Here is a 56587-nt window from a genome sequence, read left to right as displayed (position 1 = left end):
CTGGGGCGTCCAGGTTGTGGCCGGTCTCCGGGTCGAAGAGGTGCAACCGGGTCGTGTCCAGCCACAGCTCCACGTTCTCGCCCTCCCGGATCCGGCTGTCCGCGTCGAGCCGGGCGACGACCTGTTCGGCCCTGCTGGACAGGTCGACGGTGCCGGCGTCATGGGCCAGCTCGTCGAGGTCGGCGACCTGGGCGCGGCCACCGGCCAGCGTGAAGTAGGCGTAGATGTCCGAGCCGAGCCGCTCCAGCACGTCCACCGTGACCGTGGTCCGCAGCCCGGGGCGGCCGTGCACCGACTCCAGCGCGGCGTCCTCGAAGTGTTCGGGCCGCAGTCCGACGATCAGCGACCGGCGGCCGGCGGCGCCGCCGGCCCAGCTCTCCAGCAGCCGCCGCTGCCGGTCGTCCGGGGTGATCGTCCCGAACGGAGTGCGCAAATCGCTCTCCTCGACGGTGGCCGGCACGAAGTTCATCGCCGGCGAACCGATGAAGCCGGCCACGAAGACGGTCGCCGGCCGGCTGTACAGCTCGGCCGGGGTCCCGGCCTGCTGGATCCGCCCGGACCGCATCACCGCCACCCGGTCGCCGAGCGTCATCGCCTCGGTCTGGTCGTGGGTGACGTAGACCGTCGTGGTGCCGAGCCGGTTCTGGAGCCGGGACACCTCGATGCGCATCTGCACCCGCAGCTTGGCGTCCAGGTTGGACAGCGGCTCGTCCATGAGGAACGCCTTCGGGGATCGGACGATCGCCCGGCCCATCGCGACGCGCTGGCGCTGCCCGCCGGACAGCTGGGCCGGCTTGCGGTCCAGGTGCTCGGTGAGGTCGAGCACCTGGGCGGCCTCCTCGACCCTCCGGTTGATCTCGTCCTTCGGCCGTTTCGCCAGCGCCAGCGCGAAGCCCATGTTCTTGCGCACCGACATGTGCGGGTACAGCGCGTAGCTCTGGAACACCATGGCGATGTCGCGGTCCTTCGGCGCCAGGTCGTTGACGACCTTCCCGCCGATCCGGAGCTCGCCGGAGGTGATGTCCTCCAGCCCGGCGATCATGTTCAGGGTGGTCGACTTCCCGCAGCCCGACGGCCCGACGAAGATGACGAACTCGCCGTCCGCGATGGAGAGGCTCGCGTCGTCCACCGCGAGCTGGCCGTCCGGATACCGCTTGGTGACGTGGTCGAGAACGATGTCCGCCATGGCTGCGCCCCTAGCCCTTCACCGCGCCGGAGGTCAGTCCGGCGACTATCCGACGTTGGAACAACAGCACGAAGATGATGATCGGGATGGTGATGACGACGGCCGCGGCCGCGATCGAGCCGATCGGCTGGGCGAACTGCGACGCTCCGGTGAAGAACGCGATGGCCGCCGGGACGGTCCGTGAGCGCTCCGTCGACGTCAGGGAGATCGAGAAGAGGAAGTCGTTCCAGCAGAAGATGAACACCAGGATGGCGGTGGTCACCATGCCGGGCGCGGCCAGCGGGGCGATGACCCGCAGAAAGGCCTGAAGCGGGGTGGCGCCGTCGACCTGCGCGGCCTTCTCCAGGTCCCAGGGGATCTCCCGGAAGAACGCCGACAACGTGTAGATGGCGAGCGGCAGCGAGAACGTCAGGTACGGGATGATGAGCCCGACCCACGTGTCGAAGATGCCGATCTGCCGCCAGACGTTGAACAGCGGGCTGACGAGCGAGACCTGCGGGAACATGGCGATCAGCAGGGCCAGCCCGACAAGCAGCCGTTTACCGGGGAACTCGAGCCGGGCGATCGCGTAGGCGGCCATCGAACCGAGCGCCACCGCGAGCACGGTCGAGATGAGCGCGATCCCGAGGCTGTTCAGCAGCGCCCTCGTGAACAGCGACTGAGTGAAGATCCCCCGATAGTTCTCCAGAGTCCAGGTGCGCGGTATGAAACGGCCGTCGGTGATCGTGGACGGGGCCTTAAAGGACAGCGAGACCAGCCAGAGCATCGGCACCAGCGAGATCGCGATGATGACGAGGTTCGCGACGGACCAGCCGAGCAGCGCGGTGCCATTCCGCGGCGGCCGCCGGTAACGACCGGCGGTGGGGCCCGCGCCGGGGGCAGTAGCGATGGTGGCCATCAGCGGCGACCCTCCGTCCCGGGTGCGGCCGCGCCGAAGCCCTTGATGAAGATGAACGCGACCAGTGCCACGACGAGGAAGATCAGGACCGACAACGACGAGCCGACGCCGAGGTTCAGCGCGGTGAACAGGTTGTCGTAGCCCAGGATCGACACGGAACGCGTGTCGTACGCGCCGGCGGTCAGCACGTAGATGCTGTCGAAGATGCGGAACGAGTCCAGCACCCGGAACAGCACCGCGACCAGGATGGCCGGCTTCATCAGCGGCAGCATCACCCGGGTCAGGCGTTGCCAGGCCGTCGCCCCGTCGACCTTCGCCGCCCGCAGCAGCTCCTCCGGGACCAGCGCCAGCCCGGCCAGCAGAAGCAACGCCATGAACGGCGTCGTCTTCCACACCTCGGCCAGGATGATGACGCTGATTCCCCCGACCTGCGAGGTCAGCGGGGCTGAGCTGCCGAACAGCCCGGACAGGTAGCCGGTGTCCGGTGTCCAGGCATACCGCCAGCCGAACGCGGCGACCACCGTCACGATCCCGTACGGGATGAGGATCACCGTCCGCACCAGCCCGCGGCCGATCAGCGCCCGGTGCATCACCAGCGCGAGGGCCATCCCCAGCACGAACTGGATCGCCACCGCGATCACCGTGATGATCGCGGTGACCGCGAGCGCCTGCCACCACAGCGACGACCCCAGCACCGTCCCGTAGTTGGCCAGCCCGATGAACCTGGAATCCTGGGGGAACCGCAGGTCATAGCGGTGCAGCGACAGGTAAACCGCGTACCCGACGGGGTAGCCGGTCACCGCGAGGATGACGAGGAACGCCGGCGCGCACAGCGCCCAGCCGAGCCGGCGCTCGGCCCGGGCCCCCGCCGAGAGCGGCGCCTTCCGCCGCCTGGCTGGCGTCTCCGGCCTGCTTGGCGTCTCCGGGCTATCGGGCGTCTCTGGCCTGCTGGATGGCTCTGGCTGCGCGTCGGACGGGGGCCGCGCGTCGTGTTCCGCTCCGCTCGCGCTCACGGCACCAGCCCCTTCGACTCGATCGCGTCGGAGATCGCCCCGCGCAGCGCCGCGAGCCTGCCGAGGCTCGCGGACGAAGGCGGGGACAGAGTGTGGGCGATCTGCAGCGACACGCTCTGGTAGGCCGGCGTCTGCGGCCGCACGCTTGCGTTCTGCAGCGCCTCGTAGATGGCCGGGGCGAACGGATAGCCCGCGGCGATGAACTTCTGGTCGGTGTAGAGAGCCCCGATGGTCGGGGGGAGCCCACCGTCGATCGCGTCCCGGATCTGGTTGTCCCGGCTGGTCAGGCACGTGATCGCCGCGGCGGCCGCGGTCTGGTGCCGGCTGTACGCGCTGATCGCGAGGTTGTAGCCGCCGATCGTGCTGTGCGAATGCTGGCCGGGGACCAGCGTCGGCCACTGGGTCCAGCCGATCTGTTCGGCCAGCCGTGGATTGTTCTGCTTGGCCGACGGATAGATGAACGGGTAGTTGAGCTGGAAGGCGGCCGAGCCGGTCTCGAATGCCAGCCGGTTGTCGTCCTCCCGCTGGTTGGACCAGGACGGGTCGGCGGCCGGCGAGTGCGCCAGCGCCCGGATCGCTTCGACGGCCTTGTCCGCCGGCGGGCCGAGCACCACCTCGGTCCCGTCCTTGTTGAGGATCTGGCCGCCGGCCGAGGCCACCAGCGAGTTGAACAGGACGGTATAGCCCTCGTACTGGGCGCCCTGCACCTCGACGTAATGCGGCTTGCCTTCCGCGGCGAGTTGGCGGGCGTCGGCGAGCATCTCGTCCCAGGTCCGCGGCGGCCGCGGGACCAGGTCCTTGCGATACCAGAGGAGCTGGGCGTTGGTGTTCAGCGGCACGGCGTAGAGCTGGTTATTCCAGGTGCCGGTCTGCACGGCGACCGGCAGCATTCCGGCGGTAATCCGCTTCGCATCCGTCGGCGCAAACGGTTCGATCCAGCGGGCCTCGGCGAACTCGGCGGTCCAGGTCACGTCCAGGGCGAGGATGTCCATCGAGGAGTCCCCGGCGGCGAGCCGGCGCACCAGTTGCTGGCGCTGACCGTCCGAATCGTTCGGCAGGACGTTGATGCCGATCGTGTACTGGCCGTGCGACGCGGCCGAGCAGTCCGCCGCGGCCTTCGCGAACGACCCCGACGACTCGTTGTAGACGTACCAGGTCAGCGCGGCCGGGCCGTGGCCACTGCCTTCGTTGCCTGAGCCGCAACCGGCCAGCGCCGCTCCCACGGCCAGTACCAGCGCTCCGATGAGGCTCGCCGTGGACAGGCTTCTTCTTCTCATCGGCGTGCCGCCCCTGCCGGATCCGGCTTCCCCGAGCGTGGACCGAAATGTCGACGGCGTCCGCGAAATCCCCCGGGCGGGCCGAACTGTCGGACTCTCATGGGCCGTGCCTCACCACCCCATGTCGCGCTGCCAAAGGCGACACGTGGGCACGAGACGGTGACGGCCGGGCGATGACCAGCCCGCCACCTCCATCCAGGCCACGTCGCCTCGAGGTGTGGGTCCACCAGCCGGACGACCGGTGACGGCACGGCGATTCCCCGGCGCAAGTGGATGTAAACCAGCCGTCACAGGAATATTTCGGACAGTGTCTCCCCGTTAACAATGTGTATATCGCGCGGGTGGAGCGCACGGCCGAACAAGCCGGGGATGTCGGCTGCTCTCCAGGGGCGGCTCGGGCGGCGCCCTTCGTGGCCGGGTCTATGGTCGTGACGACCCAGGGCGCAAGCCGTGACCACCGGAGACGACACGATGGATGCGCCCAACGACAACGAGGCCGCGGGCGTCCGCCTGCGACACGGCCCGAAGGCTGGCGTGGCGGGTCCTGGGCCAGCTGGCGGTGGGGTGCTGCCTCGGCTGTCCGCTTGGCGGCTGCCCTGGGTTCCGCGGGTCGTCGCGCTGCTGACGTTGGCCATCGGCGTGATCGACATCGTCTTCGCGGTCACCCCGGAGTGGCGTTCCCAACTGGCGGATCTACGTGAGGTGCTGCCCGGGTCGGTGTCGCGGCAGGCGGCGGCGTTCACCGTCCTGGTCGGCATGCTGCTGGTGCTGCTCGCGCGCGGTCTGCGTCGCCGCAAGCAGCGGGCCTGGCGGGCGGTCGCGATCCTGTTGGCCGCGAGCGTCGTGCTCCACCTCGTGGACGGACTGGACTACGAGGAGGCTGCCGGATCGGCCGCGCTGTTCGGGGTTCTGCTGGTGACCCGACGGGAGTTCCAGGCCAAGGGCGACCCGACGACGCGTTGGCGCGCGCTCGGCGTCGGCGTGACGCTCACCGTCATCTCCGTCGGTATCGGGTTGCTGCTCCTGCACGCCCGTTCGAATCACATCGCTGGTCCGCACCCGCTGTCCGCCGAGTTCGAACAGATCCTCTGGGGTCTCGTCGGGATCCCGGGACCGCTGCGTTACACCTCGGACTGGTTCGGCGACCTCGCGACCCGGGTGCTCCTGGCGATGGGTGGGCTCACGGTCGTGACGACCGGCTACCTGGCGCTGCGGCCACCCCAGCCGCGGCCTCGGCTGACCGACGAGGACGAGGTCCGGGTACGTGATCTGCTCGATCGGCACGGCGACGCCGATTCGCTGGGGTACTTCGCGCTGCGCCGCGACAAGTCGGTGGTCTGGTCGCCTACCGGTAAGGCCGGTGTCGCGTTCCGGGTGGTCTCCGGCGTCATGCTGGCCAGCGGAGACCCGTTGGGGGACTCGGAGGCCTGGCCGGCGGCGATCAAGGAGTTCCTTCGCGAAGCGGCTGACCACGCCTGGACGCCGGCGGTGATCGGCTGCTCGCAGGCTGGTGCCGTCGTCTGGAAACGCACCGGCCTGTCCGTCCTGGAACTCGGCGACGAGGCGGTCATCGACACCGCCCGCTTCACCCTGCAGGGCCGGTCGATGCGCAACGTCCGCCAGGCCGCAGGCCGGGTGGAACGCGCCGGATACACCGCGGTGGCCCGCCGGATGCGCGACATCCCGCAGGACGAGGCCGAGCAGCTCGCCCGGAAGGCCGCGGCGTGGCGGGGGGCCGAGACGGAACGCGGCTTCTCGATGGCCCTCGGGAGGCTCGGCGACACCGCCGACGGCGACTGCGTGGCCGTGACCGCGTCGCGCGCCGACCCGGACGGTGGGGAGCCTCAGCCACGCGCGCTGCTGCACTTCGTGCCCTGGGGCCATGCGGGCCTGTCGCTGGACGCGATGCTCAGAGACAGGTCGGCGGACAACGGCCTGAACGAGTTCCTCATCGTCCACACGCTCTGCCACGCCGCCGACCTGGGCGTCACCAGGGTCTCGCTGAACTTCGCGTTCCTGCGGTCCGCACTCGAACACGGCGAACGGCTCGGCGCGGGGCCGTTCATCCGCGGCTGGCGGGGGCTGCTCATCTTCCTGTCCCGCTGGTTCCAGATCGACAGCCTCTACCGGTTCAACGCCAAGTTCCAGCCGACCTGGCAGCCCCGCTACATCTGCTACCCCGCGAGCACCGACCTGCCCCGCATCGCGCTGGCCATGCTCGAAGCCGAGGCGTTCCTGGTCTGGCCCAGCTGGCGACACCCGCTGACCAGGCTCACCGTCGCGGCGCACCGCCACCTGCCGCGCCGGCTCGCCACCGCCACCGCCGGCGACGCCACGCCTGGAGCCGGCCCACCTCTCGCGTGACCTCTGGCGGCCGGGCCACCCAACCGGCTTGTAGTAGCGTGTAGTAGTCATGACGGCTGATCAGCAACGACCTGTCCCGCGCCGCGGCCGGCTGGGGGCTTCCGACGGCGCCGGGTCTGACGCTGGCCCGGGCGCGCTCGGGATGACCGCGGCGGATGTCGAGGAGCTCGGCCGCGAACTCGACCAGCTACGAACCCGGGTGCTGGCCAGTCTCGGGGAGGACGACTCCCGATACATCCGGCGGGTGATCGGCGTTCAGCGTCTCCTGGAGGTCTGCGGCCGGGCGACGTTGTTCGCCTCCGCCCTGCCGCCCGCCTGGCTCGCGGGCACGATGATGCTCGCAACGGCCAAGATCCTGGAGAACATGGAGATCGGCCACAACGTGCTGCACGGCCAGTGGGACTGGCTGGGTGATCCGGCGATCCGCTCCACCACCTGGGAATCGGACTCCGTGTCGCCAGCGGACCAGTGGCGCCGGGCCCACAACTATCGCCACCACACGTTCACCAACGTCGAGGGCAGGGACCGGGATCTCGGTTTCGGCATTCTGCGGATGACGCCGGCCCAGCGTTGGCGCCCGATACATGTCGTCCAGCCGCTGTACAACCTCGGTCTCGCGATGACGTTCGAGTGGGGAATCGCGATCTTCGATCTGGAGCTCGATCGGTTCTGGTCCGGGGACAAGAGCTGGCGGGAGACCCGGGCCGATCTCGGTGCGACGCTCCGCAAGGTCAGGCGGCAGGTGCTCAAGGACTACGTGCTGTTCCCGGCGCTCGCCGGGCCCGTGTTCCTTCCCGTGCTGGCCGCCAACCTGACCGCGAACCTGGTACGTAACCTGTGGGCCCACACGATCATCTTCTGCGGGCATTTTCCGGACGGCGCCGCGACGTTCACGCCCGAGGACCTCGACGGCGAGACCCGCGGACAGTGGTATCTGCGCCAGCTACGGGGCTCCGCGAACATCGAGGGCTCCCCGCTCTTTCACATCCTCAGCGGCAACCTGAGCCACCAGATCGAGCACCATCTTTTCCCCGACCTGCCCAGCAACCGGTACGCCCAGATCGCTCCGCAGGTACGCGCCCTCTGCGAGAGATTCGACATTCTGTACACGACGGGGTCGCTCTCGCACCAGACCGGCGAGGTATGGCGGAGAATTCTGCGCCTTTCCCGGCCCGGACCGTCCAGAACTCCGGAACCCGCGCGCCCAGGCCAGCTCGTCGGCAGCGCCTGAGCCCGGCCCGGCTGGGCGCGCTGCCGCACGCCCAGCCGAGCACCGACCCAGAACCCGGGTTACCCGGCGGTCCCGTCGAGTCAGGCGGCGATGACCTTTTCGGTCGGGTCGCACTTCATGAGCTTGGAGAGGTTGCCGCCCATGATCTTGGCCTTGTCGCCATCGGAGAGGGAGTCGTCGAGCTCCTCCACGAAGGAGGTCGGGTCGGCCATGCCCTCGGGGTGCGGGTAGTCCGACCCGAAGACGACGTTGTCGACGCCGATCGCGTTGACGATCGCCATCACGTCCTCCTCGAAGAACGGGTGGACGACGATCGAACGGTGCAGCGCGACGATCGGGTCCTCGTCCCAGCTGCCCGGATCCACCGCGTAGACCTTCTTGAACTGCTTGATGGCGGTCGGCACCCACTGGCTGCCGTTCTCGACCGGCATGAAACGGATGTCCGGGAACCGGGTCGCCAGACCGTGACCGATGATCGAGTAGATGGCGTCACGAATGCTGCGGTACTCGCTGCTGACGAGCTCGGTGAACTTGTTCCGCCCGGCGAAGGGCTTCATCTCGTCGGTGATGCCGTTCCACTCGTTCGTGTGACGGGTGTAGCCGTCGTCGGAGGAGTGCATCCCGACGAGGATGCCGGACTCCTGCACCCGGGCCCAGAACGGATCGAACTCCGGCAGCGCGAAGGACCGGCGCCGCGCTCCGAAGTCGGGCACCGTAGCGGGCCGGATCAGCACCGCCCGGGCGCCGCGCTCGACCACGTAGTCGAGTTCCCTGATCGCCTCGTCCACGATCGACAGGTTGATGACCGGCGTGGCGAAGATCCGGTTTTCGAAGTTGTAGGTCCAGTGCTCGTGCATCCACTCGTTGAGGGCGTGGACCACGACCGCGGTCGCCTTCGGGTCGTCGGCCAGGCGTTCCTCGAGCAGGCTGGCCAGCGTCGGCCACATCATGGCCCGGTCGACCTTCTGCTCGTCCATCAGCTGCAGCCGGGCGGCGGGGTCGAAGAACGACGAGGGTGACTCGATGTAGCGCGGCGGCATCCCTGCCACCCGCTCGGCTATCTGGTCGTTCTTCGACTTGCCGAGCGTGAAGCCGGTCCCGATCGTGTGCTTGGAGGACGGGTTCTTGAGTCGGAACTCGATTTCCTGCGCACCGGGCGGGGCGACCTTGTTGAAGGTCGGGTTGGGGATGTACTCGCTGATGACGTTCCGCAGCGCGATCTTCGTCCGGCCGTTGACCTGAACGTACTTGACCAGGTTCTCGTACTCCGCCGGGAGGTATTTCGTGAACGCGTCCGTCGTCTCGTACATGTGGTTGTCGGCGTCAAATACCGGGTAGCTCAAGTATGTAGGAATGGGAAGCTGCCCTCCTCGTAGAGTGGATCATCCGGCGCGGGCCGCCTGAAGATCAGGAGCCCGAGCCCGTCCAACGCGTCTGCGGCGACCTTCGCTCGTGGACAGATGATCCACAGCTGACACGTGGTCCAGCGCGAGGGCCGCCCGCCATGCAGCCAGCCGATCAGCTGACGCCACTGTTACATATTGGCCTCGCGCTAAGCGCAGGTGCAAGGAGTGCACTGCGCGTTCATCTCGGCTGACCTGCAGGTCGGACTGACTGGCCGGTGGCCTGGCCCACTGACGGGGGAGCGGCTCGCCTCCCCGGACCGCGCGGCTGGTCAGCCGGTCCGGGCCAGGAGGCCGAGCTCCCGCAGGCTCTCGGCCGTGTCGACGATCGTGGCCTCGACGGGCCGCGGCTTCCAGCCGAGCTCGGTGCGCGCGCGGTCGTTGTGGATGATCGGCCGAGGCAGCTCGGCACCGGGCGCCTCCTCGGTCGGCACGCCCGCGGCCAGCGGCCCGAGGAGGGCCCGCAGGGTCTGGGCGACCGTCAGGTAGCTGATCGTCGGGCCGTCGGCAACGGCCAGGAAGCGCTGGCCGGCGGCCTTCGGCGCGGCCATCGCGCGGATGTGCAGGTCGGCGACGTCACGGACGTCCGCGACGCCGAACCGGGCGCGGGGCGCGACCGGCATCGTCCCGTCGATCATCGCCTTGACCAGCTGGGTGGACGAGCGCAGGTCCGAGGTGAGGGTCGGGCCGAGGATGAACGTCGGGTTGACGGTGACCAGCTCCGTGTCGCCGCCGTCGCGCGCCAGGAAGTCCCAGGCGGCCCGTTCGGCGATCGTCTTGGACCGTGGGTAGGGCGCGAGGCCGGGTGTGTCGGGGTCGGTCCAGTCGTCCTCGGTGAACTCGGCGCCGGGCTTGGGCGTGTAGCCGACCGCGGCGAACGAGGACGTCAGCACCACGCGGCGGGCGCCCGCGTCGCGCGCGGCCCGCAGGACCCGCAGCACGCCGTCGCGGGCGGGCACGATCAGGTCGTCCGGATTCTCCGGCTGGACGTAGGGCAGCGGGCTGGCGACGTGATAGACCTCGGCGCTGCCGTTCAGCGCCTTGGCCCACCCGTCGTCCGCGGTCAGGTCCGTGGCGACCAGCTCCAGGCCGCTGTCGTCCGCGCCGCCACGGCGCACCGCCGCGCGCAGCCCGTCCGAGCGTTCCAGCGAGCGCACCGTGGCGCGCACGGGAGTTCCACCGCGCAACAGCGCGGCGATGAGCTGCGTGCCCACATACCCGGATCCACCGGTGACCAGGGCCAGCTTGGTTGTCATGGTGTTCCTTCCGTCGGTGGCTGCTCCAGCCGAGCCTGCGGGCGGCGGCCCGGGCCGGGGAGTGTCCGGGCGTTCCTGGGAGTGACAGGACCACCCACCGCCGGCGTCGGCCGACCTATGGTCGACGGGTGAGCGACGGACCGAACTCGCTGGGCGAGTACCTGCGTGCCCGGCGCGCGCTGGTGACGCCCGAGCAGGCCGGCATCCCGCAGCTCGGGACCCGGCGGGTGCCAGGGCTGCGGCGCGAGGAGGTCGCGATGCTCGCCGGGATCAGCGCCGACTACTACCTGCGCCTGGAGCAGGGGCGCGACCGCGGCCCGTCGACGCAGGTCCTGGAGTCGCTGGCGCGGGTGCTGAGGCTCGACGCGGCCGGGCTGGACTACCTGCTCGGCCTCGCGCAGGGCCAGTCCCGCCGGCCACGACGCCGCGAGCGCCGCCGCGAGGTCGTGCCGGAGAACATCCTCGCCCTGCTCGACACCATCACGTTCCCCGGCTTCGTGGAGAGCCGCTACTTCGACATCCTGGCCGCGAACCCGCTGGCGGCGATCCTCTCGCCACGCTTCGTCGTCGGGCGCAACCGGGTGCGCGACTTCTTCCTCGAACCCGCCGAACAGGACTTCTACTCCGACTGGGAGAACTCGGCGCGGGGGATCATCGCCGGGTTTCGTACCTCCGTGGGCAGCGACCTCGACGACCCGCGGTTCGTCGAGATCGTCGGCGAGCTGTCCCTGGCCAGCGACCTGTTCCGCACCCTCTGGGCCCGTCAGGACGTCGTCCGCCGCGGGGGCACCACCATGACCGTCCATCACCCGGAGGCCGGCGCGCTCACCCTCTACCGGGAGAAGCTGCCGATCCCCGGCACCGCGGGCCAGGTCCTGGCGCTGTGGCACGCCCCCGCCGCCTCGCCGGCCGCGGAGAAGCTCGCGCTGCTGGCCTCCTATGCGCTAAGCGTCCGCGACCCCGCGAGCGATCCAGACAGCGAGCCCGCCCAGGCCGCGCCCATACGGCGCACCGCAGACAGCGGCCGACCTGACGCCTGATCGCGGCTTTGGCCCTCTGGTGGTCGTGACGGGGGCGATTCTGCAACCACCCGAGGGCCCAAACGGCGATCATGGCCGGTGCGGTGGTCTCAGCCGCCGTCCGACGGCCGGTATCGCACGAGCGGGAGGAACACGTCGTCGACGATCTCGGCGATGACGTCCTCGGGGACGCGGCCGTCCTTCCTGGTCAGGTACTCGGCGCGGACGAGATCCTTGGGCAGGCTGGCGATACGGCGCTTGATCAGGGACGGGTCGATCTCCCCGCGGGCGGCCGCGCGGCCAAGAAGGATCATGACCAGGTCGGTGCACTGCGGCTGGACGACCTGATCGCGGATCGCGACCGCCTCCGGATCCTGAAGCACCTCGAACAGCAGCCCGCGTACGGCGTCGGCCGGTAGCCCGTCGAACCGGCTTTCGAGTCGGGTCAACAGTGTGATCACGTCATTGCGCAGGCTGCCGGTGTCGGGCAGGTCCGCCGGCTCCGGGATCGACTGCGTCATGGCCGCGACGACGAGCTGCGCCCGGGTGGACCAGCGGCGGTACAGCACGGTCCTGCTGGTGCGGGCGCGTTCCGCGACACCCTCGATCGTGAGGCCCGAGTATCCGACCGCGGTCAGCTCCTCCCACACGGCGGCGAGGATCGCCCGCTCGAGCGCGGCGCCCCGCCGGCGCGTTCCTGCCGGCTGAGCGCTGGAGGAGCCCGCCTCGTCGGCCGGTGTGGCGGCGTCCGCGCCGGCTGGCCCCGCGGTGTTGTTCATCTCTTTCCCTTAGGGTTCACTGTGGCTCTTATCGAGGTACGGTACCTCCCGGATGAGATACACACTGTTTCTTACGCGGAGGCTTCGGTGCCTGTAGAAAGCGCGGGACGGTGGTGGGCGCTCGGCGCGCTCGCCCTCTGCCTGCTCGCTGTCGGTCTGGACACCACCGTGCTCAACACGGCGCTGCCCACCCTGAGCACGACGCTCGGAGCGTCGACGAGCGAGCTTCAATGGATCACCGACTCGTACAACCTGGTGCTGGCCGCGCTGCTGCTGCCGGCCGGCCTGTTGGGCGACCGATACGGGCGCAAGAAGCTCATCATGGGAGCGCTGGCCGTCTTCGGCGCCGGCTCCGTCTGGAGCGCCTACTCGACGTCGCCTGGGGAACTCATGGCGGCTCGCGCGGTCCTCGGCGTCGGCGCGGCCTTCCTGATCCCGCTCGTGGTCGCCGGGGTTCTCGTCCTCTTCGAGCCGACGGAGCGACCACGGGCCATCGCGGTCGTGACGCTGGGCAGCCTGGTCGGCATCCCGCTGGGGCCGATCGCGGGTGGCCTGCTGCTGCACAGCTTCTGGTGGGGCTCGGTGTTCCTGATCAACGCGCCGGTGGCGGCCGTCGGCCTGATCGCGGTGGCGACGTTGCTGCCTGAGTCGCGCAACCCTGACGCCTCCGGGCTCGACCCGTTCGGCATCGCGCTGTCCGCCGCCGGAATGGTCGGCGTGACCTACGGCGTGATCGAGGCCGGCGAACGCGGCTGGACCGACGTCCGCTCGCTCGGGCCACTGGTCGGCGGCGCGGTGATCCTCGGTCTGTTCGTCGTGGTGGAGCGCCACGTGGCGAGGACCCGAGACGCGCTGGTCGACCTGGCGCTCTTCCGCGCCCGCGCCTACACGGCCGGAACCATCCTTGTGACGATCATGGCTTTCGCGCTGTTCGGCGTCCTCTTCAACACCCCGCAGTACCTGCGCGCTGTGCTCGGGGCCGACTCCCTCGGCACGGGACTTCGGCTGCTGCCCATGCTCGGGGCGATGGTGGTCGGCGTTCAGGTCGCGACCCGAGTCGTCCAGCGGATCGGGCCGAAGGCGATCGTGACGGTGGGCCTGCTGATCACGTCCGCCGGTCTGTTCCTCGGTGCGTTCACGACGGCCGCCACCAGCTACGGCGAGGCGGCGGTGTGGTTCGCGCTGTTCGGCCTCGGCGTCGGCCTCTCCATCCCGACCGCGACCCTCGCGGCGGTCGGCTCCCTGGACACGGCCCGCGCGGGCGCCGGGTCCGCCCTCGTCTTCGCGACGCGCCAGCTCGGGAGCTCGGTCGGCGTCGCGATCCTCGGCACCCTGGCGCTGTCCCGTTACCGAGGCGGCCTCGACCTCTCGGCCGCCGCGGGTAACACCGCCGCCCGTGCCAGTGTGACCTCCGGCGTCGCGGTGGCACAGCGGCTGCACGACCCCGCGCTGCTCACCTCCGTCCGGACGGCCTTCGTCCACGGCATGGATCTGACGCTCTGGCTCTGTGGTGGCATCAGCCTCGCCGGAGCCGGGCTGGCCCTCGCGATCCTGCCCGGCCGTGCCCGGCCGCCGGCAACCCCCGTGGTGCCAAGCCAGGCCAGTCCGTCCGAGCCCGCCCTGACGGAGGACGCGCGGTAGGGGCAACAGCCGGACCGGCGGGTGGCCGCGATGACCGGCAGCGGATCAGTCCACGCCGCCCGCGACCAGTCTCGTGGCAGGCCTCCGGTCGGCGACCCGCTGAACGAAGGAGGCGAAACCGGCGGGGTCCTCCCGGTGCACCATGTGCGAGGCGCCGGCGAAGCTGACCGTCTCGGCACCGACCTGCGCGGCGAAGGCCCGCATGCCGTCGGCGAAGTGCGGAAAGGACGCCGTTCCGTATCCCACGACGCGCGGCACCGTCAGCTGGCCCGGGTCGAACGGGGGGTCCAGCGTCAGTGTCATCTCGGCCGCGGCCAAGGCCCGTTCCCGGAGCTGGCGTGGGCTGCCGGGCCGCGTCACGGCGGCGCGGTCGATGGTCTCCTGGATGACGGCGCGATGCTCCCGGGGCCACCAGTCGGCCCACGGCATGGCTGTCTCCCAGATGCCGACGGCCTCGACCAGGTCCGGGTGACGGATCGCTGCCGCCAGCGCCACGTTGCCGCCCCAGCTGTGCCCGACGACGGTCGCCGGCCGGCCGGCCAGAACCCGCAGAAGGTCGTCGACGTGTCCGCCGAGGTCCGCCTCCACGCCGTCCCAGTTCGGGGACGCGCCCCAGCCGTGCCGGTCGTAGCGCAGAACCTCGAGGCCCGGAAGAAGACGCGCCACCGGGTCGAAGCTGGAGCCTTCGTCCCGCAGGCCGTGGACCAGCACTACCCGTGGCCTTGCGGCTGATCTCTGCTCCGCTTCAGGCCCCGGTTCCATTCCGCCCTCCTCGGCCGACACGGCCACGACATGATTGCATCCAATATATTGCATAACATCTCGGGACCGGTTCAGGCGCGTCGGTCGACCTCGGCGAGGACGGCGAGGATCTGCTCGGCGACTCCAGCGGCGCTGGCCGGGTTCTGCCCCGTGACGAGCCGGCCGTCGCGGACGACCTGGGCGGTGAAGTTCGGCGCGGGGTGGTGTCGGGCTCCGCGCGCGGCGAGTGTGCTGGCCAGCAGGAACGGCACCGTCTCGGCCAGGCCCACCGCGCGTTCCTCGTCATCGGTGAAGGCCGCGACGTCCCGCCCGGCGACCAGGTACGTGCCATCCGAGAGGGTCACGTTCACCAGCGCCGCCGGTCCGTGGCAGACGGCCGCCACGATGCCGCCGTGCTCCCAGATCCGCCTCGTCAGCGCCGCCGCCGCGGTGTCGTTGGGAAAGTCCCACATCGTCCCGTGGCCACCCGCGAACAGGACCGCGTCATACCGGTCCGGGTCCACGCTCGCGAAACTGCGGGTGGCGGCCAGCTGGCGGGCGATCGCCGGGTCGGCGAGGAACGCGCCCTGGATGGCGTCGTCGGCGTCGAAGCCGTCCCGAGGCGGTTCGCCGCCCGCGACACTCGCCAGTTCGACCTGGTGGCCCGCGGCCGTGAGCACCTGCCACGGATGGGCCGCCTCGCTGACGTAGAAGCCCGTGGTGCGCCCGGTCTCGCCGAGCTTTCCGTGGCTGGTCAGACCGATCAGGACGCGGGCCGGGCGGGCGGCGCCCGCGATGTCTCCGGCAGCTGGGACGGACATGCGATCTCCCATGAGGACGCTCGGCGTTCTTCCGGTCTCTCAGCCTGCCCGCGCAACGACAGGATGTCGCATGCCGTAAACGGCACTAAGCCATCGATATTCTGATCGCTGTGAGAGCCGTGTCCGCGCCCCCTGCGCCGTCGCTCGATCTCCTGCGGACCTTCCTGGCCGTGTACCGCGCCGGCTCCATGACCGCGGCGGCGACCGCGCTCGCCCTCGCGCAGCCAACGGTGACCGCCCAGATCCGGACGCTGGAACGTGACCTGGGCCGGGCCCTGTTCACCCGGCTGGCGCGCGGCGTGGCGCCGACCCCGGCCGCCGACGACCTGGCCCAGCGCGTCGCCGGTCCACTCGACGAACTCGCCGCGGCGGTGACGACAGCCGACGGCCAACAGGACCGCCTGACGGGACGGACGGTTTACCTCGCGGGCCCGGCCGAGTTCACCGCCGCCGTCGTCGTCCCGTCCCTCGCGCCGCTGCTGCGTCACGGGCTCACCGCCCGCATCCGATTCGGCCTGCCCGACCCGCTACTCGACGCGCTGACCAACCGGAACGCCGATCTCGTCGTGACCAGCACCAGGCCCCGCCGGCCAGGGATCGTGGCCGAACCGCTTTACGACGAGGAGTTCATCCTCGTCGCGACGCCGGAATGGGCACAGCGACTGCCGGCGGCCGACCTCGACCAGCACGGCCCGGAAATCCTGCGGAAAGTCCCGATCCTCGCCTACGCCGACAACCTTCCGATCATCCGCAGGTACTGGCGACACGTCTTCGGCGTCCCGCGCGGCGGAAACGCCGCCCTCGTCGCGCCCGATCTGCGAGCAGTACTCGCCGCCACGATCGCCGGCGCGGGCATCAGCGTGCTCCCGCACTACCTCTGCCGCGAGTCACTCGCCCACCAGCGACTCACCATCCTGCACACCCCCAGCGACCCGCCCATCAACACGCTGTGGCTCGCCCGCCTACCGACCGCGGACGCCGTCGCGCACGTGGCGGCCGTCCGCGACCACCTACTCGCGAGCGCGCCTCGATGGTGATCTGACACCCCTGCGGACTACCCGCGGCGTTGCAGGGACACTGCCGCTGGCCGATCAGGCTGACGGGGCGCGGCGGGGTCAGCTTTTCGCGTCCGCCGGCGTGGTGGCGGCGGCGTGGTCCTGAATCGCCTTGCCGATCGCCGCGGCCGTCTGGTCGCGCCAGGTCGTCGACTTGCCGAACTGCCAGTTCTCGGAAGCCAACGGCGCGGCCGACGCTCCGGTGAAATGTGGCATGACCTCACGGGCGAACAGCTCGTAGCTGTGTTGGGTGGCCGCGGGGTTGGCGAAGTCGGCGGCCAGCAGCAGGTAGGCGCCGAAGCCGCCGGACTGGTGCCACAACCGCTCGATCTGCGCGATCGCCAGGTCCGGCGTGCCGCAGATCAACGAGCCGGACGCGTTTCCCTGCTCGATCCGTTCCCGCAGCGGCGTCGATGGGTCGAGGGAGATCGGCAGCACCTTCGACTGGTAGTTCTGCACGTCCGCGAGGCCGTACTCGAGGTCCTTCGCGGCCTGTTCCGGGGTGTCGGCCAGATGCATCATGCCCATCAGCCGCCAGTCGCGTCGGTCCATCGTCTGCCCGTGCTGCGCGGCGACCTGGTTCGCGACCTCCCAGTGCGAGCCGAGGACATCGAACCCGCCCGCCTGGCTCGCCGCGATCGACAGCAGGCCGGCGCCGAACCGGCCGGCCGTGCGGGGACCGGCGGGGGAGAACGTCGCCGCGACCGCGATCTCCGGGCGTGGGCGGGTGAAGGGCGCCAGCTGCAGCACGGCGTCGCGCAGCGTGAACCAGTCGGTCTGTCGGGTCACCGGCTCCTCGCCGGCCAGCAGGGCCACGATCGCCTCGAGGGACTCCTCCATCATCGCCCGCTGCTGGTTCGTGTCGATGCCGAGCATGTGCGCGTCGGAGGCGAGCTGGCCTGGGCCCACGCCGAGCATCGTCCGGCCTCGGGTCAGATGATCGAGCAGCACGATCCGGTCGGCCACGTGCAGGGGATGGTGGTACGGCAGCGACACCACCCCCGTGCCGAGCCGGATGCGCCGGGTTCGCGCCGCCGCGTGCGCGATGAAGACCTCGGGCGAGGAGATGATCTCCCAGCCGCCGGAGTGGTGCTCGCCGATCCAGGCTTCGTCGAAACCGAGCCGGTCGAGGTGTTCGAGCAGCGCCAGGTCCTGTTCGAGCAAAAGCGTCGGGTTGCGGCCGGCCTTGTGGAACGGCGCCAGGAAGATGCCGAAACGTAGCGGCCACCGCGTCCCGCCGGCCACTTCGTTGGTGATCGTGCGCGATAAGGACAAGACGAGACCTCCGTCGTCGAGCGTGCGACAGGGCGCGGAGAGAACGGTGCTCCGTCGTCGTTCCGCGAGCTACGGCCGCGGCCAGGGGGAGCGGCCATGCCATTTCTGATCAGAGAGCCGGCCGGCCGGCGGGGGCCGCTGTAACACGGTTCTATCTGCCGAGGTGGCTCCGTCGCAACCGCTCTCAACGTGCGCAGGACGGGCCGAGCCGGTTCCCTGATGCGGCGGTCGCCGTCCAGCGGGGTATCGGACTCGTATGCGAGTCTCGAACCTGGCCAGGACGAGTCTGGCCACAGCGGTGGCCGCCGCCGGTGGCGCGATCGGCACCAGCCCCGACTCCGACTGGTACCGATCGTTGGACAAGCCCGCCTGGCAGCCGCCGGCGCAGGTGTTTCCCGCCGTGTGGACGCCGCTGTACGCCTCGATCGCGTACGCCGGCGCCCGGGCGCTGGACGCGAGCGCCGGCGCTGCGCAGCGCAGGCAGCTGCGGCGCGCGTTCGGGATCGACCTCGCGCTGAACGCCGGTTGGACGCCGCTGTTCTTCCGGGCCCGGCGTCCGCGCCTGGCGTTGGCCGAGATCGTCGCGCTGAACGTGGCGAACGTCGTTCTGCTACGCCGGGCCTGGCAGGCCGACCGGCTCGCCGGCGCGGCGCTGCTTCCCTACGCCGCCTGGACCGGCTTCGCCACCGGCCTGAACGCCGCGATCGCCCTGCGCAATCCGGGCCAAGGACCCGAAAGGCCGCCGCTCGGCCGCGAGGTCCGTGGGGCGCCCAGTACCTAATAGTTGGCCAGGAAGTGCTGAACCTCGGGGGCGGCGACCTGGGCGCCGTAGCCGGCGTTGAGGACGAGGCAGGCGACGGCGATGTCCTGGGCTGGGTCGAAGGCCACGAACCAGCTGTTGGGCTGTCCCTGGTTGTCGACGTCCGCGGTGCCTGTCTTGGCGTAGACGGTCGGGCCGAACCCGAGCCCGGCGGCCGTGCCCTGGGTGACCACCTCGCGCATCATGGATTTCAGCTGCGAGTCGACGTTGGCGGGCAGGGGAGTCGCGCCGATCTGCTGGGCTCCGGGTAGCAGGACGGGCTGCTTGAAGGTCCCGTTCGCGACGGTGGCCGCGACGGAGGCCATCGCGAGCGGCGACGCGGTGAGTTGGCCCTGGCCGAACATGTTCTGGGCCAGTTCGGAGCCGCTGGCACCCGGCGGCTGCTTGTAATAGGTGCCAGGTTTGCCCAGCCCGATGTCCCAGGCCTGGTTGAGGCCGAAGTACTGCTTCGCGACCGCGGCGAGGCGGCCGTCGCTCTCGTGCTGCCACCACTGGCTGAACGCGTTGTTGCAGGACTGGGCGAAGTCGGTGGAGAACGGCGTCGACGCCGGCTCGGACTCGTTCTTGTCGTTGTGGTAGCTGATGCCCTGCACCGTGTAGACGGCCGGGCACTCGACCGGGGTGCTCGCGCTGAGGACCCCCTGGCTGATCAGGGCCGCGGCCGAGATGATTTTTCCCGTCGAGCCTGGCGCCACCGCGGCGGTGAGCGCGAAGTCGTTGAAGCCGGCGTTGTTGGCGATAGCGAGGATCTGGCCGGTGGACGGCTGGATGGCGACCATCGAACTCTGCGGGTGCTCGGCGACGGCGCCGCGCGCGGCCTGCTCCGCCTTGGCGCTGATCGTGGTGGCCAGGGTGGCGTCGACCGGCGCGGAGATCACTGCCTGGCTGCCCTTGACCGCCGTTCCGTCCGCGGCCTGGATCTCGACGTCGAGTCCCGACTGCCCCAGGTCCTTGGGCGGGCTGGCCTTCAGAACCCCCGTGATCGTGTTCAGGCCCGCGTCCCCGTAGGTGGTGAGGCTGTTGCCGGTCGCGTCGAGGACGGACGTGGCCGTCGGGGCCACCGCGATGGCGGCGAGATGGGTGGTCGCGGTGAGGTTCGGCGCGAGGACGTCAGGTGCCCACGCGATGGACCATGCGGGCGAGTCCGGCTTCTGGTACGCGAGCAGCGACGAGTGGTAGCTCCACGTACCGCTGACCGTCCCGGAGCTTGCTGGGGCCCCGACCTGGGCGTTCACCGCGATGGTGACCTTGATCCGCGGCGTCGACGCGGTCGCGGTCGGCGTCGCTGCCAGCGCGGTGGCGCCGGCGGTCGAGCTGTTCAGCGTGCCGAGATGGAGGCCCTCGCGGTACGCGGCGAGCGCCGCCTGGGCGGCCTGCGGGCTGTCGGTGTAGCCGGCCGCCAACCCGAGGTTGCCGGCCCCCCACGCAGTCAGGAACGCGGTGGTGATCTGCTCGCCGTCCTGCTCCGGAGAGGTCCCCGTCGGCACGAACCCGACGATCGGATGGCTCTTCTTGCCTGGCGCGACCACGGACACGATCGTCGCGGTGACGGCGACCAGGACGACCACGGCCACGGTCGTCACGAGCGTGATGAACTTCCACGACCTCCGGCGCTTGTGGCTCCTGGCCGGGTGAGGCGCGTCCTGCCACCCGCGCCCCGTGTCCGACGGGGGCGGATTCCGCCACTCGGACGTCCGGTCGAACTCCGCGTCCGGGTCGGCTGAGTTCCGCGACTCGTACCCCGTGTCTGCCCAGGAGCGATTTTCGGCCGGATCCGGCGCCCACGGGTCCATACCGCGCACGCTACGGATGGCGATTCATACCGTCAAAGACAGACACGCACGTTATGAGATGACCGACATGTGGCCTGGCCGCTCAACGTTCAACGCTCGGGGCGCGTCGCCGCCCGGAGACCACGGCTCTGCCGGCGTGCGGGCAGGCTGATGGCCCCGCGCCCGTGGTCCGCCTCGGTAGGCCGGCTGTCCGCTTACGCCTGAGGCTCGATGCGGTCCACGAGCGTGGCCGCCGGAGGAGCGGAGCGGACGTCGTCCACGTGGCGTGCGCGTGCTCGCGGAATGTCGCCCGTACTCCTTGGCAGCTTTCAGGCAAGCTCAGGCTCCCGCCTTCGCATCGGGATCGGCAGCCGGAAGGAACCAGCGCATGCGCGACAGACTGGTGCAGTCTCCGATCTTCCTGCTGTCGCCGCCGCGGTCGGGGTCGACGCTTCTGCGGTGCATCCTGGACAGTCACAGCCGTATCCACTCACCGCACGAGCTATACCTGAACATGCAGCGAGTGAAGTGTTTCTCCTCTTTTGGTGAGACGTCCTTGAGGGCCTCCGGTCTCACGGTCCGAAGCGTCGAGCACCTCCTCTGGGACCGCCTTCTGCACCGGAGTCTGGTCGCCAGCGGCAAGGAAATCATCGTCGAGAAGACGCCCACGAACGTGCTCATGTGGGAACGAATCGTCGAGTGTTGGCCAGACGCCCGCTTCATCTTCCTCATTCGCCATCCGGCGGCCGTGGCCGAGTCCGCGGTGTCCGCCGCCAAGAGCTTCGGCACGAGGGACCGTGTGAGGTATGCCCGCGACCTCACCCAGGACGCTGTCCGTCTGGTGACCGGCGGCTATGCGCGGGAGCTGAAGCTCGGCATCGAACCGTTCATGACAGAGCTGGAGGCGGCCCGGCAGGCGCTGCCCGGCCCAACGGTGCGTTACGAGGACCTCGCGGCCCGGCCGGCGGAGGTCATGTCCGACCTGTGCGAGTTCCTCGGCGTCGAGTTCGAGCCGGCCATGCTCGACTACGGCACTGACCGAGACCAGCTCGTTCCCGGTATCGGCGACTGGCGCGACAAGATCAGATCGGGCAGGATTCAGGCACCGGCCGAGCCGCCCACGTCGATTCCCCCCAAGCTGCGCGCCGCCGCCCGCGCCTGGGGATACCTGAAGCCGGGCGACCCAGACCCGACCGAGGCCGGCCGGGACGACCGTGCGCGACCTCGCCCCGATGTCGATCTGGAAGCCGGGGCCCGGCCCTGGTTCGTTCCGCGCCCGCGCGTCGGCGAGGGCCGTCAGCCTGCTGGGTCCGGTTTCAGGAGCCGCTCCGGTCGCGGCTCGACGGGTCCAGACGGCGGCAACTCGTCGACGCCGAAATCCCTCAGCGAGCGCCGGACGTAGGGCGTGATAGCTCGACCCATCATCCCGAACCGGAGGTCGTCGGTGTGGCCCGTGTCGAACAGCATGGCGCCGACGAGAAGGATCACGGAGGTCTTGAACGCCTGTAACGCGCGGTACCACTCGCGATGCCGGACCGGAATTCCGGTCAGCTCCTCGTAGTACGCGACCGCCTCGTCGGAGGTCAGTGCCGCCGGCCGGCTCGTGAAGAAGACGGGTGTCTTCCAGAGAAGGTCGAGATAGCCGACGTCGGCGAGGGGATCGCCGATTCCTGCCATCTCCCAGTCGAACACACCCGTGACCTCGCCGTCGACGAACGCGAAGTTCCCGGGCTTCGGGTCGCCGTGTACGAGGGTGACCCGCTCTGACGCCGTCGGCCTGCGGTCCCGCAGCTCGGCGAGGAGCCGCTCGAGCCCCGGGAGCTCGCCGCGCTGGACCCGGCGCATCTCGGCCGTCCAGCGGTCGAGCTGGTCGTCGAGATAGGAACGGCCATCGCCGAGAGCCACGAGTCCCGTGCCGGACAGGTCCACCAGGTGGATAGCCGCGAGCTGTTCGACCAGTGCCCGCGTCATCCGGTGGACCGTCGCCGGCCGAGCGTCCAGCTCGGCGGGCATCTGCTGCTCGTAGACGTCTCCGGCTACCCGCTCCATCACATAGAACGGCCGTCCCAGGACCTCGCCCGACTCGTCGAACCACAGGACGGCCGGACTGCGGACGTCGGTCTTCTCCAGTGCCCGCAGGATGGTGAACTGTTGAGCCATGTCGTACGGCTCCAGCAACCCGGGAAAGGGCGGGCGCAGGCGCACGACGACGTCCTGGCGCCGCCGTCCGGTAGGGGTGCGCCAGCCGAGCGTCAGCGCCAGCATCTCCGCCGAGTGGCCGAAGGTGACGCGGCTGGAGTTCTCGACCTGGAGGTCGGTCCCGGCCGGCATCCGCTCCTGGAGCCAGGAGGTCAGCCGCTCGAGAGCGTTCTCGGTCCGCATTGCCTGCTCCCTTCGCGCCCGGTCAGGTGGGATTCGGCGGCCGCCGCGGTCGTCATCCGAATGACACCTGAAAATCGGACTCCGCCGTCAGGCCCAGCTCAGGCCACTCGCCCTGGATGATGCTCTCCATGACTCCGTAGCCCACCGCGTCGCCTTCCCGCACCCGGATCGGTGTGTCCCGCAGCTGCCCAAGCGCGCGCCGACTCTCCTCGCTCCAGCAGTCCTTGATGTGCTCGCCGTCCAGGTGCAGCTTCCCCTGCCACGACCCGTGAATGTGACCATTCCAGGCTCCATAACCCGCGGCCTTCAGGAAGAAGCCGGACTCGCCGAGTGCCTCGATCTCGACGACCCGCTTCTCGCCCGACTCCATCGTGAGGTGCAGCTCGCCGCCCCGCACGAACCGGGTCCGGCGGTCGTACTCGATGCGTGGCTCGGCCTGGCGAATCGGCAGCTGGGACCCGTCGGACTCGTTCAGGTACGCGGAGGTGTAACCCCAGCCACCACCCGCGTCCGAGATGGCGGTCTCGTAGTAGGTGCCGTCCGGACGGCGCAGGAATGCCGGTGACCATTTCATGCAGCCCTTGATCGGCGGCGCGTCCGCCCGGGGCCTGCCACGGATCAGGTCGGGAGGCGGGGCGCCGACGGCCTGTCGCACTCCCCAGGAGTGGTCGCGGAAGCCGAACCACGCCTCCGGACGGATCTCGTGCGTCTCGCCGTCGACGGTGACGGTGCCGGAGACCCAGCCACCCTGGTGGTAGCGGATGACGTTGACATCCACGCGGCCGGTCCGGCGGTTGCGGACGAGGTTGCGGTTCTCGAAGAACGGCGGGGTCACTCCCGACAGGACGAGATCGAAGGAGATCGGCTGCACGTCGTTGGACTCCAGGCGGAAGCGCACCTGGTTCAGCGGCGCGACGATCTCGTACCGGATCGGGCCGACGGCGGTCTCCTCCGGGTCGGTCCGAAGTTCCCGGCTCCCGCGGACGGTCCACTGCTCCCGGCCTCGGGAGACGCCGGCGAAGCCGTCCATGATGCCCCGGTTGTGGTATTTACCCAGCCCGAAGCTCACCTGTAACGAACCGTCGGTGCTCGCCAACGAGCCCCAGATCTTCTCGGTCCAGGCCAGATCCGACTCGGCCACGGTGGCGAACGTGTCCGCCAACTGATGGTTCAGGGTCTCGTCGGCACCCCGCAGCGCGCCGATGTCCTTGAGTGCCATTTGTTCCGTCCCTTCGCGGCGCGGCGGACAGAATCCGCAGCCGATAGTTCGAGGGCTTCCAGGCCACTGCTTCGCCTCACGCGCCGAGCAGCAGGCCGCCGCGGGCCGCCGGACCCAAGATCAGGGGGGCGTCGGTGTCGAAGTGATCGCGGGCGGTGGCCCCGACCTTCGACCAGCCGGAGCGTACCAGAGGATCGGACAGTTCTGCTAGAACGTCCGATCCTCGCCGTAGGGTCGGGCTGACGTCCTGGCCGGCGCGAGCGCGTCCGAGAGGTGACGACGTTCGCGGTCTGGGTAGTGCTTCCACGGAGTAGTTCTCTAGATCCGTCGGGCGACGTGGCTGGCGAGGTGATGCTCGATGCCTTCGGGGAGGTGCGCCGCCGCGCTCGGCGGCCGGTCGAAGGTGCGACCATCAGCACTGTGTTGTGCGGCTTTCGTGCTCGGCATCGCCGTGTTCGGGTTGTTTGCGCCCAATGCGCAGAGCGTCCTGGTGGCCGGCGCCGCGGCGGCGGTCGCCTGCGCGGCCGCGGGGCTGTGCATGCTGTGGACCGGCTGGCGCGCGCGTGGAGTCGACCGGCGCTGGCGGGTGGCGCTCGGGATCGCGACGCTTCCGACCATCTTCGTCAGCGCCTGGCATGTCCGTTGGATCGTTGACCACCAGTTAGCTCTCCCGGCTTATGTCCCCTGGCCCGCTACGCTCTTCTTAGCTGTCGTCGTCGTCAATCTGGTCGGAATTCTGTTGTTCCCCTCGGATCCGCTCGAGACAGAGACGGACGAACGCGCTGTGCCGTGGGAGGGCTACCATTGGTACGCGATAACGGCGTTGGACAGCCTGCTCCTGGTCGATTCGATGTTCCTTCTCACCTGGGCGACGGTTCTCGGCGCATCACTGGGAACGCGCCACGTCAATACCGCGGGGATCGTCGCCAACACGGGAGCCCTCATCGGAGACCTGATCCTGCTGGCTGCCTGCCTCCTTCTGGCGACGTTCCGTCAGCCACGTTCAGGTCGGGCACTCGCTCTGCTGGCCGCTGGTATGGGCGCGATGGCTGTCTCGACAGCGAGCTACCTCACCATCACCGCCTCGGGCGGACACAGGAGCACGCCCATCGTCGATGTCATCGCGACGGCAGGGTGGCTGATGCTGCTGCTCGCCAGCCTTGTACCAGTCCCCGGATCGCCACCGTCGGAACGCCGGAGCGGAAGCCAGCGCACGCTTCGACTCCGCGCGTTGTTGCCGTACGTGGCGCTCGGCACGGCCGGTCTGCTGGTCGTCGGCCAGTTGATCGCGAAGATCCCGATCGACAACGCCGAGCGCGCCGGTCTGATCGGCCTTCTCCTGCTGGTGATCGTGCGACAGATGATGATCCAGTCCGAGAACACCCGGCTCCTGAAGGCAGTCCAGATCAGCCGGCGCCAGTTGCGCTACCAGGCTTTCCATGACCCGCTGACCGGACTCGCGAATCGCGCGTTGTTCACTGAGCGGGTCCGTGCGGCGCTGGCGCATCGTGGCAGCCAGCCGTTCGCCCTGGTCTACTGCGACCTCGACAATTTCAAGCAGGTCAATGACACCTTCGGCCACGCTGTCGGAGACGCGTTGTTGCGGACCACGGCGGATCGACTCCGCGCGGGCGTCCGACCCGTCGACACGGTCGCGCGGCTCGGTGGCGATGAGTTCGCGATCCTTCTCGACGACAGGAATGAGGATCCACGGCGATTCTGCGAACGCCTGGCCGACGCGATCCGAGCACCCACACTGCTGGCCGATCGGCTCAAGCCGGTGGGGGTCAGTCTCGGAGTCGTGGTCGCCGACGGCGATCGTCCCGCTGATCCAGACGCCCTGTTACACGACGCCGATCTCGCCATGTATGCGGCAAAACGACAGGCGGGTGGCGGACTTGTCGTCTACGAACCTGGCCGGCCGGACCGCGGTTGCGGTGCGGGTGGCGGCTGACGAAGCCAACTTGGGGGATCGGCCTCTGTCCACTGCCGAAGGCGACTGTCAGCGTACGAGGGCTGGCAGGCTTTCCCAGCCGCGGGTCGTCGAGGTGTGGGCCATCTTGGCGTTCGGCCAGTCGATCTCCCAGTCGGTCCACCGGTTCAGGACCTCGTCGAGGGCGACGCGTCCCTCCAGCCGGGCCAGCGCGGCGCCGAGGCAGAAGTGGATTCCGTAGCCGAAGGTCAGGTGTCGGTCGATCCTCCGACGGATGTCGAAGGTCTCCCCACTGTCGAAATGCCGATCGTCGCGGTTGGCCGACGCGTTCAGCAGAGCCATGACGCTGCCTTCGGGGACTGTCTGCCCGTGGAGCTCGACATCCTGTGCCACGTAGCGTGCCTGGATCGGGGAGGGCGCCTCGTACCGCAGGATCTCCTCGATGGCGTTCGGGATCAGTGAGTGGTCGGCTGCCAGCTGACGGCGCTGGTCGGGGTGCTCGGCGAGCAGCTTGCCTGTCCATCCGATGAGGCGCGTCGTCGTCTCGTTCCCGGCACCCGCGAGCAGCGTGACGTAGGTGAGGACCTCCGCGCGGGTGAGCCGGCGAACCGTGCCCGTCTCGTCTTCGAACTCGGCGGTGAGCAGCTCGGTCATGAGATCGTCGGATGGGTGTCTGGCCCGCCAGTCGATGTAGTCGGCGAACATCGAGCCACTCAGAAACTCGTCGTCGTAGACGTCCTGATCTGTCGAGTGTTCGAGGTTCATGCTTCTGTCGATCTGGTCCCTGATCGCCTCCTGGTCGCTTTCAGGGATTCCGAGGAGGAAGCCGATCGTGCGCATGGGCATCTGCGCGCCGAGATGGCGGACGAAGTCGAACTCGCCGCCCTCGACGAGTGGGTCCAGGCACCTGGTCGTGAACTCGCGAACCTTGGGCTCCAAGGCCGTCATCTTCTTGGGTGTGAACACCCGGGCGAGCAGCGATCGGTGGATGTCGTGCCGGGGCGGGTCCTCGAAGAGGATCACGCCGGGTGGGATCTCGATGTCGGCCCTTATGATCTCGAGGACAGAACCCTTTCCCGAGCGGTAGGTCTGCCAGTCGGTCAGGGCGGGAGAGACGTCCTCGTACCGGCTCAGAGCGAAGAAGTCGTACCGCTCGTTGTAATAAAGCGGCTTCTCATCCCGCATCCGCCGCCAGACCGGATAGGGGTCGTCGTCGATCGCGAAGTCGAACGGGTCGTAGTAGACATCGCTGTCGTTCGTCAGGGTCACTGGATCTTCCTCTCGTTCATATCTTCGGTGACGAGATATCGGCGTGAAGCGCGGCGAGCGCTTCGAGCTGGTCGAGGTAGTGCTGGAGGGAGTGGTGGACGAGCCTGGCCGAGGCGATGGTGGCGCCGGCGGCGGCGAGTTCGGCGAGCTCTTCGGCGGCCGCGTCCGGGTCCGCGATCGGGTCGAGCGGGCGTCCCGGTCCGAGCACGATCTCGAAGCCCGCGGGAAGCTCTTCCCGCTGAATCCATCCGCGCGCCTGGGCCGGTGTGACGCCGAAAGGGCTCCATCCGTCGGCCAGGGCGATCGCGCGGCGAAGGGACCGCAGGGTTCGCCCGCCTACCCACAGCGGCAGCCGGTCCTGCACTGCGCAGGGATCGACGACGAGTCCGCCGAAGCTGTAGTACTCGCCCCGGTAGGCCGGCTCTGCCCGCGAAAGCGATGCCCGTAGCGCGCGCAACGCGTCGTCGGCGCGGGCCCCGCGGTCCTCGAACGGCGCGTCGAGCAGGTCGAACTCGTCCTTGAGCGTGCCGACCCCGACGCCGAGGATGACCCGGCCGCCACTGACGACGTCGAGAGTGCCGTACCTCTTGGCGATCTCCAGGGGATGGTGGTAGCCGAGGACCAGCACGTTCGTCGCCAGCCGGATCCGCTCGGTACGCGCGGCCAGATAGCCGAAGGTCGCCAGTGGGTCGAAGTAACGCGCGCCGCGGCGAACCGCCTCACCGGCCGGAACGCCGACATGCTCGCTGCAGGTCAGGTGGTGATAGCCCAGCCAGTCGGCGGCCTGGGCTATCCGCGCCACCTCCTCGATGCCGGCGCTCTCCTCCCAGCGCGCATGCGCACCGGGAAGCATCGTGACGACGGGAGTCGGTACGGAGAGTCGCAGCGCTGGCTTACCGCTCATCCGAGCATCACGCCACCCGCGTCGACGACGACGAGCATCGCCATGACCGGGCCGAGGCCGGTGCTCGCGCCGGTGATGATGGCGACCTTTCCCGCGAGGCGTTCCTGCGTCATCGGGCCACCGCCTTGGACCGTTCGCGCATCGTGTCGCCGAGAGCCAGCCCCGCGTCCGCCGCGGGACCGTAGGTCAGGATCAGTCGCCTGATCGCGGCCTCGTCCTCCACCCGGCGTAACCGCGCCTCCAGCGCAGCGAGCTCTCCGTTCGCGCCCATCAGCCACCTCCTCCGAAGTTGGCGCCAGCCATCACCCGCATCCGCTCCTGCGCAGGGCCGCGCGCCTGGCCTTCCGGGCCGGAGCGTACCCGAGGATCGGACGTTTCGTTGGAAACGTCCGATCCTCGATGATGGGCTGCTGACGCCGTCCGGCGGCCCGACCTGGGTGTAGCCGGCAGATCGGACACTATTGCGTGAACGTCCGATCCTCCAGCATGATGCCGACGAACCGGCGCGAACGCGACCGAACCAGCAACGGAGGCAGTCTTGTGATCAGAGTGAAGGCGGCGTTCTTCAGCGCGACAGAGCCGGCTCCCGAGGGAGACGACGGCAGCTACCTGCGCTGGCACCTGCTTGACCACATGCCCGAGCAGTACCAGCTACCAGGGCTCGTCCACGCGACGCGATGGATCGCCGACGGCAGCTATCCCGAGGCCCGCCTCGCCGGCACGGGTCCGTTGGCCGATGTCGGCAACGTCGTGAACTACCTCGTCGGGGACCCCGTTCAGCAGACCCACGACGACTTCATGGAACTCGGACTGCGTCTCGGCGAGGCCGGACGCTTCCCTGAACGCCGCCGCTCGCTCCAACTACGGCTGCTCGCGCTGCAGCACTGGTACGCCGCGCCAAGCGCACTCGTCTCCGCGGAAGTGGTGCCCTTCCGGCCACACCGCGGCGTGCTTATGATCATCGAGGAGCCCGTGTCGCATGACGTCTCGGGCTGGCTCCACTGGCTGCACACCCAGCACTACCCGGAGCTTCTCCAGACACCCGGCGTAGCCGGCACCTGGCAGTACGGCTCGACCGACTTCTGGCAGTTGGGCCCGGCGAGTCAGGGCCCGCCGCAGTACATCACCGTCGTCTACCTCGACGACGACCCGCTGACCGTCACCAAACGCCTGGCTCCCACGATCGAGCAGCGATGGGCCTCGGGAGACGTCCGCCCGCTGTTCGCCGGGCCACTACGATCCATGATCCGGTGGGATGCGTGGACCGACTGAGCGGCACGGATCCCAGACCGGCGGCTCACCGGCCCGCCAGCTGGGGGAGCAGGCCTGGCACCACATAGTGCTCGACGAACTCCCGCTTGGCCTCGTCGGTGCGTTCCGTCCACGGCGGTCCCAACAACAGCAGTCCCACCGTGTTCATCCACCGGCTCGTCTCCCGCAGGTCGAGATCGGCCCGAAGCTGACCCTCGGCCCGCCAACGCTCCAGCAGCGGACCAAGGTGACGGTGGAAGGCGTCGACGACTGCCTCGGACCGCAGCTCCAGTGAGGTGACGAACCCGCCGCTTTCCGGGGCGAACAGCGCCTCGTTGAGTGGATCGCCGGCCACGAGGCCAACCGAGAACATGAGCAGATCGGCCACGGATCGCGCTGCGTCCTCCGGGGCTTCCAGTGTCTCGATAAGCGGCCGCATCCCCGCGTCGATACGGCTCAGGACGACACCGAGGACCAGGTCGTCACGGGACCTGAAGTAGCGATAGACCGTCGACCGCACCACGGCGGCCTCCCGGGCGACATCGTCGACCGTCAGCCGCGTCGTCCCTCGAGCGACCAGGCACCGGCTGGCCGCCGCCACCAGACGACGCCTCGCCTCGTCGTCGTCGATGAGGGCCGTCTCGTGACCCCACCGCACCCGGCCCTCCGAGCCCCCACCGGATGACCTAGACCTACCAGAAGACACGAGTGCCGATCCTACGAGACGACATCACCATCCACGACGCGTCTGATGACGACGCGATGCGTTCGATGACAACGCGACGACCCGCCAGGCGCGGCGGCGGGCCGCGCTCGCCGCCGCGTTAGGTCGGTGTGGGCGCGGTCGTCTGGGTGACCGGTCAGGGCAGGTCATCGCCGAGGCCGGTGACGGTTCTCTCGATCATTCCGTCGACCTGGGTCTAGATACGATCGCGCAGCGCCAAGAGGGCGAGCCTGCGAGGTCGAGGACGACGATGACACGACGTGGTTGGGGCGGATCGCCGCCCGCCAGCGACGCGGAAGCCCGCAGGAAGATCGTCGAAGCGACGATTCGACGCCTGGATCGTGTCGGACCCGCACGGACGCATCTCACCGACATCGCCACCGACCTGGGCGTGACCCGTCAGACGGTCTATCGCTACTACCAGGGGACGGACGAGCTGTTCGCCGCGGTGACGGAGCAGGAGGTCGACACCATGCTCGCCCAGGCGACCGTCATGATCACAACATTCCGTGATCCGACGGAGCTCGTGATCGAGCTCATGGCGTACGTCATCGAGGAGCTGCCGAAGGCGCCGCACCTCACGCCGCTCCTGGTTACCGGGCGCTCCGAACGCTTCCAGCGCGGGGCGGTCGCGCCCGAGGTTCTCGCGCGCGGTGTCGCGATGCTCCGTGACCGAAGCCCGATCGACTGGGCCGCATGGGGCTACGACGACCGCGCGCTCCTGGAGCTGATGGAGGTCATCAACCGGGTCATCCAGACGATGATCGTCGCGCCACCCCAGCCTGAGCGCGAGGGCGCCGAGCTGCGCGCGTTCCTGCGCCGCTGGTTCGGCCCGGCGGTGGCGCCACGCCATGGCGACGGTGCGTGAGGTCGAGAACGCGACCGCCGCGTCTTGACACCGCCCCGCCCGTGAGCCAACATCGGCTTGCAATCACACAAAAACGAGATCTTGTATGTAACTAGCTGATCTTGTAGGCAGGGTGAGATCGCGTGCCGGGTGGCGGATCTCAGGGGTGGTCCTGCGCTGCCGGCGAGATCGCGAGTCCGCGGAGGAGGTGGCCTGGTCCCGTGCGTGCACAGGGCGTTTGCCAGCAAGACGTCCGCGAGGTGGCGCTGACTCCGGTGTGCCAGGCCTCTCGGTCAAGCCTCGTCGCGGCCGCTGAGCAGGTTTTCACCCGGGATGGATTCCACAACGCGAAAGTCGCCGACATAGCCCGCCTCGGTGGAGTCACCTATAGCTCCTTCTACAGGTACTTCGGGTCCAAGGAGGGAATCTTCCTTGAGGTGACTCGGCTTGCCGCCGGTCGCCTCTGGGCGCCGGTCGATGTCGACGCGAGTGATTTCGCCTCATCGGCCGCGGTGGAGTCAGGTGTCCGCAGGCAGCTCCTGAGGTACATTGACGCCTACGAGCGGAACGCGCCGATACTCTCTCTCATTGGCGAGATCGCGCTTTCTGACGCGCGGGTGAACGCTGCTATGATGGCGGCCCAGCGGCAGAGCCGTGAACGCTGCGTCCGGCTCATAAGGCTGGCGCAGGATCGCGGTCTCGCGGACCCTCGACTGAATCCGGACGTCGCCTACCTCGCCCTTGACGGCACGCTCCACGAGTTGGCGGGCAGCTGGCTTGGCCGGCGGACCATGAGCTTCGAGCCGGAGGTGTTCGTGCAGCAGATGACCACGTTCGTCGTGAGGTCACTGGGATTGAGGAATCCTCGCGCCTGACGCTTCGCGTGAAGACCGAAGTATAGACACCGGGCGACCGTCCGGCTGCTCGCCACAAGGGTGTCGGTGCCAAATGCGCCGGATCACCTGAACGCCTGGGCTCGACCAGGCTTCGCAATCTGCTGACCTTGGCGCGGCCCGAAACTCGCTTCGTGGCGCGATCTACCGCGCCGAACTGGCCGCCTTGGTGCGCGATCCGCAGGCTTGCTCCCCAGCGGACAGGACAGTCTTTCGATACACCAGAGCGCTCCTCGACCCAACGTCGAAGCGGGGATCTTCTGGCTTCGACACCGGCTCGGCCAAGCGTTTCCAGGCACAGCTGACCAGTATGACGTGACTACTGGTCCGGCACCTTTCGACTTGATAAGGGAGATGTTGATGTCCAGAGGACGTCTAGTGCTCGCCGCGGCAGTCGCAACCGCGGCTGTCTTCTTAGCCACGGCCTGCGGCTCGTCGGCACCGAAAGCAGCTGTCGCCTCGGGAACGGCCAGGCAGACTGTCACCATCGGCGTCTTCACCGACCTGACTGGGCCGGCCGCGTCGAGCAACAAAACGTTCCCGGACGGGGTGAAGGCGGGGACGTACTACGCCTCTCGTAACGGTTTCTCGGTCAAGTACGTCGTTGGTGACTCCGCGACGAATCCGACGACGGCGCTCGCGGTCGCGCAGAAGTTCGTCACCCAGGACCACGTGCTCGCGGTCATCGCGAGCTCCTCGTTGCTGTTCGTCGCGACTCGCTATCTGACCGCCCACAACGTGCCGGTGATCGGGATCAGCTCGGACGGCCCCGAGTGGATCACGTCGAAGAACATGTTCTCGGTCACCGGACCCCTGCAACAGACCAAGGTCGCAACGACGATCGGGGCGTTCTTCAAGCTGCTGGGGGCCAAGAACCTGGCCGCGCTCGGCTACGCTGTGTCGCCGCTGTCGTCAGAGGCAGCCGCGGCCGGTGCGGTGTCGGCGGAGGTGGCCGGTCTCAAGGTCGGCTACCTGAACACCAAGTTCCCCTTCGGTTCGACAGATGTAGGGCCGACCGTGCTCCAGATGAAGGACGCCGGTATCGACGCGTTGCTGCCCGCGGTCGATCCCAACACCGCGTTCGCGCTCATCAAGAGCCTGCGCGCCGCCGGCGTCAACCTTTCCGCCTCGCTGCTGCCCACAGGTTACGGCGGTGATCTGCAACAGGCCGGCACCGGGGCGCTCACCGCCGCGCAGAACGTCTACTTCGGACTCAGCTACGAGCCCGTCGAGATGCAGACCGCCGCGACCAGGGCGTTCACCGCTGACCTGGAAAGCGCCGGCGTGGGCGGTGAGCCGACATATGCGAGGTACACCGGCTACGTCTCCGTCGGACTCCTCGTGCGCGCCCTGAAAGCCGCGGGTTCCCATCCCACCCAGGCGTCTCTCATCAACGCGCTGTCGGGCATCCACGACTGGAACGCCCTCGGCCTGTTTGGCAGTCACACCGTCGACATCAACGACCGTGAGAACGTCGTCAACGGTCCGGACAACTGCATGTGGGTCGCCAAGCTAAGCGGTACCAAGTTCACTCTTGTACCAGGCGCCGAGCCCATCTGCGGCACAGTGGTCCCCGGCAGGACCGTGTCGCCGGCGTCCTGAAAAACCCAGGAGCACAGCGGTGTGCGCGTCTGGATGAGACTTCGACGAAGGAAGTGAAGATGGGCTATCGGTTCGATCCCGAGTTTGCCGACATCATCAAGCTGCTGCCGGCCACCGACTACTCCGACCTACCCGCCGTCCGATCGCAGATCAACGAGTTTATGGGCGCAATACAGTCGGACACGGAGGGCGTCCACACAACGGACCTACGTGTTCCCGGTCCGCCAGGCGAACCCGACGTCGCGGTCAGGGTCTACCGCCCGGCTGAGGTGAGCGAGACGACCGCCGCGGTCCTCAACATCCATGGCGGCGGCTTCATGGTCGGTAACGTGGACATCGATGACGAGAACTGTCGGCACCTGGTCCGCGCGCTGGGCGTGGTCGTGGTGTCGGTCGACTACAGGCTCGCGCCGGAGGACCCGTTCCCGGCGGCCCTCGAGGACTGCTACGCCGCACTGGAATGGACCGCGAAAAACGTCGGCCAGCTCGGGGTCGACCCGGCTCGCGTCGCCGTTTACGGCCGCAGCGCCGGCGGTGGTCTGGCCGCCGGGCTCGCGCTCCTCACCCGCGACCGCGGCGGACCGGCGTTGTGCTTTCAGTTTCTCGCCATCCCTGAGCTCGACGACAGGTTGACGACGCCGAGCATGCGCCAGTTCGTCGACACTCCGGTCTGGAATCGGCCCAACGCCGTCGTCAGCTGGAACGCCTACCTTGGTGACGGCATCCCTGGAACGGAGAACGTCTCGCCGTACGCCGCGCCGGCGCGGGCGACCGACCTGAACGGCCTGCCGCCCGCCTACATATCGGTGATGGAGTTCGACCCGCTGCGCGACGAGGGCATCGCCTATGCTCAGGCACTACTCGCTGCCGGTGTCCCGACCGAGCTGCATCTTTTCCCCGGTACCTTCCATGGCTCCACACTGATGGGAGACGCGAGGGTCAGCAAGCGCGAGAAGGAGGAGGCGACAGCGGTTCTGGGCGCCGTCCTCGGACGTCCCGGAGAAGCCAGGATCTAGTCTCTCCGGCGGTAGCGCAACGGACCGTTCCTCAGATCGGAGTAAGGGCCTATGAGCCTTCGCCGTCTGCGCGCGAGAGCCGGTATCGCGGCGATCGCGGCAACCCTGGTCGGATTACCCGCGACCCTGACCGCCTGCGGGACGGTTTCGCGGGGGACCGCGGACGGGGCGGTCAGGTGCGCTACGCGAGTGCCCGGCGTGACAGGTACCTCGATCAAGATCGGCCTCATCTATCCCGACAGTGGCATCGCCGAGATCGCCAGGACGTTCGGGCCGGCTCGTAACGGAGTCGAGGCTCGCATCGACCAGCAGAACGCCCGCGGCGGTGTGAACGGTCGCAGGATCCACCTTGTATGGGGTGACGACCAGTCCGAGGTCGACAAGTTCTCCCGGGTCGCGCACGACCTGGTCGACAACCAGCAGGTTTTCGGCCTGATAGCCACGTCGATCGTCCTTGAGGACTCGGCTGACTGGCTGGATCGGGAAGGTATCCCGGTCACCGGGACAGCCACGAGCGCGAGGTGGGGCGACTACGGCAACCTCTTCACCGGCACCAATCTGTTCAACGCCGGAGGAACCTCCGTCTATGGTGACTACGTCAGCCGACAGGGCGGGACAAAGGCGTTGGTGGTCGTCGACCCGAGCGTTCAGGCCTCGCAGAACTTCGCCATGCAGCTCGTTCCCAGCCTGCGGAGCCGGCGGGTCAGCGTCGTCGGCGAGATCACCTACACTCCGCAGATCACCAGCACGGCCTATGTCGCCCAGCGGTTCAAGGACCTGGGCGCCGACACGCTCATCGGTGCCACCCAGCCCACCGCGGTAATCGATGTCTACGCACAGGCCAGGGCGCTCGGGGCGAAGATCAAGGTCGCGTTGAACTCCGGCGGCGTCACCCCTGGTCTGCTCGCCCAACGCGGCGACGACATGGCCGGGATGTCGTTTCTGTCAACCTTCGCCTTCGACAGCTCCCCGGCGACGAAGGCATACCTGAACGCGATGAACATCTATGCCCCGGAACTGCCGGACCCGACCGATGGGCTCGCCGTCGCCGGCTACGGGGCCGCGGACGAGATGATTCAGGGCCTGGAACTCGCCGGCGCCTGCCCCACACGGCAGGCGTTCATCCAGAATCTGCGTAAGGTGACCGACTTCACCGGCGGCGGTTTGATTCCCCCGGTCGACCTGACCAAGCCCAGACAGCCGGTGCTCTGCGCCGCATTCATCAGGGTCGACCAGGCGGGTCGCAACATCGTGGTCGTCCCTCCGCCGGCAGATCTCGACCGCGACGGTTACTGGTGCGGCGCTCCGCTCCAGTGACGAGTACCGCCGCGCCGCCTGCTGGTCGACTCGCCGGAGACAGCGTCATCAGGGCTTCTGGGCGGGTGTGAGTCTGGCGCGCAGGGCGTGTGTCCCTTCGCCGGAGAGTCGTGGCAGGGCGGCGAGGCGGCCGGTGAGCAGTAGCAGGATGGCGTCCATCGGGCCGTCGACGGGCGCTCCCTCACCGACGGCCCATTCCGTGTCGGACGCGGTGAGTCGCAGCCCCCTGAGCCGTTTCCTGGGGAAGAACGGGTAGCCGAAGGACGGGAAGGCGACGGACCAGACCCGGTCGGCGGCGACGGCCGCGGCTTCGGGGGATACGGCGAGCGGCTTCTGAAGCGGAATGGCGATGTCCAGGCCGTGCACGAGGATGTCGATGAGGGTCTCCTGACAGGTGACCCCCGCGTTGTGTTTCCGTGAGCCGACCATCCCGCGGATCTCGGCAATCATCTGCTCCGTCGGCATCGCCGCGCGCAGGCACGCCGAACGGTGGATGACTCGTTTCATCCCGCCCGGCGACCGGGCGACCATCCGAAGCGCTCCGCCCAGCCCGGTCTGTTGCAGGGTCAGGTGGGCCGCGACATCCCGCACGGTCCAGCCGTCGCAGAGCGAGGGCGTGCGCCATTCGTCGTCGGTCAGTTTTTCCAGCAGGTCGGCGACGCGTAGCCGCTGGGTGTCGATGGCCTGCCAGACGTCGTCGGCGTGCATGGGAGTTCTCCCTACCTTGCGGAGTGTCCGTGCCTGGTGTCCGTGCCTGGTGTCCGTGCCTGGTGTCCGTGTCGCGACCGTCCGGGCGGCGCGGTGAGACAAAGGGCGGGTCATGCTCGCCGCCGTGATCGGTCCAACGCGTCGGGGTGCCCTGCGCCCAAGTGCCTCAGGAGCCGGTGTCCCGCGATCCCCGCTCGGGTTGGTGCTGAATCAGCGACGCCAGCAGGGCGTCGAGATGCGCCGTCGGGTCGAAGTCCGGATCGGGGATCGCCAGCTGGTGCAGGACGAGTCCGGTCAGGTAGTTGCCGACGACGTGGACGTGGTGGTCCGGGTCCGTCGAGCCCACCAGGCGCAGCCAGGTGACGAACCAGGTGTTCACCCGGGCGCCGGTGGCCCCGAGCTGCGCCCGTAGCTCGGGGCGGCGGGAGGCCTCGACCAGGATCGCGTACCGGGACAGGGTCAGCGCCCGGTCGCGGCCCGCGCTGTCGCGGGCGAAGACGGCCAGCGCTCTGGCCAGGTCCGTGGTCGTTCGAGGTTCCAGGCGGGCGGCCAGCTCCTCCCAGTTCGCCCGCTCCCGCGCGGCGAACCGCTCCACGATCGCGTCGAACAGCGCCTCCCTGGTCCGGAAGTAGTTGGACGTCGACCCCGCGCTCAGCCCCGCCGCGGCGTCGACAGCCCGGTGCGTCAACGCGCGAACTCCCTGCTCCCCGAGCAGGTCGATCGCCGCGTCCAGAAGGTCATCCCGTCGGCCGGCCACAAATGCACACTACACCCATAGTATTTTCGACTACAAGTGTAGTAGCGTGCACTCGTGGCGGCGCGATCACCGCTGCCATTCAGCGGGTTCCGGCCAGCGACGAGCCCCCACCGCCTGCCGGCGCCGCGTCGGCCAGCCACCCCACCCGTAGCAAAGGAGACCGTCATGGCCCAGATCGCGATGCTGCTGCTCACCGTTCCGATCGGCGTCTACCTCGCCAGCCGTCGAACCGCCTACCTCGCCACCGTCATCCTTTTCGCGGTCGTCCTGGCGGTGCAGACCATCGTCGTTCACGCGGACACCCCCAGCGACATCAACGCGACCTACTGGCTCCTCAACGCCGCCACCCTCGCCGTCGGCCTCGGCCTCACCACCGCGGGCCTCGCGCTCGGCCGCCGTCGGCGGACCCGCCGAGCCGCCAGCTGAACAGTGCCGCCTCCGACAAGGTCTGGCCGCTCCGGAACCTCAACCTGATCGCCGTTTCGGCCCTCGAATGGTTGTGAGAAGACCCGATTCACGACCACCTGGGGGCGAAAACGGCGATCACTCCGCCGGGCCGGCCTGGCGGGTGGCGGGCTCGGCGAGTACGAGGGCGAGCAGGCCGGGGAAACGGGCGTCGAACTCGGCCTGCCTGAGGCGGTTGAGCCGCCGGGAGCCCTGGTCGACCTGCTCCAGCAGGCCCGCGGCGCGCAGTACGGCGAAATGGTGGCTCGCCGTCGCCTTGGAGACCGGGAGGTCGAAGGTTCCGCAGGCTCGCGAGAACTCCGGCTCCCCGGCGAGGGTCCGCAGGATCGACCGGCGGACCGGGTCGGCCAGGGCGTCGAGCGCGTCCTGCAGGGCCACGTCGTCGGGGTCGGTGTGCCGCAGGTTCTGTGCGCGTCGCGCCGCGGGCGTCATCACGGTTCCTTCCGACGCTTGGCAGGTGTTCGATCCGTATCGTACAGTCCGCAGTGTTCGGTCCTGATCGAACACTGAGGGCTGGACCGCTGGCGGTCAGCCGAATCCGAGCAAATGGCAAAGGAGCGCCCCGTGACGCTGGACCTCGGCCGGATCGGTATCTGGAGCTCGTCCTTCGGCTGGACCGATGGATCCGGCACGCTGGTCGACGGCGCGCGGGAGGCGGTGGCCGAGCTGGACTCGCTCGGTTTCGGCGCGCTGTGGCTCGGGTCCGCTGACCCGGGGCTGGGGCTTGCCGAGCGCCTGCTCGCCGCGACCGGTCGGATCGTGGTCGCCACCGGCATCGTCAACGTGTGGATGGTCGAGGCCGAGGACCTCGCGGCCCGGTATCACCGCCTGGACGACGCCCATCCGGGCCGTTTCCTGCTCGGGCTCGGCGCGAGTCACGGACCGGTTGTGCAGGCGCTGGGCCGGACCTACTCCCGGCCGCTGGGGTTCCTCGCCGACTACCTCGACGCGCTCGACGCCGCGCCGCGACCGGTGCCCGCCGACCGCCGGGTGCTGGCCGCGCTCCGGCCGAAGGCACTCCGGCTGGCCGGGCAACGATCGGCGGGGGCGCACCCGTACCTCACCACCCCCGACCACACGCGTTCCGCCCGCGAGATCCTGGGTGCCGGGCCGTTGCTGGCGCCGGAGCAGAAGGTGGTCCTCACCGCGGACCCGGCCGAGGCCAGAGTGCTGGCGCGCGCGACCGTGGCCTACTATCTGCGGCTTCCGAACTATGTGAACAACCTGCTCGCCCTCGGCTTCACCGAGTCCGACGTGTCCGGCGACGGCAGCGACCGGCTCGTCGACGCACTCGTCGCACGCGGCCGCGCCGACCAGGTCGCCAAGCGGGTGAGAGAGCATCTCGACGCGGGTGCGGACCACGTCGTCGTCCAGGTCCTCGTGTCCGGAGCGAGCGCCGCCACGCGCACCGGTCGGCTCACCCGCGACGAGTGGCGCGAACTCGCCGGCGCACTGCTCTAGAGGACGATCCGGGATGGCGATCCCGTGGAAGCACATCGCCGACTGCCTCCCGATCGACGTCCCCTGAGGGCCTCAGCTCTGGATCGCCAGCGCGATGGGCCCGGCGCCGACGGGGACGGTGGCGACGGTCGCCCCGGTCTCGGGGTCGAACACCCTCATCACGTTCGGATTGCTGGTCAGGACGTAGAGACGCGGGCTGGCGAGACCTTCGGAGATCGCGACAGCCGTCGCCGAAGGGCTGTCGAGTCTGCGCACCACGTTGTTGGTGTCGGCGTCGATGACCGCGACGGCGTCCTGGTAGAAGGTGACGGTGGGAAAGACGGTCTGCTGGAGGGCGGGGCCGGCGACATAAACCCGCGGGTGGAACGCGTCGGTGTCGATGGCCAGGCTCCTGGGGAGGGCGTGGGTACCGAGGTTGACGGTGGTGATGCCCAGTTTTGCGTCGAGGACCGTCAGCGTTGTCTCGCCGGAGTTGGCGACGTACACCCGCGGGCTGGACAGATCGTCGCTCGCGGCCACGCCATCTGGAAAAAGGCCGACCGGGATCGCTCCGGCGACGGTGTTGTGGGTGAGGTCGATGACCGAGAGGGTGCCCTCCTCGTAGTTGGTGACGTAGGCGACGTGGTAGGTCCTGGCGTCCAGGATGGCGATGTCCATCGAGGTCGCTCCGAGCGGGATGGTGCCGACGACGGAGTTCGTCGTCGTGTCGATCACGGTCACGTAGGGCGCCGCGTAGTTGGTGACGTAGGCGCGCCTGAGGTCGTTGGAGATCGCCACCCCGGTGGGCTGACCGCCGACCGGAATGGTCCCGACGATCACATCGCGCGTCGTGTCGATGACCGTCACGGTGCCCGCGGAGCTGGTGACATAGGCCCGGGGCGTGGGAGAGCTGGTGGTGGCGATGTCGTACGGCTCGGCGACGGGAATGGTGGCGACCACCGTGTTGCTGCCGGCGTCCACCACAGAGACCGAGTTCCCCGAGTTGTTGGCCACGTAGATCTTGGGATCCCCCAGGGCCTCCGCCTGGCCGGGCACGGCGAGGACCGCGAAAACCAGCGCGACGGCCGGAACGGCCCGGAGCGCGCGCGCCCATGTCTTCCGCCGCCCGTCCTTCTCGTGGAGAAACGGCGATGAATTTCCCAGGTCCGAGGGCATCGGGCCTCCGATTCAGAAGCGACCTTCACGGATCGCGGCGCCGCCGAAACTCGGCAGACCCTGATCGACGGTGATCGACTGCGATCCTAGTCCGGAGGGGCCCGAATGGTCCGTTGACCCGTTTTGCGCCGTGCTGGTCGGCGTGTTCGTGAAAAATACATAACGATGCCTGAATGGTGCAGGATTATTTCCTCGGTGACCTCCTCGGCGAGGGAGAAGTCGCCCAGTCCTGGCGACCTGAGTTTGATGTGGAGGCTCCGGATGAGGCTACGGTTGGCGGGGTTCGCCGGGCGGCCGGTCGGGACGTGATCGGCTGCGTCGCTCGCCGCAGGGTGCACCGGGCTGGCGCGGTGGCGCTGGCGACTGTGTGTCTCTGCGTCTCGGCCGGCGGCTGTTCTGCTGGTGACCCTCGTCCAGATCGTGAAGCCACGGCCGGCGTCCACGTCTCGTCGGCGGCCGCGAGTTCCGCCGGTCCGCCGCCAGCTGTCCCGGCACCGTCTCCCGGCCCTGTCGGCGACCAGCGGGCCCGTGTCGTGTTGCCCCCGGTTGGTGCGCCTTTCGACTATCAGCTCGGGGGTCCTTACACCCCGTTGGGCGGGGTGCGGGTGGTGTCACGGGACCGAACAGCCGCGCCGGTCGCGGGCCTTTACAACATTTGTTACGTCAATGCGTTCCAGGCGCAACCTGACGCGCTGGAGTGGTGGCAGGCTCATCATCCTGAGCTTCTCCTGCGCCGCGGTGATCACGGTCTGGTTGCCGACCGGGACTGGGGGGAGGCTCTTCTGGACACGTCCACGGCTGCCAGACGCGCCGCCTTGTTGGCTGTGGTCGCCGTCTGGGTCGACGGCTGTGCCGCCTCCGGTTTCCAGGCCGTCGAGCCTGACAACCTCGACTCCTTCGAACGTGCCGAGGGCCTCCTCACCGAGGCGGACAACGCCGCGTTCGCCGAACTGGTCGCCCGGCGGGCGCACGCTGACGGTCTGGCTGTCGGCCAGAAGAACACGGCCGAACTTCTCGGCCAGCGTACGGCTGTCGGTTTCGACTTCGCCGTGACTGAGGAATGCGGTACTTACGGCGAATGCGCGGACTTCGCCGCCGCGTACGACGATCGTGTCTACGACGTCGAGTACAGCGACAGGGGGCTCGCGAAGGCGTGCGTCGGCTGGATGAAAACGATTTCGATCGTGAGGCGCGACCGAGACGTCGTCCCCGCGGGGAGCGACGGCTACACGTATCGGACCTGCTGATCCTTCAGGGCCGCGGGCTGTCGAAGTACTTCGGCCCGGCGAGCGATTCCTGGGCGTGGACGGTTCGCCTACAGTTGATCCATGGCGGACGCGGTGGTGACGACGGTCTCGGTCGGGAAGCGCAAAGTGGCACGGCAGGCGGTGGTGTCGGCGCCCGCCGTCCTGATCTTCGATCTGGTCGCCGACCCGCGGCGCCACCCGGAGCTCGATGGTTCGGGAACCGTGCGGGACTCGCGGGTCAGTGGTCCGGACCGTCTCAGCGAAGGGGCTCGCTTCAGCGTGGGGATGAAGCAGTTCGGCTTTCCCTACCGGATCACGTCGACCGTGACGGAGTTCGACGAGGGCCGTGTGATCGAGTGGCGCCACCCCCTCGGCCACCGCTGGCGGTGGGAACTCGAGGAGGTCGGCGCGGGCGCGACCCGGGTGACCGAGACGTTCGACTACACCCGCGCGCGCGGCGCGAGATCCCTCGAGCTCTTTGGTTACCCGGCGAGAAACGGCGACGGGATCTCGGCCACGCTCAGCGCGCTGGCGAATCGGTTCAGCCCGGCCTAGGCCACGAGGGCGCGGTCCGGAAGGCCGCGCCGATGGGCGGGGCGGTGGTCGCCCGCGCGGCGGCGCCGTTCAGGACGAGGGATGGGCGTCTTCGGCCGGGTGGCAGGTAAGGGTGAGGATGCCGCCACCCCGGCGGGTGGGGCCGTGCGGGAAGACGGAGCGGAAGAGCGCCGCGGCGGCCGTGTTCTCGGGGAGGATCTCGGCGGTCAGCCGCGTCAGGCCGAGCTCGACGGCCCGGTCGCCGAGCGCGGTCAGCAACTGGCGGCCGATGCCCTGGCGGTGCATCGCGTCAACGACGGCGATGGCGATGTCCGCGTCGTCGGGGCCGGTGCGGGCGAGACGGACGATGCCGACCGGGCGAGGGCCGTCCGGGGTGCAGACAAGGGCGACGAGCGCCAGCCGGTCGTGGCCGTCGACGTCGAGCAGCGCCGCGCGGAACCGGTCGGAGAGCCGGTGCAAGGGCGAGTGGAAGCGCAGGTAGCGGCTGCGCTCGGACAGGCCGGCGAACACCTCGCCGAGGATCGACCCGTCGTCGGGCCTCAGCTCGCGGATCACCGGGGCGGCCCGCCGGATGGCGCGGCGCGAGCACGGGGAAACGGCTCGCCGGCCGTCGCCACGCTGCCGTGGCAGCCCACCGGTACGGGCGCCGGCCTGTGCCTGGGCACGAACGGGCGGAGGTGTGGAAACCGTCATGTAACAAGTGCAGGTCGGGGTGGGCGAAGAGTCCCGCTGCAGTCGGCTCCTGGACGCCAGGTCGTCCGGTCGCGCTCCCGACATCGAGCCCGTTGCGAAGCTCCTCGGCCCGCTACAGGAAGCCGGGCAGGCTCCCCCTAATCGCAGGTCCAGGCCGAACTACCACTCCTGGCAGACGCGCGCGTAGAGGTCGAGGTGGTCGTCCGGCCAGCTGAGCCCGGCCTCGAGCGTGTTGAGGGCGACATGGGTGGCACCGAGCTCGATCCAGCGCTCGACCCGGCCGGTCACCTCGTTGAGGCTGCTCGCCGTCAGTCGGACCTGGCCCTGCAGGCCGAGCGCGTCAGGGTCCCGCCCGGCGCCTTCGGCCGCGGCGCGGACCTTCGCCCAGGCGGCCGCCACCCGGCTCCCTCCGCCCAGGGTCGGGTGCGGGATCCAGCCGTCGGCGAGCCGTCCCACCCGGTCAAGCGCCACGTCGGCGTCGCCGCAGCCGATCCACAGCGGGATCGGCCGCTGGACGGGCAGCGGCGCGATACCTGCCCGGTCCACGGTGTCGAACCGGCCTCCGTGGTCGACGACCTGCCGGGTCCACAGCAGGCGCAGCAGGTGGATCTGTTCCTCGAGACGGGCCGCACGGGAACGGAACGGGACGCCCAACCCGTCGTACTCGACCTCGTTCCAGCCGATGCCGATGCCGAGCCGCAGCCGGCCGCCCAGCAGGACGTCGACGGTCGCCGCCTGCTTCGCGACGAGCGCCGTCTGGCGCTGCGGCAGGATGAGCACACCGGAGACGAGCTCCAGGCCGCTGGTGGCGCCGAGGTACGCGAACAGTGTCAGCGGTTCGAGGAACGGCGTGGTGTGGTCGTAGTGGCCGGCCCAGTCCGGGCGGCTCGCCGAGTCGGCGCCGAGCACATGGTCGTAGGCGATCAGATGGTCGAACCCGAGGCGCTCGACGTGCTCGGTGAACAGCCGCACGGCCCGCGGGTCGCTCGGCCTGATCTCCGCCTGCGGGAGCACGGCGCCCAGCCGGACGGCGGGGCGCATCAGCCCGCCGCGCTTTCCGCGGGCGCGGACGTCGTCAGCCAGGCCGGCCGGAAGCGCCGCTGCCGGATCCTCCAGCGGTCCTCGACGCGGATGAGCTCGTCGTCGTAGCGGCCGAAGACGGAGGTGGCCCGTTCCCGCCCCGCCTCCACCAGGACCGCGTGCAGGTAGCACGAGGCGGTGGCGGTCGACTCCCGCACCTGCGCCTGATGGGTGGTGATCTGGTGCAGCGTCCGGCCGAGGGGGGTGTGGAAGTCCACGGCCCAGTCCAGGAACTCCGCCAGGGTCCCGATCTGGAGGGACATCCCGAAGCTGATGGTCGCGTCGGCGGTGAAGCAGTCGCGCAGCGCGGGCCACTGCCGCCGGTCGATCGCGACCGCGTAGGCGTTCTGCACCGCCGTGATCGCGATGATGTCCACGGCTTCCGTCATGCCGCTCCCTCTGCGCACCCTCGATGTCGAGGTCGACCTCAACATACGCGGGACAGGATGCCAAGCGCCGCCGTCGTGCGGCGACCGCTGGACAGCGAAACCATAAAGCTGTTTATGATGCCCGCGCAGAGGTTCCTGGGCGCACCTTCTGGAGCGGGCATGTCACTGCGGGTCATTCAGTTCGCCACCGGGAACGTCGGGCGTCACGCCCTACGCTCGATCATCAACCGGCCTGGTCTGGAACTGGTGGGGGTGCACGCCAGCAGTCCCGGGAAGGTGGGGCGGGACGCGGCCGAGCTCTGCGGCCTCGAGACCCCGACCGGCATCGTGGCGACGAACGACCTCGAGGCGCTGCTGGCGCTGAAGGCCGACTGCGTCGTCTACACGTCGCAGGCGGAGACGCGTCCGCAGGCCGCCCTGGCGGAGATCACGGCCTTCCTCGCCGCAGGCACCAATGTCGTGGCGACGTCTCTGGTCTGGCTCGTCTATCCACCCCACGCCGAGGCCTGGCTGCGCGAGCCGATCGAGGCGGCCTGCGCGGCTGGGGGCAGCACCATGTACGTGAACGGCATCGACCCCGGCTTCTCCGGTGACCTCCTGCCCCTCGCGGCGCTGAGCCTGACCGAGCGGGCCGACGAGATCCTGGTGCAGGAGATCTTCGACTACGGCTCGTACGAGGACGCCGAGTTCACCGGCGCGAGCTTCGGGTTCGGCGCCCCGCCGGACGTCGTGCCCACCCTGTTCCTGCCCGGCGTGCTCGCGTCGATCTGGGGCGGTCCCGTCCGGCTGTTGGCCGACCAGCTCGGGGTGCGGGTCGAGGAGCTCCGCGAGCGTCACGAGACCTGGACCGCCACCCAGACCATCACCTGCGCGATGATGACCGTCGAGCCAGGCCAGGTCGCGGCGGCCCGTTTTGCCGTCGAGGGCATCGTGGGCGGTCGCCCCGCGATCGTCATGGAGCACGTGAACCGGCTGACCTCCGAGGCCGCGCCCGAGTGGCCGTTTCCGCCGGAGGGGCGGCCTGGCGTGCACCGGGTTGTGATCAAGGGTGTGCCGGGTGTCGAGATCAACACGCATGTCGGCGGCGGGTCCATCGATCACAACGAGGCGGGGGTCGTCGCGACCGCGGCCAAGGCCGTGAACGCGATCCCCGCGGTGTGCGCGGCGCCTCCGGGGCTCACGCATCTGTCCGAGCTTCCGGTCGCGCAGGCGTACGGACTCATGTCGTGACGCCGCGTACGCGTCGCGTCGGGCCGATCCCGCCGACCCGGCCCGCGAGCGGGGCGCAGGAACGCGGCGAGCGGACGCGGGCTCTGATCATGGACGAGACCGTGCGCTGCGTGGTCGAGGAAGGCTTCGCCGCCGCCAGTGGCCAGCACATCGCCGAGCGGGCCGGCGTCACCTGGGGTGTGATCCAGTACCACTTCGGTGACCGTAACGGTCTGCTGACCGCGGTCGTCGAGGCGAGCTTCGCCGAGCTGCGCCAGCGGATGGCCGCCGTCGGGGTGCCGGCGGGCTCCACGCGCGAGCAGGTCAGCGCGCTCGTCGAGGCCGCCTGGGCCATGTTCTGCACACCGTCGTCGCGAGCGAGCCTGGAGATCGCCGTCGCGACGCGCAGCCAGCGTGACGCGCAGACGAGCGCGCATTTCGCCCTGATCGCGGCCGAGCTGGCCCGCCTCGGCGAGGACCTGATCGCCGAACGGCAGCACCGCGGTGACGCCCGGGCCGTCGGCCACCTGCTCTGGGCGACGCTGCGCGGGCTCGTCTTCGGCCAGCTGGCCACGCGCGAGCCGCTCGACACCTCCCGCGAGCGCGCCGCGCTGGTCGACCTGCTCGTCGCGCACCTGGAGCCCGCTGCCACGGGCACGGCCCGTGCGGACGCTCAGCTGAAAGGAGCTGCCTCGTGACGCAGCCGCCTCGAGATCCTCGTGCAGAACGGCCATCACGAAGGCGGCCAGCGTAGCCGTCCACCGTCGTGCGGTCCTGACCCCACTGCTGCTACTCCCGGACCGCAAGCCCCCTGCGCGCCGTTCGCCGGCGCCGACGGACCAGTAGGAGAGACATGTTCAAGGACAAGTACGGGCCCTGGGCCTTCATCGCCGGCGCGTCGATGGGTATCGGCCGGGCGCTGTCGCTGGAGGCGGCGGCACGTGGGCTGAACGTCGTGATGAACGCCCGCGGCGCCGAGACGCTCGCCGCGACCGCCGCCGAGGTGCGCGCGACGCACGACGTCGAGGTACGCGAGTTAGCCGCGGACCTGACCGATCCGGAGATCGGCGAGATCGTGGCCGCCGCGACGGACGACCTGGAGATCGGGTTGTTCGTCTACAACGCGGCGGTGGCGCCGATCGGGCTGTTCCTCACCCACCCGCTGGAGCTGCAGCTGCGGTCGGTGCAGGCGAACTGCGCGACGCCGCTGATCCTGCTCAACCTGTTCGCGCCCAGGATGGTCGCGCGCGGCCGGGGCGGGATCTCGCTGGTCAGCTCGACCGGTGGCACCCAGGGCGCCGTCACCAGCGCCACCTACAACGCGGGCAAGGCCTTCGAGTGGATCCTCGCCGAGTCGCTGTGGGGCGAGCTCGGCGACCAGGGCGTGGACGTCACCGCGATGCTCGTCGGCGCGACCGCGTCGCCGAACTTCAACGCCTTCAAGGACACCCTCGATCCGGCCCTGTGCGACAAGGCCGACTCCGAGGACCTGCTCGACCGGATGCGCAACGGCCTGGTGAACCCGACCGAGCCCGAACAGGTCGCGATCGCGCTCTACGACGGGCTGCCGAACGGCCCGGTGACCTGGTCCAAGCCCCTCGACGAGTGGATCACGACGAGGTCGCTGGCGATGCCGCGCGGCGAGGTGACGCTGACCTGGCGGGCGCTCATGGAGACCTCGACCCGGCCGCCCGAGCGGCAGGCCCGGTAGGAACGCCCGGACGCGGAAGAGGGAGTCGCTGTGAGCAGGCTACGCGTCGTCCAGTGGACGACCGGAAAGACGGGCACCGCCGCCGTGCGCGGGCTCGTCGGACATCCCGCGCTGGAGCTCGTCGGCTGTTACGCCCACTCGCCGGACAAGGTCGGCCGCGACGTCGGCGAGCTCGCCGGGATCGCGCCGATCGGGATCACCGCGACCGACGACGTGGACGCGCTGCTGGCGCTGAAGCCGGACTGCGTCGCCTACATGGCCTTCCGGCCGGACTTCGACCAGCTCGACCGGATCCTCTCGGCCGGCGTGAACATCGTGTCCACGATGTACATGCTGGCGGGCGCGGGCTACGGCGAGGACGTCAGGGACCGGCTCGCGGCGGCCTGCGAGCGCGGCGGATCCTCGCTCTACACGACCGGCGTCTACCCGGGCCACATGGGCATGACCGTGCTCGCGGCGAGCGCGATGTGCACCCGGATCGACCGAATCTCGATCCTCGAGTCGCTCGACATGAGCGGCTACGCCAACGAGCGGATGTTCCGGGCCATGAGCATCGGCCTGCTGCCCGATGACCCGGCCGCGCCCGGGATGATCGAGGTCAACTGCGGGTCGTTCAAGGAGCAGATCCGCGTCCTCGCGCACGCGCTCGCGGTCGACCTCGACGAGGTCCGGTTCACCGCCGAGTTCGCCGCCGCCACGCAGGACGTCGACTTCGGCTTCATGCAGCTGAAGAAGGGCGAGATCTCCGGCTTCAAGGGCGTCATCGCCGGGATCTCCGCTGGCCGGTCGCTGATCGAGTGCCGGTTCGTCTGGAAGGTCGGCGACCAGATGACGCCCAACTGGCCCGTCGAGAACGGCTACGTTCTCGAGATCGAGGGCGACCCGGGCGTCCAGGTACGCCTCGCGCCGATCGGCAGCGCGCACTTCGCGTCGGCCGGCCCGACCGCGATGCCCGCCATCAACGCGATTCCCCACGTAGTCGCGGCCAGACCCGGCATCGTCAACCACACCGACCTGCCGTTCGTCACCGGCCGCCACCTGCTGAACCGCCGCGACGCGTGACAGCGAGGGCGCATACTTTATCCAGTATCTAGTATCCGCGAGGTGGGACCTGTGGTCCCGAGGATGCGCCCGGAGCGGAGACACGGTGGACAGGACTGAGGGCCGGCTGGCCGGCAAGGTGGCGATCATTACCGGGGCGGCGCGCGGCATGGGCGCGGCGCACGGGCGGCGCTTCGTCGAGGAGGGCGCCCGGGTGGTGCTCACCGACGTGCTGGTCGACCAGGTGACGCAGGGTGCGAAGGAGCTCGGTGGCGCGGCGCGCGCTCGCCGGCACGACGTCGCCGACCGGGACTCGTGGGACGACGTCCTGGCTTTCACCCTCGCCGAGTTCGGCCGGCTCGACGTCCTGGTGAACAACGCGGCGATCCATCACCTGGCGACGGTGGAAGACGAGACGGACGACTGGTTCGACCGGATCATCGCCGTGAACCTGCGCGGGGTCTTCCTCGGGATGCGCGCTGTCGTCGAGCCGATGCGGGCGAGCGGCGGCGGGTCGATCGTCAACGTGTCCTCCACCGGCGGGCTGCGGCCGTACTGGGCGCACGGCTCCTATGCGGCCTCGAAGTTCGGTGTGACAGGGCTGACGCAGGTGGCAGCGCTGGAACTCGGCCGGTACGGCATCCGGGTGAACTCGGTGCACCCCGGGCCGATCGCGACCGACATGCTGCCCGTGCCCGAGAACACCGACCGGTTCGCGACCCTGCCCGCGGGCCGTGTCGGCCGGCCGGACGAGGTGTCCGAGGCGGTGCTGTTCCTGGCCTCGGACGCCGCCACGTTTGTCACCGGGGCGCAGCTGAAGGTCGACGGTGGGGAGACCGCCGGCCGCGTGCCGGTCGGCTGACCGGCATCGTCGCCCGAGGCCCACGTCACGCCAGGAGGTGAGTCAACAGTGACCATCGACCCACTCGCCCCGCAGCCGCTGACCGACGACGCGGAGGCGATCACGGCCGCGCTGGCCGACGTCAGCGTCCCAGCGCTGATGTGCGCGCTGGTGCACCTGACCGGCGATCCCGCCTGGATCCGCGGCGAGATCCGGCCGCGCCGGCCGAACAATCTGGACATCCAGAGCGGCCTATCCGCCGAGCAGCAGGCCGAGATCCGCGCCCGCGCCGTGCCGGCCATCGTCGCCTACCGCGACGCCGGCTGTGTGCCGGCGCACCTTTCGCCCGAGCTGCAGCGTGAGTTGCTGGCCTTCGCCGCCGCGGAGCCGGTCGAGGGCGACCTCGCCGGCCTGCTGCTCGACGACCTGCGGCTCGACGGCCACGACCGCGGCGCCGTCACCTGGGGGGACGAGATCCCCGCCGAGGTGAGGAACGCGTCGCCAGTGGTCGTCGTCGGTGGTGGCATGGCCGGCATCCTCGCCGGGATCCGGCTGCGTCAGGCCGGGCTGCCCTTCACGATCCTCGAGAAGAACGCCGGCCCGGGCGGCACCTGGTGGGAGAACACGTATCCCGGCGCCCGTGTCGACGTCGCCAGCCACCAGTACTGCTATTCGTTCGAGCCGACGCCCTGGAGCGAGTACTACTGCCAGCAGCCCGAGCTCGCGGCGTACTTTCGCGCCGTCGTCGACACGTACGAGCTGTGGCCGCACTTCCGGTTCGACACCCGCGTCGACCGGCTTGCCTGGGACGAGCCGAACGCGCGCTGGAGCATCGACGTCACCGGCCCGGACGGCGCCGCGGAGACGCTGACGGCGCGCTTCGTCATTTCGGCCGTCGGCTCGCTGAACATCCCGCGGCTGCCCGACCTGCCCGGGATGGACAGCTTCACCGGGCCGTCGTTCCACTCCAGCCGCTGGCCGGCGAACCTTGACGTCCGAGGCACCCGGTTCGCCCTGATCGGCGCGGGGGCCAGCGGCTTCCAGATCGGCCCGGCTGTCGCCGCAGACGTCGAACAGCTGGCGATCTTCCAACGGACCGCCCAGTGGGTCATCCCGAACATGCTGTACCACCAGCCCGCGCCGGCGGGGGAGCGCTGGGCCTTACGCCACCTGCCCGGTTACGGCCGTTGGTTCAGGTTCCTCATGTCGTATTCCGGCATCGCTTCCGGCGTGGAGCCGTACCGCGTCGACCCCGGCCATGACGACCCGACGTCCCGGTCGGTGAACGCGGGCAACGCCCAGCGCGCCGAGGCGCTGCTCGGCTGGATGACCTCGGTGATCGGCGACCGCGCCGACCTGTTACCGAAGATCACCCCCGACTACCCAGCGATCGGCAAACGGGTGCTGCAGGACGACGGAACCTGGCTGCGGACGTTGCGGCGCCCGAACGTCGACCTGGTGCGCACGGGCATCCGCCGCATCCACCCCGACGGCGTCGAGACCACCGACGGCGTCTTCCACCCGGCCGACGTCATCTGCTACGCGACCGGCTTCCGGCACAACGACTTCCTCGCGTCGATGGAGGTCGTCGGGCGCGCGGGGGTGTCGTTGCGGGAGCGGTGGGGCGACGAGCCGACCGCCTACCTCGGCATCACCATCCCGGATTTCCCGAACCTGTTCTGCGCCTACGGGCCGGGGACGAACCTGGCCGCGGGCGCGAGCCTGTTCTTTCACGCCGAGTTCCAGATCAACTATGCACTCGATGCCCTCCGGCAGACCTTGGCCGCCGGTGCCACGACCTGCGAGGTCCGGGCGCAGGCGCACAAGGAGTACGTCGACCGCTACGAAGCCGAGATCGCCCAGCTCGTCTGGTCGCATCCGTCGATCACCCACAGCCACTACAAGAACGCCGCAGGGAAGGTGTTCACCCTGTCGCCCTGGCCACTGGCGACCTACTGGGCCTGGACCCGTCATCTCGACCGCGACGACTACATCATCGGGTGAGCACCCCGTATCAGGCCCAGGCCGGCAGACCATCCCCGGACATGCAGGAGAGCGCCATGACCTCCGCAGGAGAACGGACCATCGACACCGAGCGGCCCGGCGCGACCGTCGGGCCGCCCGTCCCGTTCGACGCGGAGCTCGCTCCCATCCTCGAGGCCCTCGCCGGCCTCGTGCCCCAGTCGATGCGCCCCGAGGACATCGAACGTTTCCGGGCGCGGCTGGCAGCGACGGCGCTGTCGGACGAGGATCTCGCCCGCTCCGGCGTGTTCACCGTCGAGACGGTTGCGGCACCGGTCGCCCCGGGTGAGCCGGACGTGCCCCTCCTCGTGTGCAGGCCGACCGGCGTCGCCGTGCCCGCGGCCGCCGTCTACTTCATCCACGGCGGCGGCATGGTGCTCGGCAACGCCCGCACCGGGCTGCACGAAGCGCTCGACTGGGCGGCCGAGCTGGGACTCGTCGTCGTCTCGCCGGACCACCGCCTCGCGCCCGAACATCCCTACCCGGCGGCGGTCACCGACTGCTACGCCGGCCTCGTCTGGACCGCCGGGCAGCTCACCGAGCTCGGTGTCGACAGCGGCCGACTGCTGGTCAGCGGCAGCAGCGCCGGCGGCGGGCTGGCCGCCGCGCTCGCGCTCATGGCCCGCGACCGCGGCGGCCCCGCACTCACCGGGCAGCTGCTGCTCGGCCCGATGCTCGACGACCGCAACGACTCGGTGTCCGCCAGACAGATGGCCGGCCTTGGTATCTGGGACCGGACGTCGAACGCGACAGGCTGGGCAGCCCTGCTGGGTGACGCCGCCGGCGGGCCGGACGTGAGCCCCTTTGCCGCGCCCGCCCGGGCCACCGATCTTTCGGGCCTGCCGCCGGCATTCCTCGACGTCGGCTCCGCCGAGACGTTCCGTGACGAGAACGTCGCCTACGCCGCCGCGATCTGGGCGGCCGGCGGGTCGGCGGAACTGCACGTGTGGCCCGGCGCCTTCCACGGCTCTGATCTGATCGCACCGACGGCGGCCGTCTCCAGAGCCGCCCGGGCCGCCCGGGTGAACTGGTTACGCCGCCAGCTCTGAACTCGGATGGCCGGTCCTCTCCGGTGCGTCCCATGGCCATCGCGGTTCAAGGCCTCGACCCAAAGCGTCCGGCAGAGCCGCCAGGCTGGGCAGTGGGCCTGTGAGCTGCGGAAACACCAGATCAAGCCGCTGGATCTGATTCGTGCCCGACCATGACCACACCTAGAGCGACGCTCACCAGCGCCCACCACGGGTTCCCCGTCGGCCCGTCGCGGTGCCAGCCGCGCTCGCCGGCGCGGCGCGCGTCCGCTGACCGTCGGCGACGACGTCCTGCGACATGGCGGCCATCCTTTCGTCAAGCGCGCCAGCCGTCAGGAGCGCCGCAAATGGAGGGAAATCCTCCGGATAAACCTAACAGGGCGCATGGCGGATCACCACCACCTCGACAGCGCGGTTCTCGTCACCCTGAGCGCGAAGCCAGCGCCTCGGGCTCCCACCCGGTGAGGCGAATCGGCGACGGGGCCGGGCAGCTGACGCCGGCGTCCAACCCGGGCCCGCCAGGGTCAGCCCGGGCGGCGCGATCGCCGGTTGCGTGCCCTGGTGGTCGTGCAGCGGCCACGGGTCCAATCAATTGGCAACTGAAGTCGCGATCAGGCCCGCGGCTGCGCGGACGGGCTCAGGTCGAGCAGCCCTGGAGTGGCTGGGACGTGGAAAACCCGGTGGGTGCGGAGACCTACTCGGTGAGGGTGCTGATCTGCCCGGCCGGATCGACCTTCCGGACATGGTTCTCGTGTTTGTAAAGGATGGAGATGTAGAGGGTGCCGTCACCGGCAAGCGCCACCCCGGCGGGGCCGTAAAGTTCGGCTCTCGCGGCCGGGCCGTCGTCGCCGGAGAACCCCGGTTTGCCCGTACCGGCAAAGGTGCTGATCATACCGTGCTCGTCGATCTTTCTGATCCGGTTGTTGCGGTAGTCGGCAACGTAGAGGGTTCCATTGCTGGAGACCGCGACTCCGAGGGGATCGCTGAGCTTTGCGTCCACGGCCCGACCACCGTCGCCGCCGAAACCGCGCGCATCACCACCGGCCACGGTGCTGATGTTCCCCGAAGGATCAACCTTCCTGACGCGCTGGTTGCCGGGGTCCGCTATGTAGAGCGCACTATCCGGGCCGATGGCCAGGCCGGCTGGATTGTTCAGGCGCGCCTGGGTCGCAGGAAGATTATCCCCGGAGAAGCCTCCCTTACGGGAGGCGGTACCGGCCACAGTCGTGATGATCCCGTCCTTGACCTCCCTGACTACATTGTTCAGCCGATCTGAGATATAGAGCGTGCCGTCGCGGGTAACCGCGAGACCGTCGGGATCGCCCAGTTCGGCAAGAATGGCTGCCTTGCGGTCGCCGGAGAACCCATGACCACCATTGCCGGCGACGGTGGTAATTTCCCCCGCCTTGTCGATCTTCCTGACTCGGCTGTTGGTGTTGTCGATGAGGTAGACGATTCCGTCGTGGGTGACCGCCACACCGTTCGGGTAACCCAGTTGCGCCGCGGTGGCCGGGCCGTCGTCGCCGGCGAACGACGACCCACCTGTGCCCGCGAAGGCACTGACCTCGCCGGCCCCGTCGACTTTCCGAACCCTGTTGTTGTCGTTGTCTGTGAGGTACACACCGTCGGAGCCGACCGCGACGCCGGCCGGTGTCCCGGTGGCGGCTGGCCCGCCGCCCGTAAGTTCGACGGCGAGGACAGGTATCACGGTTGCCATCGTCGCGGCGACGAGTATCACGGGGATGAGGATCAGGGGCCGCCGGTAGCGACGGCGGGGCCGGATGTCGGCGGGTGTCAGTCCCGTTTCCGCGACCGGGACCTCGCCTCCGCCGGTTTCCCGGGCACGCTGGTCGCTGCCACGCCGCGCCAGGCCCTGTCCGTCGTTCACCGTGACCGCGATCCCAGCGGCATTCGGCGCCATGCCACGCGGGATGTCTCCGGCCGGGCGAGCCTCAGCATCGTCGGACGGCGGGCCTGCTATGCCAGCGGCCCTCGCCACTGCGGCGAGGACCGCGTTCCCTGGGCGGAGCTGGTAGGCCTCCCGCAGGACATTCGCCCATCCGCCGCGGACGGCGCCGCCGACGAACAGTCGGTGGACCTCCGACCAGAAAGCCTCCGCGCTGAGGACGCCCCAGCCGGGCTGGCGTCCACGTACGAGGCCTGCCCGCTCGACCAGCCTCTGGGCCTCGGCGCGATCAGAAAACTCGTCGGCAAGGGTGCTGAGGACTACCTGGTCCGACGGTGGCTCCGCCGGCGCCTGGGCCGTCGCACCACCTGGATCGGCTCCCGCCGCCCCGGCCGGTCCCGCGGTCATCGCCTCATCGGGCGCACCCGGCTCGGCGAGCGTTCGCGGGCCGGCTGGCGGGTCGACGGGGGGCGGCTGGCCGGGGGGAAACACGGGTTCCGAGGCTGGCGGGCTCCCGCCGGGGATGGGGAACCCGGGGGGCGTGATGGGCTTCGCGGTGCCGGCCACTGCGTGGCGGACGCGATTGAGCAGGCGGCTGCGGGCACTGTCGGGGTCGAGGCCGAAGAGGTCGATGGAGACAATCGGGGCGAGCAGACCTGGCCGGGCGCAGTCCTCGACGCGGACGGGCAGGAGCTTGCGCTCGAAGCCGCGAGGGTCGGCAGAGTGCGCTGCCTGCCATTCGCTCGCTCCGTAGACCGATGACAGGTAGGCGGTCGACAGCACAGCGATGGTGCGTCGCGCGCCCTGCATGCCGAGCTGCATCCTGTTCATGAAGTTCGTTCCCGGGACGAAGTCCCAGGCCTGGAGGAGGACCTCGTACCGGTCCTCGTCCAACTGCCAGGCGATCCACTCCGCCCACGCCTCGTCGGCCGCCGTGTAGGAAATGAAAAAATCCCAGCTCCGGGACTCGCCTGCCACGGCGTATCCGTCGCCCCCGTCGACCACGCGACCAGTCTGCCACCGTCCGCGCAGATGTGGGCCGGTCTGTCGCGCTTCGTCGCCTGCGGTGACCCACCGCTCTCCTTCCCCGCCGCGGCAGGCCCAAGAACGAGCGCAGCAGGTTCGGCCACTGCGCGGGCGTTTGCGATGCGCGGTTCACCCGTGACCAGGACGGTGGAACCGTGCGCCTGACACTCACGTCCAAGCCGCTGTGACTCGGAATCGTCGTTTCCCGCGCGTCACCGGCGGCGCGGTCGCCGTCGCCGCTTCGCTGCTGGGGTGCACCGGGTCGACGGGCAGCTCCGACCGCTTCGACCGGCCGCCCGTGGCCACGCGGTCGGTCATCGGTCTCGACTGCGGCACCGAACGACTGTCGTACGATGCCGTCCACGCCGCCGAACCACGCCGCTGCTTCGTCCAGGCCGTCGTCAGGCGGCAGGTCGCCACGTTCGTCAGCGTCTCCCCGACGACCGAGGGCGACCCGATCTCCATGACCCTCACCAGCGACCCGAGCGGCCTGATCACCGTCGTCGTTGACACCAGCCAGGACGCGTTCGGCCGTGGCGGCCCGCCGCTGACGACGTACACCTGCGCCTCGATCGACGGCGAGCCTGGCGGCAGCCAAGGTCTGCCGGACTACCTGGAAAGGCACCTCCACGGCTGCACCTCACCCACCCCTGCCTAGCCACTGACGGCGGTAGGCGCCGGTTCTCGCCGTGCGACGTCGGCTGTCTGGCCGCGCCTGGCGCACGCCGTTACAGAGACCTCGTGGCGCCGCCGTCGGCTACGGGACGTGTCGGTAGACCTGGGAGTCGCGGAGTTGGAAGCCGAGGCGCTCGTACAGCCTGTTGGCTGATTGGCGGGACGGGCGAGAGGTGAGGTCGACGGTGCGTGCTCCGGCCAGGTGAGCCAGGCGGATCGCTTCAGTGGTGAGGTCAGCGCCGATACCTTGCCCGCGACCGGCTTCGTCGACGACCACGTCCTCGATCCACGCGCGCAGACCGGTTGGGATCGGGAACATCACCAGCGTCAGCACGCCAAGGATGCGGTCATCGACGCGAGCGACGAGCAACTGGTTACCTGGCCACTCGACAAGCCTGGTGAGAGCGTCGGCGTCGAGAGGCGCGGCGTTACGGGAGAGCTGAGGCAGCAACCGGTCGAACGCCTCGACAAGTTCGGCGTTGACGGTTGTGGCGACCTCGACCTTGACGCTCATGGCGGCTGACAGTATCCGTTCAGGCTGTATGCGTGTGGTAGCCCCGGTCGTCTGTGGCGACGGGCGACGCTCCGACGCTCCCGGCGGGCTGACGGGCCCCCGCCGGGCGCGGCGCGTGCGGCGGCACGGCGCGGGGCCCCCCGCCGCCCCGGTAAACCGATTGTGTATTAGCCCCCCGGATCGCCCCACCGGGTGT

The 56587-nt window shown here is 69.5% G+C and carries 52 protein-coding genes (1 of these 52 cut by a window edge); 26 read left to right on the top strand and 26 right to left on the bottom strand.

Annotation, left to right across the window (positions count from 1 at the left end):
• The 4 genes in view from I6A60_RS05055 to I6A60_RS05040 are tightly spaced (at most 10 nt apart) and all read right to left on the bottom strand, a layout consistent with a single transcriptional unit that may run on beyond the window.
• Positions 1–1186 carry the 5' portion of an ABC transporter ATP-binding protein gene (locus tag I6A60_RS05055; RefSeq protein WP_203012167.1) on the bottom strand. The gene continues 11 nt to the left of window position 1, outside the view, so the window shows 1186 of its 1197 coding nt (coding positions 1–1186); the start codon lies at positions 1184–1186; its stop codon lies beyond the left edge, outside the window.
• Positions 1187–1196: 10 nt separating this feature from the next.
• Positions 1197–2084: a carbohydrate ABC transporter permease gene (locus I6A60_RS05050; protein WP_238434801.1), complete on the bottom strand. Its 888-nt coding sequence runs from the start codon at positions 2082–2084 to the stop codon at positions 1197–1199.
• On the bottom strand, positions 2084–3097 hold the full coding sequence (locus I6A60_RS05045; RefSeq protein ID WP_203012168.1) for an ABC transporter permease subunit: 1014 nt from the start codon (positions 3095–3097) through the stop codon (positions 2084–2086). The genes I6A60_RS05050 and I6A60_RS05045 overlap by 1 nt, the downstream gene beginning before the upstream one ends.
• On the bottom strand, positions 3094–4374 hold the full coding sequence (locus I6A60_RS05040) for an ABC transporter substrate-binding protein (RefSeq protein ID WP_238434800.1): 1281 nt from the start codon (positions 4372–4374) through the stop codon (positions 3094–3096). Before I6A60_RS05040 ends, I6A60_RS05045 begins: the two co-directional genes overlap by 4 nt.
• A gap of 471 nt (positions 4375–4845) precedes the next feature.
• On the opposite strand from I6A60_RS05040, the gene I6A60_RS05035 reads away from it, so the two are divergent.
• Both I6A60_RS05035 and I6A60_RS05030 read left to right on the top strand, forming a co-directional pair.
• Positions 4846–6738, top strand: a complete 1893-nt coding sequence (locus tag I6A60_RS05035; protein WP_238434819.1) for a phosphatidylglycerol lysyltransferase domain-containing protein — start codon at positions 4846–4848, stop codon at positions 6736–6738.
• A gap of 49 nt (positions 6739–6787) precedes the next feature.
• Positions 6788–7969, top strand: a complete 1182-nt coding sequence (locus I6A60_RS05030; RefSeq protein WP_238434799.1) for an acyl-CoA desaturase — start codon at positions 6788–6790, stop codon at positions 7967–7969.
• An 80-nt stretch (positions 7970–8049) separates the two neighbouring features.
• Here the strand turns inward: I6A60_RS05030 and I6A60_RS05025 are convergent, their stop codons facing one another.
• Together I6A60_RS05025 and I6A60_RS05020 are read right to left on the bottom strand one after the other, a co-directional pair.
• Positions 8050–9009 carry an amidohydrolase family protein gene (locus I6A60_RS05025; protein WP_374113469.1) on the bottom strand — a complete coding sequence of 320 codons (960 nt, stop codon included), beginning with the start codon at positions 9007–9009 and terminating at the stop codon, positions 8050–8052.
• 635 nt (positions 9010–9644) lie between these two features.
• Positions 9645–10628 carry an NAD-dependent epimerase/dehydratase family protein gene (locus tag I6A60_RS05020; protein ID WP_203012169.1) on the bottom strand — a complete coding sequence of 328 codons (984 nt, stop codon included), beginning with the start codon at positions 10626–10628 and terminating at the stop codon, positions 9645–9647.
• A gap of 128 nt (positions 10629–10756) precedes the next feature.
• Between I6A60_RS05020 and I6A60_RS05015 the strand changes: the two genes are divergently transcribed.
• Positions 10757–11668 carry a helix-turn-helix transcriptional regulator gene (locus I6A60_RS05015; RefSeq protein WP_307873537.1) on the top strand — a complete coding sequence of 304 codons (912 nt, stop codon included), beginning with the start codon at positions 10757–10759 and terminating at the stop codon, positions 11666–11668.
• Positions 11669–11757: 89 nt separating this feature from the next.
• Here the strand turns inward: I6A60_RS05015 and I6A60_RS05010 are convergent, their stop codons facing one another.
• Positions 11758–12426 (bottom strand): TetR/AcrR family transcriptional regulator, encoded by a 669-nt coding sequence (locus tag I6A60_RS05010; RefSeq protein WP_203012170.1) that lies wholly within the window; start codon positions 12424–12426, stop codon positions 11758–11760.
• Positions 12427–12513: 87 nt separating this feature from the next.
• On the opposite strand from I6A60_RS05010, the gene I6A60_RS05005 reads away from it, so the two are divergent.
• Complete coding sequence (locus I6A60_RS05005) at positions 12514–14067, top strand: MFS transporter (RefSeq protein ID WP_203012171.1); 1554 nt, start codon at positions 12514–12516, stop codon at positions 14065–14067.
• A 45-nt stretch (positions 14068–14112) separates the two neighbouring features.
• Here the strand turns inward: I6A60_RS05005 and I6A60_RS05000 are convergent, their stop codons facing one another.
• The gene (locus I6A60_RS05000; protein ID WP_238434797.1) at positions 14113–14829 is read right to left on the bottom strand and encodes an alpha/beta fold hydrolase; all 717 of its coding nucleotides are present in this window, start codon (positions 14827–14829) and stop codon (positions 14113–14115) included.
• Between the two features lie 71 nt (positions 14830–14900).
• Complete coding sequence (locus I6A60_RS04995) at positions 14901–15629, bottom strand: type 1 glutamine amidotransferase domain-containing protein (protein ID WP_203012172.1); 729 nt, start codon at positions 15627–15629, stop codon at positions 14901–14903.
• Positions 15630–15739: 110 nt separating this feature from the next.
• Between I6A60_RS04995 and I6A60_RS04990 the strand changes: the two genes are divergently transcribed.
• Positions 15740–16666: a LysR family transcriptional regulator gene (locus I6A60_RS04990; protein ID WP_203012173.1), complete on the top strand. Its 927-nt coding sequence runs from the start codon at positions 15740–15742 to the stop codon at positions 16664–16666.
• A 78-nt stretch (positions 16667–16744) separates the two neighbouring features.
• Here I6A60_RS04990 and I6A60_RS04985 read toward each other — a convergent pair whose 3' ends face one another.
• Entirely contained in the window at positions 16745–17959 is a 1215-nt protein-coding gene (locus I6A60_RS04985) for an LLM class flavin-dependent oxidoreductase (RefSeq protein ID WP_203012174.1), read from the bottom strand.
• 256 nt (positions 17960–18215) lie between these two features.
• Here I6A60_RS04985 and I6A60_RS04980 point away from each other — a divergent pair, with 256 nt between their 5' ends.
• The gene (locus tag I6A60_RS04980) at positions 18216–18740 is read left to right on the top strand and encodes a TspO/MBR family protein (RefSeq protein ID WP_203012175.1); all 525 of its coding nucleotides are present in this window, start codon (positions 18216–18218) and stop codon (positions 18738–18740) included.
• On the opposite strand, the gene I6A60_RS04975 is transcribed toward I6A60_RS04980, so the two are convergent.
• Positions 18737–20362, bottom strand: coding sequence for a penicillin-binding transpeptidase domain-containing protein (locus I6A60_RS04975; RefSeq protein WP_307873536.1), 1626 nt, complete (start codon positions 20360–20362; stop codon positions 18737–18739). The two genes, I6A60_RS04980 and I6A60_RS04975, sit on opposite strands and share 4 nt — an antisense overlap.
• Positions 20363–20939: 577 nt before the next feature.
• On the opposite strand from I6A60_RS04975, the gene I6A60_RS04970 reads away from it, so the two are divergent.
• Complete coding sequence (locus I6A60_RS04970; protein WP_203012177.1) at positions 20940–21953, top strand: sulfotransferase; 1014 nt, start codon at positions 20940–20942, stop codon at positions 21951–21953.
• Here the strand turns inward: I6A60_RS04970 and I6A60_RS04965 are convergent.
• Both I6A60_RS04965 and I6A60_RS04960 read right to left on the bottom strand, forming a co-directional pair.
• Entirely contained in the window at positions 21848–22933 is a 1086-nt protein-coding gene (locus I6A60_RS04965; protein ID WP_203012178.1) for a phosphotransferase family protein, read from the bottom strand. The genes I6A60_RS04970 and I6A60_RS04965 overlap by 106 nt on opposite strands.
• Before the next feature lie 52 nt (positions 22934–22985).
• Positions 22986–24152, bottom strand: a complete 1167-nt coding sequence (locus tag I6A60_RS04960) for a hypothetical protein (RefSeq protein WP_203012179.1) — start codon at positions 24150–24152, stop codon at positions 22986–22988.
• A 436-nt stretch (positions 24153–24588) separates the two neighbouring features.
• Between I6A60_RS04960 and I6A60_RS43360 the strand changes: the two genes are divergently transcribed.
• The gene (locus I6A60_RS43360) at positions 24589–26106 is read left to right on the top strand and encodes a GGDEF domain-containing protein (RefSeq protein WP_307873535.1); all 1518 of its coding nucleotides are present in this window, start codon (positions 24589–24591) and stop codon (positions 26104–26106) included.
• A gap of 48 nt (positions 26107–26154) precedes the next feature.
• Here the strand turns inward: I6A60_RS43360 and I6A60_RS04950 are convergent, their stop codons facing one another.
• From I6A60_RS04950 to I6A60_RS04940, 3 genes are all read right to left on the bottom strand, one after another.
• Positions 26155–27354 (bottom strand): cytochrome P450, encoded by a 1200-nt coding sequence (locus I6A60_RS04950; protein ID WP_203012180.1) that lies wholly within the window; start codon positions 27352–27354, stop codon positions 26155–26157.
• Between the two features lie 16 nt (positions 27355–27370).
• Positions 27371–28258 (bottom strand): TIGR03619 family F420-dependent LLM class oxidoreductase, encoded by an 888-nt coding sequence (locus I6A60_RS04945; RefSeq protein WP_203012181.1) that lies wholly within the window; start codon positions 28256–28258, stop codon positions 27371–27373.
• Positions 28259–28367: 109 nt separating this feature from the next.
• Entirely contained in the window at positions 28368–28529 is a 162-nt protein-coding gene (locus I6A60_RS04940) for a hypothetical protein (protein ID WP_238434796.1), read from the bottom strand.
• A 269-nt stretch (positions 28530–28798) separates the two neighbouring features.
• On the opposite strand from I6A60_RS04940, the gene I6A60_RS04935 reads away from it, so the two are divergent.
• Positions 28799–29530 (top strand): hypothetical protein, encoded by a 732-nt coding sequence (locus tag I6A60_RS04935; RefSeq protein WP_203012182.1) that lies wholly within the window; start codon positions 28799–28801, stop codon positions 29528–29530.
• A 25-nt stretch (positions 29531–29555) separates the two neighbouring features.
• Here the strand turns inward: I6A60_RS04935 and I6A60_RS04930 are convergent, their stop codons facing one another.
• Complete coding sequence (locus I6A60_RS04930) at positions 29556–30167, bottom strand: TetR/AcrR family transcriptional regulator (protein WP_203012183.1); 612 nt, start codon at positions 30165–30167, stop codon at positions 29556–29558.
• Between the two features lie 316 nt (positions 30168–30483).
• Between I6A60_RS04930 and I6A60_RS04925 the strand changes: the two genes are divergently transcribed.
• From I6A60_RS04925 to I6A60_RS04905, 5 genes are all read left to right on the top strand, one after another.
• A complete protein-coding gene (locus I6A60_RS04925) occupies positions 30484–31101 on the top strand; it encodes a TetR/AcrR family transcriptional regulator (RefSeq protein ID WP_203012184.1) in 618 nt (205 codons plus the stop codon).
• Positions 31102–31301: 200 nt separating this feature from the next.
• Positions 31302–31955 (top strand): TetR/AcrR family transcriptional regulator, encoded by a 654-nt coding sequence (locus I6A60_RS04920; RefSeq protein ID WP_203012185.1) that lies wholly within the window; start codon positions 31302–31304, stop codon positions 31953–31955.
• Between the two features lie 378 nt (positions 31956–32333).
• Positions 32334–33575, top strand: a complete 1242-nt coding sequence (locus tag I6A60_RS04915; RefSeq protein ID WP_203012186.1) for an ABC transporter substrate-binding protein — start codon at positions 32334–32336, stop codon at positions 33573–33575.
• A gap of 59 nt (positions 33576–33634) precedes the next feature.
• Positions 33635–34591, top strand: coding sequence for an alpha/beta hydrolase (locus tag I6A60_RS04910; RefSeq protein ID WP_203012187.1), 957 nt, complete (start codon positions 33635–33637; stop codon positions 34589–34591).
• Between the two features lie 51 nt (positions 34592–34642).
• The gene (locus I6A60_RS04905) at positions 34643–35908 is read left to right on the top strand and encodes an ABC transporter substrate-binding protein (RefSeq protein ID WP_203012188.1); all 1266 of its coding nucleotides are present in this window, start codon (positions 34643–34645) and stop codon (positions 35906–35908) included.
• 48 nt (positions 35909–35956) lie between these two features.
• On the opposite strand, the gene I6A60_RS04900 is transcribed toward I6A60_RS04905, so the two are convergent.
• Both I6A60_RS04900 and I6A60_RS04895 read right to left on the bottom strand, forming a co-directional pair.
• Complete coding sequence (locus I6A60_RS04900) at positions 35957–36616, bottom strand: maleylpyruvate isomerase family mycothiol-dependent enzyme (RefSeq protein ID WP_203012189.1); 660 nt, start codon at positions 36614–36616, stop codon at positions 35957–35959.
• Between the two features lie 166 nt (positions 36617–36782).
• A complete protein-coding gene (locus I6A60_RS04895; protein WP_203012190.1) occupies positions 36783–37373 on the bottom strand; it encodes a TetR/AcrR family transcriptional regulator in 591 nt (196 codons plus the stop codon).
• 165 nt (positions 37374–37538) lie between these two features.
• Between I6A60_RS04895 and I6A60_RS04890 the strand changes: the two genes are divergently transcribed.
• Entirely contained in the window at positions 37539–37799 is a 261-nt protein-coding gene (locus I6A60_RS04890; protein ID WP_203012191.1) for a hypothetical protein, read from the top strand.
• A gap of 117 nt (positions 37800–37916) precedes the next feature.
• On the opposite strand, the gene I6A60_RS04885 is transcribed toward I6A60_RS04890, so the two are convergent.
• Positions 37917–38270 carry a helix-turn-helix transcriptional regulator gene (locus I6A60_RS04885; RefSeq protein ID WP_013425133.1) on the bottom strand — a complete coding sequence of 118 codons (354 nt, stop codon included), beginning with the start codon at positions 38268–38270 and terminating at the stop codon, positions 37917–37919.
• Positions 38271–38402: 132 nt separating this feature from the next.
• On the opposite strand from I6A60_RS04885, the gene I6A60_RS04880 reads away from it, so the two are divergent.
• The gene (locus I6A60_RS04880) at positions 38403–39299 is read left to right on the top strand and encodes an LLM class F420-dependent oxidoreductase (RefSeq protein WP_203012192.1); all 897 of its coding nucleotides are present in this window, start codon (positions 38403–38405) and stop codon (positions 39297–39299) included.
• 72 nt (positions 39300–39371) lie between these two features.
• Here the strand turns inward: I6A60_RS04880 and I6A60_RS04875 are convergent, their stop codons facing one another.
• Complete coding sequence (locus I6A60_RS04875; RefSeq protein WP_203012193.1) at positions 39372–40454, bottom strand: YncE family protein; 1083 nt, start codon at positions 40452–40454, stop codon at positions 39372–39374.
• A gap of 365 nt (positions 40455–40819) precedes the next feature.
• On the opposite strand from I6A60_RS04875, the gene I6A60_RS04870 reads away from it, so the two are divergent.
• Both I6A60_RS04870 and I6A60_RS04865 read left to right on the top strand, forming a co-directional pair.
• On the top strand, positions 40820–41701 hold the full coding sequence (locus tag I6A60_RS04870) for an endo alpha-1,4 polygalactosaminidase (RefSeq protein WP_203012217.1): 882 nt from the start codon (positions 40820–40822) through the stop codon (positions 41699–41701).
• Between the two features lie 81 nt (positions 41702–41782).
• Entirely contained in the window at positions 41783–42256 is a 474-nt protein-coding gene (locus I6A60_RS04865; RefSeq protein WP_203012194.1) for an SRPBCC family protein, read from the top strand.
• A gap of 69 nt (positions 42257–42325) precedes the next feature.
• On the opposite strand, the gene I6A60_RS04860 is transcribed toward I6A60_RS04865, so the two are convergent.
• The 3 genes from I6A60_RS04860 to I6A60_RS04850 all read right to left on the bottom strand — a co-directional run bounded on the left by I6A60_RS04860 (position 42326) and on the right by I6A60_RS04850 (position 44418).
• A complete protein-coding gene (locus I6A60_RS04860) occupies positions 42326–42949 on the bottom strand; it encodes a GNAT family N-acetyltransferase (RefSeq protein ID WP_238434795.1) in 624 nt (207 codons plus the stop codon).
• A 159-nt stretch (positions 42950–43108) separates the two neighbouring features.
• Positions 43109–43990 (bottom strand): LLM class F420-dependent oxidoreductase, encoded by an 882-nt coding sequence (locus tag I6A60_RS04855; RefSeq protein ID WP_203012196.1) that lies wholly within the window; start codon positions 43988–43990, stop codon positions 43109–43111.
• The gene (locus tag I6A60_RS04850) at positions 43990–44418 is read right to left on the bottom strand and encodes a nuclear transport factor 2 family protein (protein ID WP_203012197.1); all 429 of its coding nucleotides are present in this window, start codon (positions 44416–44418) and stop codon (positions 43990–43992) included. The genes I6A60_RS04855 and I6A60_RS04850 overlap by 1 nt, the downstream gene beginning before the upstream one ends.
• Before the next feature lie 159 nt (positions 44419–44577).
• On the opposite strand from I6A60_RS04850, the gene I6A60_RS04845 reads away from it, so the two are divergent.
• From I6A60_RS04845 to I6A60_RS04815, 7 genes are all read left to right on the top strand, one after another.
• Entirely contained in the window at positions 44578–45648 is a 1071-nt protein-coding gene (locus tag I6A60_RS04845) for a dihydrodipicolinate reductase (protein WP_203012198.1), read from the top strand.
• Positions 45645–46325 carry a TetR/AcrR family transcriptional regulator gene (locus I6A60_RS04840; RefSeq protein ID WP_203012199.1) on the top strand — a complete coding sequence of 227 codons (681 nt, stop codon included), beginning with the start codon at positions 45645–45647 and terminating at the stop codon, positions 46323–46325. Before I6A60_RS04845 ends, I6A60_RS04840 begins: the two co-directional genes overlap by 4 nt.
• Before the next feature lie 155 nt (positions 46326–46480).
• Positions 46481–47338 carry an SDR family oxidoreductase gene (locus tag I6A60_RS04835; RefSeq protein WP_203012200.1) on the top strand — a complete coding sequence of 286 codons (858 nt, stop codon included), beginning with the start codon at positions 46481–46483 and terminating at the stop codon, positions 47336–47338.
• Positions 47339–47368: 30 nt separating this feature from the next.
• A complete protein-coding gene (locus I6A60_RS43355) occupies positions 47369–48400 on the top strand; it encodes a dihydrodipicolinate reductase (RefSeq protein WP_203012201.1) in 1032 nt (343 codons plus the stop codon).
• 85 nt (positions 48401–48485) lie between these two features.
• Positions 48486–49241, top strand: a complete 756-nt coding sequence (locus I6A60_RS04825) for a glucose 1-dehydrogenase (RefSeq protein WP_203012202.1) — start codon at positions 48486–48488, stop codon at positions 49239–49241.
• A gap of 48 nt (positions 49242–49289) precedes the next feature.
• Complete coding sequence (locus I6A60_RS04820; RefSeq protein WP_307873534.1) at positions 49290–51224, top strand: NAD(P)/FAD-dependent oxidoreductase; 1935 nt, start codon at positions 49290–49292, stop codon at positions 51222–51224.
• Between the two features lie 56 nt (positions 51225–51280).
• On the top strand, positions 51281–52291 hold the full coding sequence (locus tag I6A60_RS04815; protein ID WP_203012203.1) for an alpha/beta hydrolase fold domain-containing protein: 1011 nt from the start codon (positions 51281–51283) through the stop codon (positions 52289–52291).
• Between the two features lie 673 nt (positions 52292–52964).
• Here I6A60_RS04815 and I6A60_RS04810 read toward each other — a convergent pair.
• Positions 52965–55181 carry a TIR domain-containing protein gene (locus tag I6A60_RS04810; RefSeq protein ID WP_203012204.1) on the bottom strand — a complete coding sequence of 739 codons (2217 nt, stop codon included), beginning with the start codon at positions 55179–55181 and terminating at the stop codon, positions 52965–52967.
• 205 nt (positions 55182–55386) lie between these two features.
• Here I6A60_RS04810 and I6A60_RS04805 point away from each other — a divergent pair, with 205 nt between their 5' ends.
• Complete coding sequence (locus I6A60_RS04805) at positions 55387–55860, top strand: DUF4362 domain-containing protein (protein ID WP_203012205.1); 474 nt, start codon at positions 55387–55389, stop codon at positions 55858–55860.
• Between the two features lie 99 nt (positions 55861–55959).
• Here I6A60_RS04805 and I6A60_RS04800 read toward each other — a convergent pair whose 3' ends face one another.
• Positions 55960–56391: a GNAT family N-acetyltransferase gene (locus I6A60_RS04800; protein WP_203012206.1), complete on the bottom strand. Its 432-nt coding sequence runs from the start codon at positions 56389–56391 to the stop codon at positions 55960–55962.
• Between the last annotated feature and the right edge of the window lie 196 nt (positions 56392–56587).

Origin of the sequence: Frankia sp. AgB1.9, from assembly GCF_016786355.1 — a bacterium.
GTDB lineage: Bacteria > Actinomycetota > Actinomycetes > Frankiales > Frankiaceae > Pseudofrankia.
Note: the sequence above shows the minus strand (reverse complement) of the source record. Positions and strands in the feature narration are given on the sequence as shown.

What these genes read in the sequence shown, in the direction of transcription:
- I6A60_RS05050 (WP_238434801.1), bottom strand. Translation starts at nt 2,084, where the DNA reads ATGGCCACCATCGCTACTGCCCCCGGCGCGGGCCCCACCGCCGGTCGT.
- I6A60_RS05040 (WP_238434800.1), bottom strand. Translation starts at nt 4,374, where the DNA reads ATGAGAAGAAGAAGCCTGTCCACGGCGAGCCTCATCGGAGCGCTGGTA.
- I6A60_RS05035 (WP_238434819.1), top strand. Translation starts at nt 4,846, where the DNA reads ATGGATGCGCCCAACGACAACGAGGCCGCGGGCGTCCGCCTGCGACAC.
- I6A60_RS05030 (WP_238434799.1), top strand. Translation starts at nt 6,788, where the DNA reads ATGACGGCTGATCAGCAACGACCTGTCCCGCGCCGCGGCCGGCTGGGG.
- I6A60_RS05025 (WP_374113469.1), bottom strand. Translation starts at nt 9,009, where the DNA reads ATGCCGCCGCGCTACATCGAGTCACCCTCGTCGTTCTTCGACCCCGCC.
- I6A60_RS05020 (WP_203012169.1), bottom strand. Translation starts at nt 10,628, where the DNA reads ATGACAACCAAGCTGGCCCTGGTCACCGGTGGATCCGGGTATGTGGGC.
- I6A60_RS05010 (WP_203012170.1), bottom strand. Translation starts at nt 12,426, where the DNA reads ATGAACAACACCGCGGGGCCAGCCGGCGCGGACGCCGCCACACCGGCC.
- I6A60_RS05000 (WP_238434797.1), bottom strand. Translation starts at nt 14,829, where the DNA reads ATGGAACCGGGGCCTGAAGCGGAGCAGAGATCAGCCGCAAGGCCACGG.
- I6A60_RS04995 (WP_203012172.1), bottom strand. Translation starts at nt 15,629, where the DNA reads ATGTCCGTCCCAGCTGCCGGAGACATCGCGGGCGCCGCCCGCCCGGCC.
- I6A60_RS04980 (WP_203012175.1), top strand. Translation starts at nt 18,216, where the DNA reads ATGCGAGTCTCGAACCTGGCCAGGACGAGTCTGGCCACAGCGGTGGCC.
- I6A60_RS04970 (WP_203012177.1), top strand. Translation starts at nt 20,940, where the DNA reads ATGCGCGACAGACTGGTGCAGTCTCCGATCTTCCTGCTGTCGCCGCCG.
- I6A60_RS04965 (WP_203012178.1), bottom strand. Translation starts at nt 22,933, where the DNA reads ATGCGGACCGAGAACGCTCTCGAGCGGCTGACCTCCTGGCTCCAGGAG.
- I6A60_RS04960 (WP_203012179.1), bottom strand. Translation starts at nt 24,152, where the DNA reads ATGGCACTCAAGGACATCGGCGCGCTGCGGGGTGCCGACGAGACCCTG.
- I6A60_RS04945 (WP_203012181.1), bottom strand. Translation starts at nt 28,258, where the DNA reads ATGAGCGGTAAGCCAGCGCTGCGACTCTCCGTACCGACTCCCGTCGTC.
- I6A60_RS04940 (WP_238434796.1), bottom strand. Translation starts at nt 28,529, where the DNA reads ATGGGCGCGAACGGAGAGCTCGCTGCGCTGGAGGCGCGGTTACGCCGG.
- I6A60_RS04925 (WP_203012184.1), top strand. Translation starts at nt 30,484, where the DNA reads ATGACACGACGTGGTTGGGGCGGATCGCCGCCCGCCAGCGACGCGGAA.
- I6A60_RS04915 (WP_203012186.1), top strand. Translation starts at nt 32,334, where the DNA reads ATGTCCAGAGGACGTCTAGTGCTCGCCGCGGCAGTCGCAACCGCGGCT.
- I6A60_RS04910 (WP_203012187.1), top strand. Translation starts at nt 33,635, where the DNA reads ATGGGCTATCGGTTCGATCCCGAGTTTGCCGACATCATCAAGCTGCTG.
- I6A60_RS04905 (WP_203012188.1), top strand. Translation starts at nt 34,643, where the DNA reads ATGAGCCTTCGCCGTCTGCGCGCGAGAGCCGGTATCGCGGCGATCGCG.
- I6A60_RS04900 (WP_203012189.1), bottom strand. Translation starts at nt 36,616, where the DNA reads ATGCACGCCGACGACGTCTGGCAGGCCATCGACACCCAGCGGCTACGC.
- I6A60_RS04890 (WP_203012191.1), top strand. Translation starts at nt 37,539, where the DNA reads ATGGCCCAGATCGCGATGCTGCTGCTCACCGTTCCGATCGGCGTCTAC.
- I6A60_RS04885 (WP_013425133.1), bottom strand. Translation starts at nt 38,270, where the DNA reads ATGACGCCCGCGGCGCGACGCGCACAGAACCTGCGGCACACCGACCCC.
- I6A60_RS04875 (WP_203012193.1), bottom strand. Translation starts at nt 40,454, where the DNA reads ATGCCCTCGGACCTGGGAAATTCATCGCCGTTTCTCCACGAGAAGGAC.
- I6A60_RS04865 (WP_203012194.1), top strand. Translation starts at nt 41,783, where the DNA reads ATGGCGGACGCGGTGGTGACGACGGTCTCGGTCGGGAAGCGCAAAGTG.
- I6A60_RS04860 (WP_238434795.1), bottom strand. Translation starts at nt 42,949, where the DNA reads ATGACGGTTTCCACACCTCCGCCCGTTCGTGCCCAGGCACAGGCCGGC.
- I6A60_RS04855 (WP_203012196.1), bottom strand. Translation starts at nt 43,990, where the DNA reads ATGCGCCCCGCCGTCCGGCTGGGCGCCGTGCTCCCGCAGGCGGAGATC.
- I6A60_RS04850 (WP_203012197.1), bottom strand. Translation starts at nt 44,418, where the DNA reads ATGACGGAAGCCGTGGACATCATCGCGATCACGGCGGTGCAGAACGCC.
- I6A60_RS04845 (WP_203012198.1), top strand. Translation starts at nt 44,578, where the DNA reads ATGTCACTGCGGGTCATTCAGTTCGCCACCGGGAACGTCGGGCGTCAC.
- I6A60_RS04835 (WP_203012200.1), top strand. Translation starts at nt 46,481, where the DNA reads ATGTTCAAGGACAAGTACGGGCCCTGGGCCTTCATCGCCGGCGCGTCG.
- I6A60_RS04815 (WP_203012203.1), top strand. Translation starts at nt 51,281, where the DNA reads ATGACCTCCGCAGGAGAACGGACCATCGACACCGAGCGGCCCGGCGCG.
- I6A60_RS04800 (WP_203012206.1), bottom strand. Translation starts at nt 56,391, where the DNA reads ATGAGCGTCAAGGTCGAGGTCGCCACAACCGTCAACGCCGAACTTGTC.